This window comes from Streptomyces sp. NPDC041200 (assembly GCF_055591805.1).
In genome coordinates, this window is record NZ_JBVIZF010000036.1 from 1 (window position 1) to 57,671 (window position 57,671).

The following is a 57,671-nucleotide window of genomic DNA, read 5'->3' on the forward strand; positions in this document are numbered from 1 at the left end:
GGAGGGAGGCAGGGGGGGAGGGGGGGGGGATCCTTTTCTTGTTGTGGGGGGTGGCTGGGGGGGGGGGGGGAAAGAGACACTTCACACACCCACCCCCCCCCCCACGCCCCCCTACTGGAGGTCAGTGTTGAGCCACCACCGACGTGTGAACAAGCGGACCCTCGCCGTTTCCGGAGCTGCTGTCGTCGCGCTCGGGGCAGCCGCCCTTCTGCTGCCCAATGCCAATGCGAGCCAGGACAAGACGACGGACGTGAAGACCTTCTCGTCCCCGTCGGCAGTGAAACTCGCGCGGAGTCTCGCCTCTGACCTCGGTGACAACGGCGCTGGCTGGTACTTCAACAACGACACGAGCCAACTGGTCATGAACGTCATGACCGAGGACGCGGCGAAGACCGTGCAAGCGCAGGGCGCGGTCGCCAAGATCGTGCAGAACAGCATGACCGAGCTGAAGGCCGCCACCCAGACCCTGAGCACCGACGCCTCGGTGGCCGGTACCGCCTGGTCCATCGACCCGGTGACCAACAAGGTCCGGGTGACCGCGGACAAGACCGTGACCGGCGCCAAGTGGGCCACGCTGACCAAGGCCACGGACGCGATGGACGGCATGGTGACCGTCCAGCGGACGAAGGGCGAGTTCAAGAGGTTCGACGAGGGCGACACGGCCCAGACGGGCGCCGGTGACGCGGCGGGCGGCGCCGCCGCCGGGGACGACGCGGCCGCTGGCGGCGCGGGAGACGCTGCCGCCGGTGGTGCCGGTGACGCTGCCGCCGGTGGTGCTGGTGACGCGGGTGCCGGTGGTGCTGGTGAGGCCGCGGGCGGTGCCGGGGGTGCCGCTGGCGGTGCCGGTGAGGCTGCCGGTGGCGCGGGCGGTGGCGGCGAAGCGGCTGCCGGTCTCGTGGGTGGCGATGCCATCTTCGGCGGTGGCGCCCGCTGTTCCCTCGGTTTCAACGTCGACGTCGACGGAGCCCCCGGCTTCCTGACCGCGGGCCACTGCGGCAACGAGTCCGAGACCTGGACCGCTGACCAGGAGGGCGCCCAGGCGCTCGGCACGGTCCAGGACACCCAGTTCCCCGAGACCGACTTCGCGCTGGTCATGTACGACGACGCGACCACCCAGCCGGAGAGCGCGGTCAAGCTCGCCGACGGCACCAACCAGGCCATCGGCCGGGCCGTCGAGGCCAGCGTGGGCCTGGAGGTGACGCGCACCGGCAGCACGACGGGCGTCAGCGACGGCGAGGTCACCGGCCTGAACGCCACGGTGAACTACGGCGGTGGCGACATCGTCAACGGCCTCATCCAGACGAACGTGTGCGCGGAGCCGGGCGACAGTGGCGGCGCGATGTTCGCCGGGGACGCGGCGGTCGGCCTCACGTCCGGTGGCAGCGGTGACTGCACCCAGGGCGGCGAGACGTTCTTCCAGCCGGTGACCGGTGCCCTGGAGGCCACGGGCGCTGTGATCGGCGCCGATGACGGCGGCGCGGGCGATGCCGGTGGCGCGGAGGACGCCGGTGGCGCCGCCAACGCGGGCGCGGGCGATGAAGGCGCCGCGAATGCCGGTGCTGGCGACGAGGGCGCCGCGAACGCCGGTGCCGGTGATCAGGGTGCCGCGAACGCCGGTGCCGGTGATGAAGGCGCCGCGAATGCCGGTACGGGCGCCGAGGGTGCCGCGAACGCCGGTGCCAATGCCGGTGCCAATGCCGGTGCGAACGCCGGTGCCAACGCGGGCGCCGGAGCCGGTGACGCCGCCAGTGGGGCCGGGCTCAACTGACCCGGCTCACCCCCTGAACGAGGCCCCGGGCGCCCTCCTGCCCCAGTGCCCGGGGCCTCCCTCTCTTCCCCCGCACAACGCTCAGCCGATCTCGCGGAGCCCGGCCGCCTCCGCCGCCGCGCCGAGCACATCGCGCAGTACGGCCGGGGTGAGCCGACCGGTGAAGGTGTTCCGCTGGCTCACGTGATAGCAGCCGAACACCCGCAGCGGTGCGCCCCCGTCGGTGGCCTCCAGCGTGATCCGCGTGCCGTGTCCGAAGGCGGGCCGCGGCCGGGGCACGGTCCAGCCGGCGGCGTTCAGCGCGGGCAGGGCGGCCTGCCAGCCGAACGCCCCGAGGACCACCACCGAGCGCAGGGTCGGCCGCAGCAGACGCAGTTCCCGCTCCAGCCACGGGCGGCAGGTGTCCCGCTCTTCCGGGGTGGGGCGATTGGCGGGCGGCGCGCAGTGCACCGGTGAGGTGATCCGTACCCCGCGCAGCGCGAGACCGTCGCCGAGGTGGGTAGCGGTGGGCTGGTTGGCCAGGCCCACCGCGTGCAGCGCCGCGAACAGGAAGTCCCCGGAGCGGTCGCCGGTGAACATCCGGCCGGTGCGGTTGCCGCCGTGCGCGGCCGGGGCGAGCCCCACCAGGGCGAGCGCCGCGTCCGGCGGGCCGAATCCGGGCACCGGCCGGGCCCAGTAGTCCCAGTCGGCGAAGGCGGCCCGTTTCGTACGGCCCACCTCCTCGCGCCACGCCACCAGCCGCGGGCAGGCGCGGCACCGGCTCACCCGCTCGTCCAGCTCGGCGAGGGTACGGGCTCCGGGCGCCCGGCGGGCGGGCTCGGCTGGTGCGTCACGTGGGGTCATACGTCGCGCGGGTGCCCCGCCCCCTTGCGCAGGAAACGCCGCAGCCGGGTCAGTGGCCACGTGTTGATGACATCGTCGGTGGTCAGCCAGGCGCGCTGGGCCATGCCCACCCCGTACCGCTGATTGGCCAGGTCCAGCGTGGAGTGCGCGTCGCTGTCGATGGCGAACACCACGCCGTACTCCTTCGCCCGCAGGATGTTCTCGTCCGACAGGTCCAGCCGGTTCGGATGCGCGTTGATCTCCAGGGCGGTACCGGTACGGGCACACGCGGCGAACACCGCGTCCAGGTCGGCGTCGACGCCGGGCCGCTTGCCGAGGATACGGGTCGTCGGATGGCCGATGATGTTGACGTGCGGGTTCTCGCAGGCCCGCAGGAACCGCCGGGTCATGGTGTCCCGGTCCTGGCCGAACTGCGTGTGCACCGAGGCCACGCACAGATCGAAGCCTTCGAGGAAGTCGTCGGGCCAGTCCACCTCACCGTCGGCGTCGATGTTCAGCTCCACACCGTGCAGCAGCCGCATGTCCCGGCGGCCGCGCCCGTGGTCCATGGCGCGCAGGCGCTCCCGCTGGGCGAGGATCTTCTCCTTCGTCATCTGCTGCATGTACAGCTTCGGCGCGTGGTCGGTGACGGCGTAGTACGCGTAGCCGCGCCGCTCCGCCGTGGCGATCATGTTCTCCAGCGGTTCGAGGCCATCGGTGAGATCGGTGTGGGTGTGCAGATCGCCGCGCAGATCGGATGCGCCGACCAGCGTGGGCAGTTGGCCCTCCAGCGCGGCCTTCACCTCGCCGCGGTCCTCGCGCAGGGTCGGCGGGATCCAGTCCATGCCGAGCCGCGCGTACACGTCCTCCTCGCTGCGCGAGGCGATCTTCTTGCCGCTCTTGGTCTCGAAGAGGCCGTACTCGGAGAGCTTGAGCCCGTGGCGCACCGCGATCGCGCGGACGCGGATGTTGTGGGCCTTGGAGCCGGTGAAGTACAGCAGCCCCGCGCCCCACGAGTCGAGCGGGAGCACCCGCAGATCCACCTGGAGCCCCTTGGTGGTGCGGATGGAGGTCTTCTTCTCGCCGTGCGCGATGACCTCGGTGGTGTACGGGAGCGCGGTGAACGCGTCCATGAACGGGGCCGATTCGGCGGCCGCCACCAGGATGTCCACGTCGCCCACGGTCTCCCGCATCCGGCGCAGCGACCCGGCGTACGCCACCCGCTCACAGCCCGGCACCCGGGACAGCGCGGCCACGATGTCATCGGCGACGTCCATGGCCCCGTCCAGCGGGACCCGGCCGCCCGCGGCCCGCAGCAGTCCGATGCCGTGCAGGATGTTCTCCTCGGACTTCGGCCCGAAGCCCTTGAGGTCGCGCAGCCGGTGTTCCTCGATCGCGGTGGCCAGCTGCTCGACCGAGGCGATGTCCAGCTCCTCGTACAGCAGCATGGCCTTCTTCGGCCCGAGCGCCGGGATCGCGGTCAGCTCCCGCACCCCGGCGGGGATCGCGGCGCGCGCCTGCTCGACGGCGGGCACGTGTCCGGTGCGCAGATACTCGACGACCTTGTCGGCGATCGACTTGCCGACGTTCGGGATCTCGCGCAGCGCCTTCACATCGAGCCGCGCCACATCGGCGGGATGGCCGCCGATCGACCGCGCGGCCTTCTCGTAGGCGCGCGCCCGGAACGCGTCCCCGCCCGTGATCAGGAGGAGATCGGCGTACTCACGCAGGAGGGCTTCGACCTCCTCGTTGGAGCGAGCCATGCAACAAATTCTAGTCGCCGTACGGCCGGACGGTACTGGCGATCCCGGAGCGCTGGAGGGATGCTTGGTTCGAGAAGCGCGTGTGTTTCCCCGCGGGTGTTTCCCCGGTTTGGGGGAGGTCATGGACGTTGGATTCCTGAAGCCGTTGTTCGATCGTCCCGGTCCGTGGGCGTGCGTCTACCTCGACACCTCGCGTGCGACGGAGGACGCCCCCACGCGGCGCCGGTTGCGGGAGCGGTTCGTGGCCGGTCAGCTGACCGCCCAGGGCGCCGACCCCCGCACCCGTGAGGCGGTGGTGGGCAGGCTGGCCGGTGAGCGGGCGGCCACGGCGTCCGCCGGACGGGCGCTGTTCGCCGCGGACGGTGAGGTGGTGCTCGACCTGCCGCTGGCCGCGTCCCCGGGCGACGTGATGACGTCCTGGTCGCCGCTGCCCCGGGTGGCGCCGCTGGCGTCGCTGCGCGGCGAGTGGCCGTCGTGCCTGGTGGTGTACGTCGACCGGACGGGCGCCGACCTGGAGCTGCGTGACGAGGGCGGGGCCCGCCCGGTGTGCCGCGCCACGGCCGGGGGACCGCGGGGCCGTGGCCACCGGTCGCTGCCCGCCGACCGGTACGAGTGGCACTACCGCAACCGGGTCGAGAACGGCTGGGAGCACACTGCGGACCTCGTCGCCGAGGAGCTGGTACGGCAGTGGCCGGACAGCGGGGCGCCGCTGCTGGTCCTGGCGGGCGATCCGCGCGAGCGCAGGGCGGTACGTGACCGGCTGCCCGAGCCGCTGCGGGACCGGGCCGTGGAGGCGCGGCACGGCAGCCGGGCGCCCGGATCGGCCCGGGAACTCCTGGAGGCGGAGATCGACCACGCCCGCGCGGACCACGCCCGGGCCCATCTGGAAGCCGTACTCGATCTCTTCCGCGCCGGGCGCGGTCGCCCCGGCGGGCACATCGCCAGCGGCCACGACGGCTCCGCGCCGAGCGGGGCGGCGGAGGGGGTCCCCGCGGTGGTGGAGGCGGTGCGCAGCCATCAGGCGGCCACCCTGCTGCTGGGGCAGGCGGGCGGCGACATGCGCCATGAGGTGTGGATCGGGCCCGGCGCCGATCAGCTGGCGGTGCAGCGGGCCCAGGTGCGGGCGCTGGGCGTGCGCACACCCGAGCCGGCGCGCGCGGACGACGCGCTGATGCGGTCCGCGGCGGTGGCCGACACCGAGGTGCTGCTGGTCCCCGAGGGCGTGCCGGGACCGGCCGGTGGGCTGGGCGCGGTGCTGCGCTGGCACGGGCAGGGCTGAGACCCGCTGCCGGTCGCGCCCCGGGGCCGTCAGGAGCCCCTGGCCGCACCGGATCTGAAATCGTGTCGAAAGCTATTTTCCCGGCGAGTCTGTCATATAGGGAAAGTTCACACTTTTGTATGCTTTCTTCAGCGCGTCGTTCCCCCCTGTCGGACAGTCACTGTCCGTACGGTCACGAAAGGGGCTCCACATGCAGACGATGGAGGTTCGCCCACCAGTACCCAGTCGTTCGAGTAGTAGATGGCGTCGATACGGACGGCTCGCCGCCGCGAATTTCGTGCGGGGCGCGTCGTATGCATGCGGCACCGCGGCCATCGGAATGATGGCGTGGTGGGTGCAGACCCACTAGCCCCCAGGTTGTCGCGACAGCCGCTCGGGGCGGCTGTCGCGGCTGTCACGGCTGCGGATGGGGCTGTTGACGGAACCGGAAGCCGTGATGTGCCTTGCGCGCGGCCTCGCCCCCCTGGCCTCCGAGCCGGGCCCGCAGCTGGATCCCGTGAATCACCTCGATGATGCCCAGAACGATCAGCCAGACGCCGGTCACCAGGGTGAGCGCGGCGATGGAGCCGAAGGGCGACACGATCAGCACGACTCCGGCCAGGGCGCTGATGACGCCGAGGAAGATCTGCCAGCCACGGGCGGGGATCCCCTCGTCCTGGACGGCCGTGGCGGTGTGCATGACGCCCCGCAGCAGCCAGGCGAATCCGATCCACAGGGCCAGCAGCAGGACCGACTGTGCCGGACCCCGGAAGCAGATCAGTCCGAGGAACACGCTCACCGCGCCGCTGATGAAGCCGAGGACGCGCATCGACCGGGGGACATGCGCCCCGAAGGCCCCGATGAGCTGGAAGATGCCGCTGATCAGCAGGTATACGCCGAACAGGGCGCCGACCACCGCCAGGGTGGCCGCTGGCCACACCAGTACCAGCAGCCCCAGCACGATCGCGGCCAGGCCCGCGGTCAGTAGGACCTGCCATGCGGCGTCCGACAGGGTGCCCAGGAGACCGGTGAAGGGGCGGTCCGCGTCGCCGGGACGCTCATTCCGCTGGTCGGCCCGCTGATCTGCCTGGTCGGCGTCGCGCGAATTGTCCGAGGGGAACGTCATCGTCGTCCACCTCCTTGAGGGAACAGTGATACCACCATCCTCGCTCTCCGCGCGCCGAATCGCCTGGTGGCGGGCTGGTGGCAGCCGGTGGCAGCCGGTGGCGGCCGGTGCCGCCGCGGTCAGCCGCCCGTCGCGAATCCGGGGAAGAGCGTCATGCCACCGTCCACGTAGAGCGTCGTGCCCACTACGTAGTCACACAGGTCGGACGCGAGGACGACCGCGGCGTTCGCGATGTCCTGCGGGTCGCCGACGCGGCCGTAGGGGATCAGCTCCAGCAGCGCGGTGCGGGCGTCCTCGGTGTCCCACGCGTCGCGGTTGATCGGGGTCTGGATGGCACCCGGCGCGATCGCGTTCACCCTGATCTTCCGCGGCGCCAGCTCCTGGGCCATGGTCTGCATCATCATCGCCACGCCGCCCTTGGACGACGCGTAGTTCACATGACCGGCCCAGGGGATGATCTGGTGCACCGAGCTGACGCAGATGACCTTCCCGGCCGCCCGCGACACCTGCGGAACGACACCGCGCCGCTGGAACTCCTTGACCGCCTCCCTGGCGCACAGGAACTGACCGGTGAGGTTGACGGAGAGCACCTTCTCCCAGTCCGCCAGGGTCATCTCCATCGTCGGGGCATCACGCTGGAGGCCCGCGTTGGCGACCAGGATGTCGATCGTGCCGAGCCGGTCGACCATGTCGGACACCATGCCGACCACTTGGTCCTCCCGCGACACATCCGCCTGGTGGGCGTAAGCGCGCACACCATGGTCCTCGACCTCCTTCACGACGGCCTCGGCGGCCGGACGGTCGGAGACGTAGTTGACGACGACATCCGCGCCGGAGCGCCCGAGGGCGATCGCGGTCGCCTTGCCGATGCCCGAGTTGGCGCCGGTCACCAGCGCCTTCTGGCCCTTGAGGAGCCGCAGGTCGGACACCGAGGGCGGGCCTTGGGGAGTGGTCATGGGTGTTCTCCTTCGCTGGGGCGTCCGTGGTGCGCGCCCCGACCCTCGCAGCCCGTGGCGGACACCGTCCTTCTCCACGGCGCCACGGTCACCCGCTGAGGCGATGCACATCGTTCCAGCGGCGCAACGTTCAGCAACGTTCAGCCGCGCGACGCGGGGGAGTGGCGGGCGGCGCGCCGTTCAGTGGGCGCTCGCCTCCGCCATGGCCTGGGCGCGCAGCGTCGAGCAGGTGCGGTTGATCAGCCGGGAGACATGCATCTGGGAGATGCCGAGCTGCTCGGCGATCCGGCTCTGCGTCATGTCGCAGAAGAACCGCATGTAGAGGATCTGGCGCTCCCGGTCGGGCAGCCGTCCCAGCCCGGGGCGCACCGCCTCGCGGTCCACCACCCGGTCGTACGCGGGCTCCGGGCGGCCGAGCGTGTCCGCCAGCGAGTATCCGTCGTCCGCGCCGGTCAGCTGGGCGTCCAGGGACAGCGGGGTGAAGCTGCCCATGGCCTCCATGCCGATGCGCACCTCCTTCTCGGTGAGGCCGGTGCGCTCGGCGATGGCCTCGGTGGGCACCGAGGCGTCGTCGAGGGAGTGGGACAGCTCCCGGTGTGCGGTCCGCACCCGGTTGCGCAGCTCCTGGACCCGGCGCGGCACGTGCAGCACCCACAGGTGGTCCCGGAAGTGGCGCTTGATCTCGCCGACGACGGTGGGCACCGCGAAACCGGCGAACGCCGTGCCGTGTTCGGGGTCGTACCGCTTGACGGCCTTCACCAGGCCGAGCGCGGCCACCTGCTCCAGATCCTCCAGGGATTCACCCCGGTTGCGGTACTGGCGGGCCAGCCGCCGCGCCATCGGCATCCAGGCCTCCACCACCCGCTGCCGCAGCGCGTCCTTCGCGGGGCCCTCGGGGAGGCGGGCCATCTCGTGGAACTCGGCGCTGGTGTCGGGGGCGTCGTCATGCGGGTGCTTCGAGGAGCCGGACCGGGGACGGGCCGTGTCCTGCGCTGCGGTCGTCATCTCACACACCTCCTGCGATGGGCTGACGGGTCGCCTGGGACCGTGGTCGCTGCCATGCGGGAGCGTGCGGGATGCGGACCGGAGGCCGCGCCCTGGAGCGATCAGACTGCTCCCGCGGTGCGTGCCTCCGGTCCGAAGCACGCATAGCCGCTTGCCCGGGGCCTCCAGGGGTAAACCCAACCGGCCGCCGCACACGGGGATTTCAGCCCAGCAGCGCCGCCACCGTGATGAGCACCGGCGCGGCCAGCACCGTGGACAGCAGGATGGACTCGCGGGCCAGGATGGTGCTCGTGTCGTAGCGCACCGCGTAGGTGAACAGGTTCTGCGCCGAGGGGAGCGCGGAGGTGACGACGGCCGCGAAGAGGGCGGGCCCGCCGAGCCGGAACACACCGGCCGCGATGGCCCAGGCCACCACCGGCTGGCCGAAGGACTTCAGCGCCACCGACAGCAGCACCGGACCGCGCTCCTCGCCCCGCCCGGGCAGCTCACTGCCGGGCAGCGAGATCCCGAAGGCCAGCAGCACGGCGGGGACGGCCATGCTGCCCACCAGGGAGAAGGGTTCCATGATGGGCCCGGGCACCCGCCACCCGGCGGCGGCCACCGCCACCCCGGACAGTGAGCCGATCACGATGGGATTGCGGAACGGGGAGGTCACCCGGCGCAGTACCGAGGGCGGGTGGTCCGAGGGGCGGCTGAGGTCGATCACGGTGAGCGCGATCGGGGTCATCACCAGCTGCTGGAACAGCAGCACCGGGGCGATGAGGGACGCGTCGCCGAGGACGTACATGGCGATCGGGATGCCGAGGTTGCCCGCGTTCACATAGCTCGCGCACAGGGCGCCGATCGTGGTGCGGCCCACGCTCCACTTGCGTACCGCGCCGACCGCGACGAACGCGCCCGCCACCACGAAGGTGCTCAGGGCCGTGACGAGCAGCGGGGTCGAGACGATGACGGCGAGATCGGCGTGGGCGAGCGTGGTGAACAGCAGTGCGGGTGAGGCGACGTTGAAGGAGAGTTTGGTCAGCACCTCCCGGCCCTGCCCGCCCAGCGCTCCGCGGCGGCCGAGCACATAGCCGGTGACGATGATGCTCGCGATGACGCCGAAGCCGGTGATCACACCGCCCACGGGACCTCCGCCCGGCCGGGGTGCCGGTGGGCTACGGGGTCCCGCGGAGCGGGGTGGCGTCTGGGAACGCGGGGCGAGAGGCGGGGCGCGGCGGTCATCGGCGGTGTCTTCCCGGGCTGGAGTTGTCAGCATGCACCCTACAAGTAACCCGGGCGGGCTGTGCAGAAGACGGGACGCCGTCCCACTATGTGATCGGCTGTGCGATCGGCCTAGGTGATCGTCAGGGTGCGTTCACTCCTCGCCAGCGAGCTGTTGCCCGCGTAGATCTGGATCTCGCCCTTCTCCACCGTGAACGTGCCGTCCCGGTCATGGGTCCAGAAGCCCAGGTCCTCGGTGCCCAGCCGGAAGCGGAGGGTGGTGGACTTCCCGGCGCCGAGGGTGGTCCGGCGGAAGCCGCACAGCCGCCGCACCGGCTGCGCGAGGCTGGCCACCGGGTCGCGCAGATACACCTGCACCACCTCGTCGCCCTCGCGCTCCCCGGTGTTGCGCACCGTGACCGCCACCTCCACGGTGTCGCCCTTGCGCAGCGCGTCGGCCGTGATCCGGCTGACGGACAGCTTCGGCTCCCCGATGTCGAAGGTGGTGTAGCTGAGGCCGTGGCCGAAGGCGAACTGCGGGCCGTCGGCGAGGTCGAGGTACTTGGAGGTGTACTTGTTGTCCGGGTCGTAGGGGCGCCCGGTGTTCTCGTGGTTGTAGTAGATGGGGATCTGCCCGGCCGAGCGCGGGAAGGACACCGGCAGCTTGCCGCCGGGGTTCACCGTGCCGAACAGGACGTCCGCGATGGCGTTTCCGCCCTCGATGCCCGGATGCCACGCCTGGAGCACGGCGGGTGCCGAGTCCAGCCAGCCGCCCATCGTCAGCGGACGCCCGCTGACCTGGACCACGACGAAGGGTGTACCGGTGTCCGCGACCGCCGCGATCAGCTTCTCCTGCTGTCCTGGCAGGCTGATGTCGCTGCGTACGGCCGCTTCCCCGCTGAGCGCCGAGGCCTCCCCGACCACGACGACCGCCACCTCGGCCGCCCTGGCGACCGCGGCGGCCTTCGCGATGCCACCGGTGTCTTTGCCTGCCGGGTCCACGCCGCGGGCATGGGTGACCCGGGCCTTCGGCGCGGCGTCCTTGACCGCGTCGAGGACGGTGACCGGGGCAAACGCGTCCGCCCAGGGTCCGGCCCAGGAGCCGCGCAGATCGGTGGAGTCGGCGAAGGGGCCGACGACCGCGATGGAGGAGACCGACGGGCCGAGGGGGAGGAGCGCCGCCTTTCCCTTCGCGGCCGGGGTGTTCTTGAGCAGAACCAGGGTGCGCGCGGCCGTCTCGCGGGCCGCCGCCCGGGACGCCTTCGTGGGCTCGTTGATCGCGGCGTCCTCGTCCACATAGGGGTGTTCGAAGAGCCCGAGCCGGAACTTGAGCCGCAGGATACGGGCTACCGCGTCGTCCAGCCGGGCGGTGGTGATGTCACCGCCGCGCAGCAGCCGCTTGCCGTGGTCGGCGAGGGTGGTGCTGGCCATCTCCATGTCGACCCCGGCGTTCAGCGCCAGCCGGGCCGCGTCGGCGTGGTCGGCGGCGAAGCCGTGAACCGTCATTTCCTGAACGCCGTTGTAGTCGCTGACGACGACGCCGCCGAACTCCCACTCGTCCTTGAGGATGTCGGTGAGGGTGTGCGGATTGCCATGGGCGGGGACCCCGCTGATGGTGTTGAAGCTCGCCATGACGGTGGCCACCCCGGCGTCCACGGCCGCCAGGAACGGCCCGAGGTAGAGGTTGCGCAGCCGCGCCTCGGAGACGTCCACCGTGTTGTAGTCGCGCCCGCCCTCGGCGCCGCCGTACGCGACGAAGTGCTTGGCGCACGCCGCGAGCCGGTCCTTCGACGCCAGGTTCTCGCCCTGGTAGCCGCGGGTCTTGGCGGCGGCGACGGCGGCCGTCAGATACGGGTCCTCGCCGCTGCCCTCGGAGATCCGCCCCCAGCGAGGTTCGTGGGTGACGTCCATCATGGGCGAGAAGGTCCAGTGCACCCCGTTGGAGCGGGCCTCCTTCGCCGACACCTCGGCGTCCCGTTCGGCCACCGCCGGGTCGAAGCTCGCGGCCTGGGCCAGCGGGATGGGGAAGGTGGTCCACATGCCATGGATGACATCGAGCCCGAACACCAGCGGGATCCCCAGGCGTGACTCCTCGACGGCCATCCGCTGGAGGGTGTTGGTGTTCTTCGCCCCGTAGATGTTGAGGACGGAGCCGAGCCGTCCCTGGCGGGCCGCCTTCTCCGCCTCGGCGGTCTGTCCGCCGCCGGGCCCGGTGTCGCCGGTCCAGGCGAGCTGCTGGAGCTGGCCGAGCTTCTCCTCGACCGTCATCCGCCCCAGCAGGGCCTGGACCCTGGCCTCGTACGGGGCGGGTTCCGCCGCGGGCCGCTCGCCCGGGCCCGGCCGCTCCCGGGCGTGGGCGGTGCCGGTGGCGGCCTTGCCCGCGATGGCCGTGCCGCCCGCCGCGGCGAGCACCGTTCGTCTGCGCACACCATTCATGTTTCTTCGTCCCTTGAAGAGTTGTGAAGAGTTCAGAGGGTGTTCGACGGTTCGATCTTTCAAGAGGTGAACCGAAGGTACGGAGCCGTTTCCGGGGCGTCAAGGGTTCCCGTAATGGGTTCCTATTGACGGGCGTGGGGCGGGATTCCATACTCATCGCCACGGTTAACCGTGAACGGTTAACCAATTGCCCGGGCAATGAGGCCCAGAGCAGGAGAAACACATGACCTCACGCCACGCGTCCGCCCAGCTCCGCCGCACCGTGTTGTCGAGCTTCATCGGCAACACCATCGAGTTCTATGACTTCCTGCTCTATGGCCTCGCCAGCGCGCTGGTATTCGGCGATCTCTTCTTCCCGAGTCTGAGCCCGTTCGCGGGCACCCTCGCGTCGTTCGCCACCTTCGGCATCGGCTTCATCGCCCGCCCGCTCGGCGGCTTCGTCTTCGGCCACCTCGGCGACACCATCGGCCGGAAGACCACGCTGGTCACGACGTTGTGCGGGATGGGCGCCGCCACCTTCGCCGTCGGTCTTCTGCCAACGTACGACACCATTGGCATCTGGGCACCGGTGCTCCTCGTGGTGCTGCGCTTCATCCAGGGCTTCATGGTCGGCGGTGAGTGGGGCGGCGCCATGCTGATGGTCGTCGAGAACGCCCCGGCCCACCGCCGCGGCTTCTTCAGCGCCTGGCCCAACACCGGTGGCTTCTCCGGACAGCTGCTGGCCACCGGCATGTTCGCGCTGATGGGCATGCTGCCCGACGGGCAGTTCCAGGCCTGGGGCTGGCGCGTGCCGTTCCTGTGCAGTGCGGCGCTGGTGGGCGTGGGCCTGTGGATGCGCGGGCGGCTCGGTGAATCCGAGGTGTTCGAGCAGGTCAAGCACGAGGAGGGCAAGGCCAAGGCGCCGCTGCTGGACGTGCTGCGCCACGACTGGCGGAGCGTGCTGCTGATCATGTCGCTGCGGTTCAGCGAGAGCGTGCCGTTCTTCCTGCTGACCGTCTTCGCGGTGTCCTACGGACCCGAACACCTCGGCATCCCGAAGGCCACGCTGACCACCGCCATCATGATCGCCTCGGTGCTCGCCTTCCCCGCCCACGGCTTCTTCGGCGCGCTGTCCGACAAGGTGGGCCGCCGCCCGGTGTACGTCTACGGCGGCCTGGCCGCCGCGGCGCTGGCCTTCCCGGCGTTCTGGCTGCTGAAGTCCGGCTCGGCGGTGCTGATCGTCCTGGCGTACTGCCTGGTCATCAACCTCGCCCACAACGCCTGCAACGCCGTCCAACCCGCCCTGTTCACCGAGCTGTTCGGCTCCAAGGTCCGCTACAGCGGCGCCTCGGTCGGCGCCCAGCTCGGCGCCATCGTGGCCGGTGGCCTCACCCCGTTCATCGCCACCGCGCTCACCGGCGGCGGCGACAACTGGGTCCCGGTGGCCGCCTACGCGAGCGCCGTCGCCCTGGTCTCGGCGGCCGCCGCGTACTTCTTCACCCCCGAGACCTCCCGCCGCGACCTGGTCGACACCAGCTCCGCGATGACGGCCGGGCCCGGGCCCGCACCGGACACCGAGGCCGCCAAGGTGCCGGAGACCGACGCGGTCGCGCCCTGACAGGAGCCACCCATGACCGTCCACCGCGAGTTCGTCCTGCGCGACGACCCCCGCTTCGGACACTGCCACGCCTCCACCCTGCTCCCGCTGCCGGACGGCGAGGTGCTCGCCGCCTGGTTCGCCGGGAGCCGGGAGGGCGCGGACGACGTGGCGATCTGGCTGGCGCGGCGGGCGGGTGACGGCGCGTGGCACGAGCCGGTGAAGGTGGCGGACGAGACGGGGCTGCCACACTGGAACCCCGTCCTGTTCGCCACTGGCCACGGCGAGGTGCTGCTCTTCTACAAGACCGGCCACCGTATCCCCGGCTGGCGCACCCGGGTGCTGCGCTCCCGGGACGGCGGTCTGAGCTGGTCCGCCCCCGCCGAGCTGGTGCCGGGCGCGGACGGGGCCGGTGGGCGCGGACCGGTGAAGAACAAGCCGGTCCGCCTGGCCGACGGTGGCTGGCTCGCGCCCGCGTCCACCGAGGAGCCGCGGAGCGCGGGCGGCCGCTGGGACGCGTTCACCGATCGCTCGGACGACGGCGGCGCGAGCTGGCGGCGCTCCGCGCCCGTACCGCTGGACCGCTCCGCGTTCCCCGGCGCCGGGGTCATCCAGCCCACCCTGTGGGAGAGCGCCCCCAGTGAGGTGCGGATGCTGCTGCGCAGCTCCTGCGGCCGGGTCTGCCGCAGCGCCTCCCACGACGGCGGCATGACGTGGTCGGCCGCGCGGCCGCTGGACGTCCCGAACAACAACAGCGGGCTGGACGCCGTACGGATCGCCGACGGCCGGGTGGTGCTGGCCCACAACCCGGTGGCCGCCGAGTGGGGCGCGCGCACCCCGCTGGTGCTGTCCGTCTCCGAGGACGACGGGCTCACCTTTCGCCGGGCGGTGGTGCTGGAGGACCGGCCGGTCTCCCGCCCCGGTGCCATCGTCCCGGACGAGACGGGCGTGCGGACCGACGGCCACCGCGAGTTCTCCTACCCGGCCGTTGTGCCCTGGGCGGACGGGGTCGCCGTCAGCTACACCTGGCAGCGGCGCGGCATCGTCTTCGCCACCGTTTCCGAAGCGGCCCTGGGGGAGGAATAATGAGTCAACGGTTAACCGTTGACTGAAGAGGACGTTCCGCCCCCCAGAAGGAGTCCGTCGGTGCCCATCACCTCGCTACAGCAGCAGTCCCTCGGCGATCTGGTCGCCCACGAGCTGCGCGTCCTCATCATCTCAGGACGGCAGCGCCCCGGCACCCATCTCGTCGAAGGTGCCCTCGCCGAGCAGTACGACGTCAGCCGCGGCCCGGTCCGCGACGCGCTGCGGCAGCTGGAGGCCGAGGGGCTGGTCGAATCGCGCCGCCGCGGGGTCTTCGTCACCGGGCTCACCGAGGACGACGTGGACGAGCTGTACACGCTGCGGGAATCCCTGGAGACCCTGGCCCTCACCCTCGCCATCGGCCGGGCCGAACCCGGCGACTGGGACCGCGCCCAGGGGTTCGTCGACCGGATGCTGGACGCCGCCGACCGCGCGGCGCCCAGCGACTTCGCCCTCGCCGACCTGGAGTTCCACTCCCAGTTCTACGTCCTGTCCGGGCACCGGCGGCTGGTCGCAGTCTGGGAGCAGTACCGCCCCACCTTCGGCGTGGTCCTCGATGTCACCAACGCCCAGGACGTCGATCTGCACCCCTCCGCCGAGGCCCACGCCGATCTGCTGAAGACCGTGCGCGGCGGCGAGACCGAGACGGCCGTCACCACGCTGCGCGAGCATCTCCTCGGCGCCAAGAACCGGCTGCGCGCCGCGCTGCGCGCCGCACGGGCCGCCGAGGGCTGAGCGTTCAGTGCCCGCGCTCGTCCATGCCCTTCATCAGGGCCTGGTGGCTGGCGCGCACATGCTCGCGCATCACCCGCTCGGCGCCGTCGCCGTCCTTGGCCTGGATCAGGCTGAGGACGCGGTGGTGCTCGGAGTCCGACTCGATGAGGCGCCCGGGGCGGGACAGCGAGGTGCGCACCAGCCGGGCGTAGGCGAGCTGATTCATCAGGGTGCGGTAGTGCCCCTCCAGCTTGCTGTTGTCCGCGCCCCTGACGATCAGATCGTGGAACTCGTGGACCAGCGCCGCGTACCGCTCGGCGTCGCCGTCCTCGACAGCCTGGTCGGCCGCCCGCATGCTGGCCTCCAGCTGATCCACCTCGGGTACGTTCCCACGGAAGGCGAGCAGCCGGGCGGCGGCGCCCTCGAACAGCTCCTTCATCTGGAACAGCTCGGTCAGCTCACGGCGTGACGGCACGGCGACGAACGTGCCGACCCGCGGCCGGACCTCGACCAGCCCCTCTATCTGGAGCTGCTTGAGAGCCTCGCGGATGGGCGTCCGGCTGACCCCGAAGGTCTCGGACAGCGCCATCTCGGACAGGCTGGAGCGGGGCGGCAGTTCGCCACTGATGATCATCTGCCGCAGCTCCTCGGCGACCCTCGCCTGCATGCTGGTCTGCTGAAGCCGCTTCCCTGTGGGTTGTTGCATGGCACGGGACAGTATGCGGGGCGCTCTCTCCCCGTCAACCGAGGACAGGTTGGTGTGTTCTGCCATACAAGAGCGCTCCCGCCTGGACATGTCGTCATGACCTCACGCGCCATGACCTCATACCGTCATGACCTGAGGATGAACGGATCCCCAGCTGGTTCCTCGCTGGTGTTGATCCACACACTCTTCAGCCGGGTGTACTCCCGGATGACCTCCGTGCCGTGCTCGGTGCCCATGCCGCTGTTCTTGAAGCCCGCCCGGGGCGACATCGGCGACATCGAACGGTAGGTGTTGGCCCACACCGTGCCCGCCTCCAGCCGGTCGGCCATCCGGTGCACCCGGTTCACATCCCGGGTCCACACGCCCGCCGCGAGGCCGTACTGCGAGTTGTTGGCGATGGCGAGGGCCTCCTCCTCGGAGTCGAAGGCCATGACCGTGGCCACCGGCCCGAAGATCTCCTCCTGGCAGATCCGCAGCGTGTTGTCGACGTTGGTGAACACGGTGGGGGAGTAGAAGTAGCCGCCGAGGCCGGTGTCCGGCCGGGCCCCGCCGCAGACCACCTTCCCGCCCTCGGAGCGGCCCAGTTCGACGTAACCCTCGACCTTCTCCAACTGGTCGGCGAGGGCCAGCGGGCCCAGCTCGGTGGCGTCGTCGAGGGGGTCGCCGATCGCGATGGTGGCGGCCCGCGCGGTCACCCGCTCCAGGATCTCGTCGTACGCCTCGCGGTGCACCAGCACCCGGCTGCCCGCCACACAGGTCTGCCCGGCGGCGGCGAACACCCCGGCGATGACGCCCATGGCGGCCGAGCCCAGATCGGCGTCCGGGAAGATGATGTTGGGGGACTTGCCGCCCAGCTCCAGGGTGCAGCGGATCAGCCGGTCGGCGCAGGTACGGGCGATCCGGCGGCCGGTCTCGGTGGAGCCGGTGAAGCTCACCTTGGCCACGTCCCGGTGCTCGGTCAGCGGGCCGCCCGCGGTCGCGCCGAAGCCGGTGACCACGTTGACCACGCCCGGCGGGAAGCCCGCCTCCTCGAAGAGCGGGGCGAGCGCCAGCAGCGAGGCCGAGGTGTGCTCCGACGGTTTGATGACCATCGTGTTCCCGGCGGCCAGTGCCGGGGCCAGCTTGGTGGCGGTGAGCAGCAGCGGCGAGTTCCAGGGGGTGATGGCGCCCACCACGCCGACCGGTTCGCGCAGGGTGTAGTTGAGCAGTGCGCGGCTCGCGCCCGGGATGACGTCGCCCTGGATCTTGTCGGCGAGGCCCGCGTAGTAATAGAAGTACTCGGGCATGCCCGCGAGTTGGGCGCGCATCTCGCGCAGCAGCTTGCCGTTGTCCAGGGATTCGGTGCGGGCCAGCTCCTCGGCGTGTTCGCCGATCAGATCGCCGAGGTCGCGCAGCAGCCGGCCGCGCCGGGTCTGGCTCAGATCGCGCCAGCGCGGATCCTCGAAGGCGGCGCGGGCGGCGTTCACCGCGCGCTCCACATCGGCGGCGGTGCCGTCCGCCGCCTCGTACCAGGACTCGGCGGTGGCCGGGTTGACGCTGGCGAAGTAGCCGCCGTCGGCGGGGGCGGTCCACTCGCCCGCGATGTAGTGGTCATGGCGCGGCAGGCGGTTCATGAGCTGTGGCACTCCTGATGTCCGGTGTGGGTGAGGATTGCGTCGGCGAGCCGCTCCGGGCACTCCAGTGGCAGCAGATGGCGGGCCCCGGGCACGATCACCGCCCGGCCCCCGGGGATCCGCTGCGCGAGCCGGTGCGTCATGGCCGGGGTCGACCCGGGGTCGTCCTCCCCGGTCACCGCGAGGGTGGGGGCGGTGATCCGGGGCAGTTGCGGCCACAGCCCGGCGTCGGCGGTCGCGAAGACGTCGTAACAGGCGAGGTACGAGACGGGATCGTTGGCCAGCAGCGTGTCCAGCACCCGCTGCGCCAGACCGGGCTCCTGCGCCCGCCAGCCGGGGGAGAACCAGCGGTCGACCGCCGCCCACGCGGACGCCCCGAAGTCCCGGGCCGCCACCTCCCGCCGCCGCGCCACCGCCGCGCGCTCGTCCTCCGACCGGCCCGCCACCGAGCTGACGAGCGTCAGCGAGGCGGTGAGGTCCGGCCGGTCCAGGCCGAGCTGCTGGGCGACCAGGGCGCCGAGCGAGAAGCCGACGATGTGCGCGGGTCCGCTCAGCACGGCCGCGACATCCGCGGCCAGCTCGGCCGTCGACACCCCGGGGGCCGCGGCCGGGGAGGTGCCGTGGCCGCGCAGATCGACCAGTGTGACCCGGTGCCGGGCGGTGAGCGCGGGCAGACACCGCTCCCACATCCTCCGGTCGAGCCCGACCCCGTGCAGCAGGACGAGGTCGGTCCCGGCGCCGTGCGTCTCGTGCCCCAGCGCGACCGGCGTGGTGGAGCACGTCCCGGACGGACGGGTCGGGCCGCCCGTCCGGGGCGTGTGCGTATCGCTGCCCGTGCCCATGGCGCTCACTGCTCCGTGGCGAGCGGGGCCAGCCGGGCCTGGGGGCGGCCCTGGGCGGCGGCCGCGAGCCCGACCACGATCTCGTCGGCGCGCGGTCCGTCCGCCACCCGCACCTCGATGCTCTGGTGGTGCGAGCGGATCGTGGCATCGGTGATGTGCTTGAGCGGGATGTCGAAGACCGTGCCCGCGGCCGCGCGCTTCTCCACGGCGGGCAGCAGGGTGGTGGCCTGCGCGGCCTTGCGGAAGTGGTCGCCGAACTTGAGCGTGTGGATCAGCCCGGAGCCGTGCTCGATCTCCCCGTCCAGGCCCACGATGGCGGCCTTGCCGTACGCCTCGACCGGCGCGCCCAGCGCCTCGACCACCCGCGGCGCCAGCAGCTCGCCGAGCTTCGGCGCCACCTCGTCGATACCCGGCAGCAGATCCGTCACATAGCCCTGTCCGGCCCACGGGTTCTCGATGACGGCGAGCACCACCGCGGTCCGGGCGGGCGGGTCCACCGGGCGGCCGCCCTCGCTGTGGATGTCCTCGGTGAAGGTGATGATCTTGCGGACGTTCACTGCACGGTCTCCATGTTCTTGCGGTCTTCCAGGTCGGCGAGGCGGACGGCGGGATCGGTGGCCCGGTCCCCGATCCGCGCGTTGGGGCGGGGGCCGGAGGCACCGGCCGCGATGACGACGATCTCGTCGGGCCGGGGCGCGTCGGGGATGCGGATCTGGCACGTCTGGTAGTGCGAGCGGGTCGCGGCCGCCGTCTTGTGCCACAGCGGTACGGTCAGCGGCTCACCCGCCGGAAGCCGGTCGTCGCTGAACACGATGATCGAGGTGCCCTCGGTCAGCTCCCGCAGGACGTTGCCGAAGAACGGGGTGTGGATCAGCGCCCCGCCGTGTTCGATCTCCCCGTTCAGGCCGACGATGGCGGCCTTGCCGAACGCCTCGACCCGCTCCACGCCGCCCAGCGCCTCGCTCACCCGGTCGGTGAGCAGCCGCGCGAGCCCCGGGGCGATCCGCTCGACCTCGGGCTGCAGATCGGCGACCAGGCCCAGGCCCGCCCACGGGTTACGGATCACCGCGGCCGCCGCGGCCCGGCGCACCGGCACGGTCACCGGCCGCCCCAGCTCCAGCAGCAGCTCGTCGGTGACACTGACGACCTTGCGCAGGCCCAGGTCAGTCATGGCTGCCGCCACCGGTGAACCGCGGCATGACCTTCTCCGCGAACAGCTCCAGGCTGCGCATCGCCTTGCGGTGCTCAAGACCCGGGTGGGTGGTCCACAGCAGCAGATGCTCCAGGCCCACCTCCTCCCGCAGCTCGGCGATCTTCTCCGAGACGTACTCGGGGGTGCCGACCAGCAGATTGCGCTCCGCCAGGAAGTCGAACGACAGCTCGTGGGCGCCGGTCAGCTCCTCGCCCGCCTCCATCAGGTTGCCCAGGCCACGGAAGTGCATGATCCACCGGTAGGTGGTCATCAGCGCCTCCTCGAAGTCGGCGCGCGCCTGCTCCATGGTGTCGGCGACGTAGACGTCCCGGACCAGGCCGATGCCCTCGCCGAGCGCGTACGCGCGGCCCGACGCCCGGCTCGCCGTGTCGCGGTACAGCTCGAAGCGCTCCTTGAGCGCCGAGACCGGCGGCAGCCAGAACATCCCCTGGACCCCGTCGGCCGCGGCCGCCTGGATCGACCGGGGACTGTCGATGACCTGCCACAGCGGCGGATGCGGGCGCTGCATCGGGAACGGGGTGACCTGCATCTTGGTGATGACCCCGTCCTCCATGTAGGCCGGGGTGGCGGGGGAGAGCGGGTGGTTCCACTTCACCCCGGGGGCGGGGAACTCGTAGAAGCGGCCCTGGTGCGAGAAGAACTCGCCGCTCCACGCCTTGCGCAGGATTTCCACGGTCTCGTCGTACAGCGCGCGGTTCTGTTCCTGGTCGCGAGGATCGGCGAGCGCGTTCAGATTGAGCGCCTCGCGTCCGTACAGCCCCCGGCCGAGGCCCACCTCGACCCGGCCGCCGGAGAGCTGGTCGAGCATCGCGATGTCCTCGGCGAGCCGCAGCGGGTGCCAGAAGGTGGCGATGTTCGCCGCCTGGCCGATCCTGATGTTCTCGGTGCGGGCGGCGATGTCCGCGCCCATCAGGACCGGGTTCGGGGTGATCTCGATGGCCTCGTGGCCGAAGTGGTGCTCGGTGTACCAGGTGGACCAGAAGCCAGCGCGGTCCGCGGCGACCGCGAACTCCCGTGCCTCGTCCATGACTTCGGCGTAGGAGCCGAGCCGGCCCGGTGCTCCGAGGTTGTGGAATATCGAGAATCGCATGCAGCGTCCGTCCTGTTCTTCCGGGTCGCGCTGTGCCATGGCAGGGAGGCTAGGAGTCCGGTTGGGGCCCGTCAAGGGTTAACGTCCAGGCAACAACTTTGACCTGTGCATTTGCTGCGAGAACGGTTCTTTCCCGGTTCATTTGTCCCAAGGTGTTGACAGCGGCCGACGCCGTTCTTAGCGTCCTCTGCCATACAAGAGCCGAATGAGGGATCCGTCATGACGCACACTCTTGACCGCACCACCCGCATCCGCTCCGCCTGGCAGGCCGCCTGGGATCAGGGCCGGATGGAGGCGCTCGACGAGCTGCTCAGCCCCGGCTACGTCCGACGGCGCGGCCCCGCCGCGGCGCCCCAGGACCGCGAGCAGTTCAAGGACTCCGTACGCGCCATCCGCGAGGCGTTCCCCGACCTCCACACCGAGATCGAGGAGATCGTGGAGGACGGTGAGGAGCTGGCGATCCGCTGGCGCAGCACCGGCAGCCACACCGGCGACTTCCTCGGCGTGCCACCCACCGGCCGCCCGGTCGAAGTCTCCGGCGCCACCTTCACCCACTTCGACAACGGTGTGATCGCCGAGGAGTGGGTGACCTGGGACCCCCGCCAGCTGCTGGAGGCGCTGGGGATCATCACCACCACCCAGGAGGCCGCCGTCGACGCCGACCTGGTGCGCGGGGTGCACCGCAAGTTCATCACCGGCGTGACCGTGGTGACCACCGACGACGCCGGTACGCCCAGGGGCCTGGCCGTCAACGCCTTCTCCAGCATCTCACTGGACCCGCCGATGGTGCTGGTCTGCGTCCAGCGCAGCTCCACCACCCACCCCGCGCTGCACCGGGCCACCCACCTGGGCATCAACATCCTCGCCGCCGGTCAGCTCGACGTCGCCAAGGTCTTCGCGTCCAAGGGCGACGACAAGTTCGCCGGACTGTCCTGGACCCCGGGCGACTCCGGCGTCCCCCTGCTCGACGGGTCCTGCGCCCAGCTGGAGGTGGAGATCGGCGAGCGGCTGGAAGCGGGCAGCCACACCGTCTTCACCGGCCGGGTGGTCGCGGCCCGTCACGAGGACCTGGCACCTCTGGTCTACAGTGGTGGCGGGTTTTTCGATATCTCGAACACAGCGCCTTTGCCGTGGTGAGACGCCTCCGGCCGCGCCTGGACCCACCCTTCCCTCCGCACACTGCCACCCCTTGACGCCCAGATCTCCCCTGTCCCCAGGAGCACGCCCATGACCCACGACGATGCGGCGCCGGTCTACGGCAGCGCGGTCACCAAAGTAGAACCCTTCGGGGTCGACCACATCCCCGACAACGAGCGGCACGGCAAGCCCAGCTCGCAGTTCTTCGTCTGGTTCGCCGCCGGCCTCAACTTCCCCATCATCCTGCTCGGGTTCAGCGCGATCAGCCTGGGTCTCAGCTTCACCGGCGCGGTCGCCGCGATCGTCGTCGGGGCCGGGGCCGGCTCGGTGCTGATGGCTGTGATGTCCAAGATGGGCGTACGGCTCGGGGTGCCGCAGCAGATTCAGGCGCGCGGGCCGCTGGGCTTCTTCGGAAACTTCCTGCCGGTGGCGTACATCAATGTGTTCGCCGGGGTCGGCTGGGCCTCGGTCACCGTGATCCTCGGTGCCAAGGCGATCTCGGAGCTGACGCATCTGCCGTACTGGCTCTGCGGATTGCTGCTCACCGGGATCGAGCTGGTGGTATCCATCTTCGGCTACAACATGATCAACTTCCTTCAGCGCGTGCTCACTTATGTGCTCACCCCGCTGTTCGCGATGATCACGGTCGTGGCCCTGGTGCGCGGCGCGGGCACCTTCGACGCCAACCCGAAGGCGTCCGGCTACATCGGTGACACCGGCGGCTGGATCACCTTCTGCGGCTGGTTCCTCTCCTTCCTCGTCGCCTGGGCGCCGTTCGCCTCCGACTACTCGCGCTATCTGCCGGACACCCCGGACGTGGTGAAGCGCACCGCCTGGTACACCGGGTTCGGCAACTTCGTCACCATCTGCTGGCTCGGCATCCTGGGCGTCCTGGTCGGCTCGAACGCCAACAGCACCGATTCCATCACCGCCCTCCACGAACTGGCCGGGCCGTTCGCCATACCCGCGCTCATCGCGGTCGGCCTCTCGGCGCTCGCGCAGAACTTCCTCAACGTCTACGGCGGCGCGATCTCCGTCCAGACCCTGAAGGTGCCGGTCACCCGGACCCAGGCGGTCACCGTCATCTGTCTGCTGGCGTACGTCATCAGCCTGTGGGGCGAGTCCGGGATCGAGGAGAAGTTCTCCGTGTTCCTCAACCTCACCGCGTACTTCATCGCGCCCTTCGCCGTCGTACTGCTCCTGGACTACTGGCTGGGCGGCCGCTCCGACCCGGCCCGGATCGCCGAACTGTACGACCGCAAGCGGGTGCTCTCCTGGGGCTTCGTCGCGTGGGCGGGCGGCGTGCTGGCGTCCGTACCCTTCTGGGAGTCCAAGCTGTACACCGGCGCGTTCGCCTCGGCGTACCCGAGCGCGGGTGACCTGAGCATGTACGTCGCCGCGGGCGCCTCCCTGGTGCTGTACCTGCTGACCTACCGGCTGAAGCCGCTGTGGGTGCGCGCCGGTGACGAGGCCCCGGCCGGGCAGCCCGCGGAACCCGCGACGGTGGCGGGTCCCTGACGGTACGTCAAGAACGGGCGGCATCGCGGTGGCGGTGCCGCCCGTTTCGTCTCTGTCGCGTCTGGCGGGCGCGACGCTCACCCGGGGCGGCCCAGCTCCTTGCGGAACAGGTCCAGCACATTGCCGCCGAGGATCTGATGGACGGCGGCCTCCGAGAAGCCCCGGTCGATCAGCGCCTCGGTGACCAGGGGGAGACCGCGGGGCCCTTCGAGGCCCGGGACGACCAGCTCGGCGTATTCCAGGTCCTCACAGCACGGCGGGCTGACATCGGCGCTGACCTCCTTGATGAAGTCCGGCCCGAGACCCACCCGGTCCGGCCCCGCGACCTCCGCGACATGGGCGATGTGGTCGGCCAGCCGGTCCACGGTCCGCTCGTCCGGATCGGTGGCCAGGAACTCGCCGAGGAAGTTCACGCACACCATGCCACCGGTGGCCACGATGCCGCGGATCTGGTCGTCGGTGAGATTGCGGTGATGGTCGAGCAGCGCACGCGCCGACGAGTGGGTGGCCAGCACCGGGCGGGTGGCCAGCTCCAGCACATGGGCGACGCCGGAGGCGCTGAGGTGGGAGACGTCGAAGAGGATGCCCAGGCGCTCCATCTCCCGCAGCGCCTCGACCCCGGCCGCCGTCAGCCTGCTGCCGGTGGCGTCCTCGCCGCTGCCGTCGGCCAGCGCGGTACGGCCCCAGTGGGCGATGGACGCGACCCGCACGCCCAGGCGGTGGACGGTCGGGATCAGTTCCACGTCGGCGTCGAGGCCGGGGGCGCTCTCCAGCGCCAGCACCAGCGCGATCCTGCCCTCCGCCAGCGTGGCGTCGATGTCGGACCCGTCCAGGCACAGCCGTACCGCGTCCCGGTTGCCCTCGGCCAGCGTATGGGCGCACTCGATCATGCGCAGCGTCTCCCGCAGCGCGCCTTCGGGGCGGAACCGGTCGTCGATGAAGACCGGCAGCACCTGGAGGTCCACACCGCCTTCGCGCAGCTGGGGCAGCCACTGGTCCCGGAAGAAGGACGCCCAGCGCCGCGGCGGGCGGGCGGCGACGGCGATCAGCAGATCATTGTGGGCGTCGGCGACGACCGCGCGGTGATGGAGTTCGCGGGACACGTGCGGTATTCCTCCACGGTTCAGGGGCTGTTACGGGGCGGGGCACCCCGAACCTAACGATGCCGTGGCGGTACGGGAAGCGGAATCCCGGCCCGGATCGTTCGGATCCACGGAGCGGATCGCCCAAATCCCCGGCCCGGAATCTCGCCCCGCTGTTTCCCGCGCCCGCGGCGGGGCACCCGGGACGCCCGGAGGTGGCCGATGGCGGACGGCGACAGGACCACCGGCGACGGCGGTCTGGTGGCGACCGCCGTCGCGCTCACCGTGGCCACCGGTGCGATGGACGCGATCAGCTTCCTCGCCCTCGGTGGCGTCTTCACCAGCGTGATGACGGCCAACCTCTCGCTCCTCGGCATCTCGGCGGGCGTCCAGGACCCGGGACGGGCCCTGGACGCCTCCGTCGCCGTGGCCAGTTTCGTCGTCGGCGCCCTGCTCAGCGCCCGGATCGTGCGCGGCGAGCGGCCCGCCCGGCGGGCCCGCTGGGCCCTCGGCGTGGAAGTGCTCGCGCTCGGCGGGCTGTGGGCGGGGTGGGCCACGACGGGCGGCCACCCGGGCGGGGGCGCGCGGTCGGCGCTGCTCGCGGTGGCCGCGCTCGCCATGGGCGGCCAGAGCGGCCTGGTGCGCGCCGTCGGGCCGCCCGGGATGTCCACGACGTACCTCACCGGCACCCTGACCGGTCTGCTGGTCGACATGGCCCGCGACGGCCGGGTGCGCTGGGTCAGCGCGGCACTGCTCGCCGCGCTCGTCGTGGGCGCGACGCTCGGCGCCCTGCTGGTCACCCACGCCGCTTTGGCCGCGCCCGCCCTCCCGGCCGGGCTGGTCGCGCTGGTCCTCCTGGCGTCGTTCGCCGCACCGGGGGTACGGGACTTCAAGTGGGCGTCGATCGAGGGACGTTGAGCGGGGAGGGTGGAGAGGCGGAACGCCCTTCCGGCGGGCGGGCCCGGGTGACAGACTCCAGCCGTGACCGACTTCGACATGCTTGTCATCGGATCCGGCCCGGGCGGCCAGAAGGCCGCCATCGCGGCGGCGAAACTCGGCCGCGGGGTCGCCGTCGTCGACCGGCCGGACATGGTGGGCGGGGTGTCCCTGCACACCGGCACCGTGCCGTCCAAGACCCTGCGCGAGGCGGTGCTCTACCTCACCGGGCTGACCCAGCGGGATCTGTACGGCCAGAGCTACCGGCTCAAGGAAGAGATCACGGTCGCGGACCTGACGGCGCGCACCCGGCATGTGGTGCGCCGCGAGGTGGACGTCGTCCGCAATCAGCTCTCCCGCAACCGGGTCGCGATGTTCTCCGGCACCGGACGGTTCGTGGACGACCACACGGTGGCCGTGACGGACGCGTCCGGCCAGGAACAGCGGCTCACCGCGCGCCGCATCGTGATCGCCACCGGCACCCGCCCGGCCCGCCCGGCGAGCGTGGAGTTCGACGAGCGCACGGTCATGGACTCCGACAGCGTCCTCAGCATGGAGCGGGTGCCGCGGTCCATGGTCATCGTGGGGGCCGGGGTGATCGGCATCGAGTACGCCTCGATGTTCGCCGCGCTGGGCAGCAAGGTCACCGTGGTCGAGCAGCGCGACGGCATGCTGGACTTCTGCGACGTCGAGATCGTCGAGGCGCTCCGGTACCGCCTGCGGGACCTCGCCGTCACCTTCCGCTTCGGCGAGACGGTCGCGGCGGTCGAGCGGCATGAGCGCGGCACCCTGACCGTGCTGGAGAGCGGCAAGAAGATCCCGGCCGAGGCGGTGATGTACTCCGCGGGGCGGCAGGGGCTGACCGAGGAGCTGGACCTCGCGCGGGCCGGGCTCACCGCCGACCGGCGCGGCCGGATCACCGTGGACGAGCATTACCGTACGGCCGTGCCGCACATCTACGCGGTGGGGGACGTCATCGGGTTCCCGGCGCTGGCCGCGACCTCCATGGAGCAGGGCCGCAGCGCGGCGTACCACGCGTGCGACGAGCCGGTGAACCCGATCCACGGCCTCCAGCCCATCGGCATCTACTCCATCCCGGAGATCAGCTTCATCGGCCGGACCGAGGACCAGCTGACGGAGGCGAGGGTGCCCTTCGAGGTCGGGATGTCGCGCTACCGCGAGCTGGCCCGCGGCCAGATCGTCGGCGACGGGCACGGCATGCTGAAGCTGCTGGTGTCCCCGGAGGACCGGCGGCTGCTCGGCGTGCACTGTTTCGGCACCGGCGCGACCGAGCTGATCCACATCGGTCAGGCGGTGATGGGCTGCGGCGGGACCGTCGACTATCTGGTGGACGCGGTGTTCAACTATCCGACCTTCGCCGAGTCCTACAAGGTCGCCGCGCTCGACGCGACGAACCGGATGCGCGAGGTCGACCACCTGGGCGACTGAACCGACTGCCCGGGGGGCTGCCCGGGCCACCGCCCCTAAAGGCATCCTTTTGGGATACTTGGAGACGTATCGGGAGGTGGTTCGACATGACCCGCGCAGTCGGTATCGACCTGGGGACGACGAACTCCGTGGTCTCGGTCCTCGAAGGCGGTGAGCCCACCGTCATCACCAACACCGAAGGCGCCCGGACCACCCCCTCGGTGGTCGCCTTCGCGAAGAACGGCGAGGTGCTGGTCGGCGAGGTGGCCAAGCGCCAGGCGGTGACCAACATCGACCGCACCGCCCGCTCGGTCAAGCGCCACATGGGGGAGGAGCGCTGGCGCTTCCCCGCCACGGGTGACGTGGACGGCAAGCGCTACACCGCCCAGGAGATCTCCGCGCGGGTGCTCCAGAAGCTCAAGCGCGACGCGGAGGCCTACCTCGGCGAGGACGTCACGGACGCCGTGGTCACCGTCCCGGCGTATTTCAACGACAGCCAGCGCACCGCCACCAAGGAGGCGGGCGAGATCGCCGGGCTGAAGGTGCTGCGGATCATCAACGAGCCCACGGCGGCCGCCCTCGCGTACGGGCTGGACCGGGAGAACGATCAGCGGATCCTGGTCTTCGACCTCGGCGGCGGCACCTTCGACGTCTCGCTGCTGGAGATCGGCGAGGGGGTCGTCGAGGTCAAGGCCACCAACGGCGACACCCATCTGGGCGGCGACGACTGGGACCAGCGCGTCGTCGACTACCTGGTCAAGCAGTTCAAGAACGGTTACGGGGTCGATCTGGCCAAGGACAAGATGGCGGTGCAGCGGCTGCGCGAAGCCGCCGAGAAGGCCAAGATCGAACTGTCCGCGGCGACCGAGACCACGATCAACCTGCCCTACATCACCGCGTCCGCCGAGGGCCCGCTGCACCTGGACGAGAAGCTCACCCGCTCGCAGTTCCAGCAGCTCACCGAAGATCTGCTGGAGCGCTGCAAGGCCCCCTTCCACCAGGCGATCAAGGACGCCGGGGTCAAGACCTCCGACATCGACCACGTGATCATGGTCGGCGGCTCGACCCGGATGCCCGCGGTGACCGACCTGGTCAAGGAGCTGACCGGCAAGGAGCCGCACAAGGGGGTCAACCCGGACGAGGTCGTCGCCATCGGCGCGTCCCTCCAGGCGGGCGTCCTCAAGGGTGAGGTCAAGGACGTCCTCCTGCTGGACGTCACTCCGCTGTCCCTCGGTATCGAGACCAAGGGCGGCATCATGACCAAGCTGATCGAGCGCAACACGACCATTCCGACCAAGCGCTCGGAGGTCTTCACGACGGCCGAGGACAACCAGCCGTCCGTGCAGATCCAGGTGTTCCAGGGGGAGCGCGAGATCGCCGCGTACAACAAGAAGCTCGGGATGTTCGAGCTGACCGGGCTGCCGCCCGCGCCGCGCGGGGTGCCGCAGATCGAGGTGGCCTTCGACATCGACGCCAACGGCATCATGCACGTCTCCGCCAAGGATCTGGGCACCGGCAAGGAGCAGCGGATGACCGTCACCGGTGGCTCGGCGCTGCCGAAGGACGACATCGACCGCATGATGCGCGAGGCCGAGAGTTACGCGGAGGAGGACCACAAGCGCCGCGAGGCCGCCGAGACCCGCAACCAGGCCGAATCCCTCGTGTACCAGACCGAGAAGCTGCTGCGCGACCAGGCCGGGAAGGTGCCGCAGGACGTCCGGGAGGAGGCCGGGACGGCGGTCGCGGAGCTGAAGGAGACGCTGAAGGGCGAGGACACCACGGCGATCCGGGACGCCACGGACAAGGCCGCCGCCGTCGGGCAGAAGATCGGCACCGCCCTCTACGCCCAGGCGCGGCCCGGGGACCGGTCCTCCGGGACCCCGGACGGCGACGGAAGCCAGGAAGGCTCGCACCCGGACGCCGACGAGGTCGTGGACGCGGAGATCGTGGACGACGAGAAGCCGAAGGGGAGCACCGGCTGAGCGCCCCGGAATGTTGCTGCGGAAGGTGTGCTCCGGCCATGGCGCGGACCCGGAATGCGAGGAGAATGGGGGGTGACGTGGAGAACCCCGGGGATGTGTCCGTGAGCAACGGAACCGGCGACACCGGATACGGGAACATACGGCTCGACCGCACCGGTCAGGCCGAGGCGTTCGACGCCATCGGCGACCGCTACGACGAGGCGTTCCCGCACAAGGACGGCCAGCTCGCCGCGGGCGAGTGGCTCATCGGCACGCTCCCGCGCGGATCCCGGGTGCTCGACCTGGGCTGCGGCACCGGGCTCCCCACCGCGCGCCAGCTGACCGGCGCGGGGCTCCGGGTCACCGGGGTCGACCTGTCCGCCGGAATGGTGCGGCTCGCCCGCTCGTACGTCCCCTGCGCCGACTTCCAGCAGCTGGACATCGCCGATCTGCGCCACGGGGGCCCGGCCGATCTCGGCCGGTTCGACGCGGTCACGGCGTTCTTCTCGCTGCTGATGCTGCCCCGCGCCGAGATCCCGCTCGCGCTCGGCACCATCCACCGCCTGCTGCTCCCCGGCGGGCTGTTCGCCCTGTCGATGGTGGAGGCCGACGTGGACGACTACGCGATCCCGTTCCTCCGCTCCACCATCCGCGTCACCGGCTATCTGCGGGACGATCTGCGCCAGGTCATCGAAGCGGCCCGCTTCGAGATCGTCGGCGAGTCGTCCTACACCTACGCACCGGCCTCCTCGGACGTCCCGCCCGAGGAACAGATCTTCCTCCGGTGCCGACGAGGCGGCTGAGAATCCGCGTCCGCGGCGAACGGCACAGCTGATGGCGTACCCGTACCCCACCCCCCAGCAAGGCCCGGACCGGCCGGGCGACCGGTCGGCGGGACCCGCCACGCCGTCCCGCCGCTCCCCGCCGCCACAGTCCGGCCCCGACCGGTCCGGCGCGGAGCCCCCGCGCGAGGAGGCGGCGTACGCCACCGGCCCGCAGACCGACCGCCTGCGCTACCTCGACACCGCCACCCGGCAGATCGCCCGCGGCATGGACCTCGACGAGACCCTGCACGAGCTGTGCCGCGCCGCCGTGCCCGCCTTCGCCGACGCGGCCGTGGTGCACCTGCGCGACCCGCTCCCCGCGGGCGAAGAGGAGCCGCCGGGCCCGCTCGTCCTGCGCCCCCACAGCGCGGGCCCGGGGGGCGGGGTGCGGGCGGTCCGGGCCCGGCTGGGGGACACGGCGGACGGGGGTGCGCGGCTCACCGTCACCGGAGGGCTCGCGGAGCTGCTGGCGGCCGGGCGGCCCGCGTTCGGGGATGTGCCCCGGATCGCCGCCGAGGTCGCCGAGCTGCTGAGTCCCGCGGTGGGCGGCCCGGGCCCGGTGCCCCCCGGACAGCGGCTGATCATCGCCCCGCTGCGCGGCCGGGAGCACATCGTCATGGGCGCCGCCGTCCTCGTACGCCACCGTGACCGGCCGCCGTTCACCGGTGACGATCTGCTGGTCGCCTCCCAGCTCGCCACCCACACCGCCCTCGGCCTGAACAAGGCGGTGCTCTACGGGCGCGAGGTCTCCGTCGCCGACGCCCTGCAGCGCACCATGCTGCCCTCCTCGCTGCCCGAACCGATCGGCGTCCGGCTGGCCACCCGCTATCTCCCCTCCTCGAAGACCTCCCGGATCGGCGGTGACTGGTACGACGCGATCCCGCTGCCCGGCAACCGCGTCGCCCTCGTCATCGGCGACGTCATGGGCCACTCCATGACCTCCGCCGCGATCATGGGTCAGCTGCGCACCACCGTGCAGACCCTCGCCGGGCTCGACCTGTCGCCGGACGAGGTGCTGCACCATCTCGACGAGCAGGCCCAGCGGCTGGGCAGCCAGCACATGGCCACCTGTCTGTACGGCATCTACGACCCCATCGCGCACCGGTTGCTGATGGCCAACGCCGGGCACCCGCCCCCGGTGCTGTTGCGGCCGGGGGGCCATGGCCAGGTGCTGCCGATACCGCCCGGCCCGCCGGTCGGCGTCGGCGGTGTCAGCTTCGAGGCGGTGGAGATGTTCGCGCCCACCGGGGCCACCCTGCTGCTGTACACGGACGGTCTCGTGGAGTCCCGCGACACCGATGTGTCCACGGGGGTCGAGCGGCTGCGCGACCGGCTGCACACCACCGCCCAGGTGCTCGACCCGCCGCCGCTGGAGCTGCTGTGCGACGCGGCGGTGGGCGGCGTCGGGCCCCGGGACCGGGACGACGACATCGCGCTGCTCGCCGCCCGCTTCGACGGCATCCCCTCGTACAACGTCGCCTACTGGTTCCTGGACCCGAAGCCGCAGACCGCGGGCCGGGCCCGCCGCCTCACCCGCCGCACCCTGCGCCGCTGGCATCTGGACTCGCTGCTGGAGACGACCGAACTGATGGTCAGCGAGGTGGTCACCAACGCCGTCCGCTACGCGACCCGGCCGGTGACGCTGCGCCTCCTGCGCACCGATGTGCTGCGCTGCGAGGTGGGCGACGATTCGCCGTTCGTGCCCAGGATGCTGCACGCCCGCCCGGGCGACGAGGGCGGCCGCGGACTGTTCCTGGTCAACCAACTCGCCCGGCGCTGGGGCGCGACCCGGCTGAGCACCGGCAAGCTGGTGTGGTTCGAACAGCGGCTGCCCCGGGACCTCCGGATGGAGACCCCGGAGGACTGACCGGCCCCTGCCGGGTCACCGGCGGAAGATCTCCAGCCGGGTGGGCGCCGGGCGGTCCGGCGGCGGCAGGACGAGCGGCCGCCGCCCCGGGGTGATCGACCCCAGGATCCCGGGGTGCCGGGCTCCGGTGCAGCTCGGCACCGTACCCGCCAGCCCATGGGCGGTCAGGAAGCCCAGGACGGCGAAGGCGTACGCCTCCTTGGCCGCCGCCGGAAGCCCCAGCTCGTCGGAGGCCCGCACGGCGATCGTGCCGAGCGTGCGGCGGAGTGCGGCCATCAGGGCGGGGTTGCGGATGCCACCGCCGGAGGCGATCACCTCGGTGGCGTGGACCGAGCGCGCCGCGTCGGCCACGGTGCGGGCGGTCAGCTCGGTGACGGTGGCGATGACGTCGTGGCCGTCCACCGGGCCGGTGGACGCCAGCGCGGCCCGCAGATAGGGCAGATGGAACAGCTCCTTGCCGGTCGTCCTGGGCGGCGGCAGCGCGTAGTACGGCTCGGCCAGCAGCCGTTCCAGCAGCCCGGGGTGGACGGTGCCGCGCGCGGCGAGGGCGCCGTCCGCGTCGTAATCCCGCCGACCGCCCGTCAGGTCCCGTACGGCCGCGTCGATGAGGGCGTTCCCGGGGCCGGTGTCGAAGGCCAGCGGCTCACCGGACCGGGGGACCACGGTGAGGTTGGCGATGCCGCCCAGGTTCAGCGCGGCGCACACCCCGGGCCGCCCGCGCAGCCACAGCGTGTCGACCAGGCTGACCAGCGGAGCGCCCTGACCGCCCGCGGCCACGTCCCGGCCGCGCAGATCGGAGACGACCGGGACGCCGGTGGCCTCGGCGATCCAGGCGGGCTGGCCGAGCTGCAGCGTGCCGCGCACCCGGCCGTGCTCGGCCCAGTGGTACGTGGTCTGGCCGTGCGAGCTGATCAGATCGGCCCGTCCGCCGCACAGCTCCCGGTCGGCGCGGACGGCGAGCCGGGCGAACGCCTGGCCGATCCGGGTGTCCAGCGCGCACACATCCGCCATGGTGGTCGCCGCCGGTGGCAGCGCGGCGGCCAGCGCCGCGCGCAGCTCGTCCGGATAGGCGGCGCTGAGCAGGCCCAGCGGGGCGAGCACCAGGGTGTCGCCGTCGAGGGCCAGGTCGGCGGCCGCCGCGTCCACCGCGTCATGGGATGTGCCCGACATCAGTCCGATCACGCGCATGGGGTCTCCTCCTCGGTCTCGTCCCGGGGCGGGTGCCGGTCCTCCTCCCGCAGCGTGCCCCGGTGGGTGTCGCCGCGCAGGGTGGCCAGCGCGACCAGGCTGAGCGCGCCGGTCGCCGCCACGTAGTACGCGGGGATGTCCGCCTCCCCGGTCCGTTTGATCGCCTCGGTGATGATCAGCCCGGCGCAGCCCGAGAACACGGCGTTCGACAGCGCGTACGCCAGGCCAAGTCCCGTGTACCGCACCCGGGTCGGGAACATCTCGGCGAGCATCGCCGGTCCCGGCCCCGCCATCAGCCCGACCACCGCGCCCGCCACGAAGACGGCCGCGCCCTGGACGAGGGCCGAACTGCCCGGATCCTGTAGGAGGCCCAGCAGCGGGAAGGCGAGTGCGGTCACCAGGGCCGCGCCGGTCACCATGACCGGGCGCCGCCCGATCCGGTCGCTGAGCAGCCCCGCCGGGAGGATGGCGGCCGCGAACCCGGCGTTGGCCACCACGGTGGCGATCAGCGCCTGCTGGAAACTCGCGTCCAGGGTGGCCTGCAGATACGAGGGCATGACGACCAGGAAGGTGTATCCGGCCGCCGACCAGCCCATGACACGCCCGGCGCCCAGCACGATGGCCCCGGCCGTCTCGCGGCGCCCGGCCGCCGCCCCACCCGGCCCGGGCCGCGCGCTCGCCGTGCGGAACGACGGAGTCTCCTCGAGCCGCAGCCGTAGCCACAGCGCGGTCAGCCCGATCGGCAGGGCCAGCAGGAACGGCACCCGCCAGCCCCAGTCACGCAACGCCTCCTCGCCCAGCGCGGTCGCCAGGACGGCGGCCGTCCCGGCCCCGACGAGCAGCCCCAGCGCGACGGTGAACGACTGCCACGCCCCGTACAGCCCGCGGCGCCCCGGCGGAGCGAACTCCGTCATGAGCGACACCGCGCCGCCGAACTCCCCGCCCGCGGAGAGCCCTTGCAGGATCCGCGCCAGGGTGAGCAGCCACGGGGCGGCGGCGCCCACCGTGCCGTACGTGGGCAGCAGACCGATGAGCGTGGTGGCGCCGGTCATCAGCAGCAGCACCAGGATCAGGGTCGGGCGCCGTCCGATCCGGTCGCCGGCGCGGCCGAAGACGGCGGCGCCGATGGGCCGGAAGAAGAACGCGAGCCCGAACGAGGCGTACGTCTTGACCAGGCCCTCCAGCTCGCTGCCGCCCTCGGGGGTGAAGAAGTTCGCGGCGATGACGGTCGCGAAGAAGCCGTAGACGCCGAACTCGTACCACTCGATGAAGTTGCCGACCGAACCCGCCAGCAGGGCGCGGCGCCTGGCCGGACCGGGGAGTAAAGCGCTCACATCCGGAACCCGTACCCGCCCGGGGCGGGTCCGTACCGGAGGGACCGGAGGGAGAGGGAGGGGCTACCGGGGCGGACCGTTCAGCGGCTGTTCGGCCCAGATGGTCTTGCGGTCGCCGGAGTACCGGGTGCCCCAGCGCTGGCTGAGCTGGGCGATGAGGAACAGGCCCCGGCCGCCCTCGTCCATCCGGCCCGCCCGGCGCAGATGCGGCGCGGCCGCGCTGCTGTCGGACACCTCGCAGATCAGCGACTCGTTTCTGACCAGCCGCAGCTGGATCGGGCCGCGGGCGTGCACGATCGCGTTGGTGAGCAGCTCGGTGGCCACGACCTGGGTGGTGGCCACCAGATGGCCCAGCTGCCACCGGACCAGCTGGCGCGCCACATGCTCCCGGGCCCGGGCGACGACCTCGGGCTCGGCGGGCAGGTCCCAGGCGGCGCAGCGGTCGTCGCTCAGCGCGCGGGTACGGGCCACCAGCAGCGCCACGTCGTCGGACGGATGGCCCGGGATCAGCCGGGAGACGACGGTGTCGCACACCGCGTCCAGCGACAGGTCGCGGCAGCCGTCGTCCAGGGCGCGGCGCAGGTGGTCGAGCCCGGCGTCGATGTCGTGGTCGCGCGACTCCACCAGGCCGTCGGTGTAGAGCACGAGCAGGCTGTTGTCCGGCAGTTCGGCCTCGGTGGCCTCGAACGGCAGCCCGCCCACGCCCAGCGGCGGCCCGTTCGCGGAGTCCAGGAACTCGGCCCGGCCGCCGGGGGTGATGACGGCGGGCGGGGGATGCCCGGCCCGGGCGAAGGTGAGGTGGCGGGTGATGGGGTCGTAGACCGCGTACACACACGTGGCGCCGAAGGCATAGGCGTCGATGGCCGGTTCGGGGGCGACGCCCGTCGTGGCGCCGGTGGCCTCGCCGGACTCTGGGCCCTCGGCGGCCTGTTCGTCGACCAGCCGCCGCACCTGGTCGTCGACGTGGGCCAGCAGCTCGTCGGGGGGAAGGTCGAGGTCGGCCAGGGTGCGCACGGCGGTGCGCAGCCGCCCCATGGTGACGGCGGCCTTCATCCCGTGGCCGACCACGTCCCCCACGACGAGCGCCACCCGGGCCCCGGACAGCGGGATCACATCGAACCAGTCGCCGCCCACCCCCAGCCGGCTTCCGGCGGGCAGATAGCGCGACCGGGTCTCCACCGCCGCCTGGGCGGGCAGCCGCTGGGGCAGCAGGCTGCGCTGGAGGGCGAGGGCGGTGCCGCGTTCGCGGGTGTAGCGGCGGGCGTTGTCGACGCAGACCGCGGCGCGCGCCACGATCTCGTCGGCCAGCAGCAGATCGTCCTGCTCGAAGGGGTCGGTGCGATCCCGCCGCAGGAACACCGCCACTCCGAGGGTGCTGCCGCGCGCCCGTACCGGCACCACCATCCAGGAGTGGATGCCCCACCGCTTGATGCCCTCGGCGCGCTTGGGATCGTCGGCGAGCCAGCCGGGCACCGGGCCCGGGCCGTCCACCGATTCCATGACGGAGGTGCCGGTGGCCAGGGCGCGGGCGAAGGGGGAGTCCGGGGCGGACGCGTGCACGTCCACGTCCTCCACGTCGGCCACCGCCTCCGGGGTGCCGGGCACGATGGACTGGTGCGCGGCGCGCCGGAACACGGTCTCGCGCGCCACCGCCCCGGTGGGCGGCTCCTCGCCCTCGAAGACCGAATCGATGAGGTCGACGCAGGCGAAGTCCGCGAGCCGGGGCACCGCCACGTCGGCCAGCTCCTGGGCGGTGTGCAGCAGGTCGAGGGTGGAGCCGATACGGGCGCTGGCGTCGTTCAGCACCACGAGCCGCTCCCGGGCGCGGTGCCGCTCGGTGATGTCGAGCACCGCGTGGCAGACGGCGAACACCTCGCCGGAGCGGTCCTTGAGCGGAAAGACCGAGTTGGACCAGACGTGCTCCCGGCCCGGGTCGGAGGGCACCCGGCCCTGGACCTCGATGTCGGCGACCGCGACGCCTTGGCGGAGCACCTGGTGCTGGGTCGCCTCCATTCCGGAGGTGTCCACCTGCGAGACCGTCTCGCTCAGGGTGAGCCCCAGGCGCTCCTCGTCCGGGACTCCGCTCAGTCGGCGCAGCGCGGCGTTCTGCATCAGACAGCGGTACTGGTCGTCGTAGACGCTCATGGCCACGGGCGACGCCAGGCCCAGGCCGTCCAGGAGCGCGCGGCCGATGTCCTGGCGCCGCACCGATGTCTCGCGGGTGGCCTGCAGCAGCCAGTGGGGGCGCCCGTCACCAGGGGACCACGGCTGGGCCCACAGGACGGTGTGTATCTCCTCGCCGTCGCGGTGGCGCAGCACCGCCGGACCGCCTCCGGCGGCGGTGTACGCGTCGGCGCGGGGCGGCCCCGGGCCGCCGGGGGCGAACAGCTCGGCCAACGGATGTCCCACCACGTCCTCGGCCCGGTACCCGAGGAGCTGGTGCGCGCCGAGACTCCAGCCGGTCAGCACGCCCCGTTCGTCCACCACGAGGGCGGCCTCGGAGACCGGATCGGGGAGGTGGTGGGGCCATCCGCGGAAGGTGGTGTCGCCCATTGCATGCGCTCTCGCCTCGTATCGGCACGTGCGCCTCACACGGACACATGCGCCTCGTATCGGCACGTGCAGCGAATTTTACTCCGCCGGGCTCGGACGACCCCTTGGCGTCAGTCATTAATTCATATTTAATATCGGCCGTGACGTCTTCTTCTCCCGCTCAGGGGTCCGGTTGCGTGATCATCACCGGCGCCGCAGGCGGCATCGGCGCGGCCACCGCCCGCCGACTGGCCGCGGACGGCGCGGGGGTGCTGATCGCCGATGTGCTGCGCGAGGAGGGCGAGGACGTCGCCCGGGAGATCCGCGCCGACGGCGGACGGGCCGCCTTCCAGCACTGCGACGTGGCCGACGAGGCTTCCTGGGACGCGGCGGTGCGTACCGCCACCGAGGCCTTCGGGCCGGTGTCCGGGCTGGTCAGCAACGCCAGCGCGGTACGGATCGGGCCCGCCGACGAGATCGGCCTCGACGACTGGAACCGGCAGCTGTCGGTCGGCCTCACCGCCGCCTTCCTGGGCTTTCGCGCCTGTCTCCCCGGCCTGCGGGCCACCCGGGGGAGCGCGGTCCTGGTGTCGTCCGTACACGCCCGTATCGGGCTTCCCGGCCGCCCCGCCTACGCGGCCGGGAAGGCGGGCCTCACCGGGCTGACCCGCCAGCTGGCGGTCGAGTACGGCCCCGCGGTGCGGGTCAACGCCGTCCTGCCGGGCCCCGTCCTCACCCGCGCCTGGGCCCAGATCAGCGAGGAGGACCGGCGCGATAGCGCCGAGCAGACCGCCGCCCGCCGCCTCGGCCGCCCGGAGGAGGTGGCCGGGGCCATCGCCTTCCTGCTCGGCGGCGACGCCTCGTTCGTCACCGGCGCCTCGCTGGTGGTCGACGGCGGGTGGAGCGTGCTGAAAACCAGTTCATGAGGAGCAACCTGTGATCATCACCCGAGTGGAGACCTTCGCGGTCCCGCCGCGCTGGCTGCTGTGCCGCGTGGAGACCGACGAGGGCGTCGTCGGCTGGGGCGAGCCCGTGGTCGAGGGCCGCGCCGCCACCGTCCGCACCGCGGTCCACGAGCTGTCCGAACTCCTCGTCGGCAAGGACCCCGCGCGGATCGAGGACCACTGGCAGCTCATGACCAAGGGCTCCTTCTACCGCGGCGGCCCGGTGCTCTCCAGCGCCGTCGCCGGACTCGACCAGGCGCTGTGGGACATCGCGGGCAAGACCCTCGGGGTGCCCGTCCACGTCCTGCTCGGCGGCCCGGTACGGGACCGGGTCCGCGCCTACAGCTGGGTCGGCGGCGACGAGCCGAGCGCGATCGGCGAGGCGGTCGCCGCCCAGGTCGAGGCGGGCTTCACCGCGGTCAAGATGAACGCCTCCGGGCGGATGAACCGGCTGTCCACCGTCTCCGACATCGACGCCGTCGTGGCGCGCGCCGCCGCCGCGCGCGAGGCCCTGGGCCCTGACCGGGACTTCGCGGTCGACTTCCACGGCCGCTTCACCGCCGCGGGCGCCCGCAAGATGCTGCCCCATCTGGCCCCGTACAACCCGCTGTTCGCCGAGGAGCCGGTCCTTCCCGAGTACACCCATCTGCTCGGCGACCTCGTCGCCTCCTCGCCCGTCCCCATCGCCACCGGCGAACGGCTCTACTCGCGCACCGACGCGCTGCCCGCGCTCCAGGCCGGGGTCGCCGTGCTGCAGCCCGACCTCTCGCACGCCGGGGGCATCTCCGAGGTGCGGCGCATCGCCTCGCTCGCCGAGGTCTTCGACATCCCCCTCGCCCCGCACTGCCCGCTCGGCCCGGTCTCGCTCGCCGCGAGCCTCCAGATCGCCTTCGCGACCCCCAACTTCCTGATCCAGGAACAGAGCATCGGCATCCACTACAACGACGGAGCCGAAGTCCTCGACTACGTGGTCGACCCCGAGGTGTTCCGCTTCCACGACGGCCACATCAACCGGCCGACCGCCCCCGGCCTCGGCATCGAGGTCGACGAGCGGGCGGTACGCGCCGCCGACGGAACCGCCCCCGACTGGCGCGGCCCGATCTGGCGCCACCCGGACGGCTCGTTCGCCGAGTGGTGACAGACCGCTTCCGGGGGCGCCGCTTCCGGGGGCGCGCTCAGCCGCGCAGGACGGCGTTGCACTCCCGCTGCAGCGCTATGTCCTGCCACATCGGGTGCTGCGGCGCGGCGTTGGAGCACACCACCGCGCCCCACGCCCCGACCCGCGCCGCCTCCGCCACCGCGCGGCGGCAGAACGCGGCCCCCACCGGGCCCTCCTCGAACGTGCCGTGCAGCGGGGTGTAGCCGATCCAGCCCTCGCCGAAGACCAGCGGCACACCCGTCTCCGCCGCCCAGTCGGCGGCGGCGTCGATCCAGGTGACCAGCTTCTGCTCCATCGCCAGCCGGTGCGTCGCGTAGCGCTCGTACAGCCACGCGTCCCACTTGGCCGGATCGCACCAGTCGTGGACGTAGATCTCGCGCGGCCCGACCGTGGTGGCCGCCAGCCGCCACCGGTCGCGCTCCGGAGGCACCCAGTCCGCCAGATCCGGCGCGCCCGGGCGCAGCAGCTCCCGGCGGGCCCGCGGCTGAGGGAAGGGCCGGGCGCGGTCGCGGATCGCGAAGGTGTCGATCAGCTCGCCGAGCACCCCGTAGACATACGGATGGAACACGGCGACGTCGATGTCGCGGGGTACTCCGCGCAGCGAACCGACCGGCACCATGGCGTAGTTGACGGTGACCGGACGGTTCGGGTGGCGCTCCCGGAACCGGGCGAGACCGCGCTCCAGCCGGGGGCGCAGGGCGACGACCCGGTCCTCGCCCTGCCGCAGACCGTCGGTGAGCCGGGTGCCCTGCACCTCGTTGTGCAGCTCGGTGAAGGCGATCCGGTCGTCGAGACCGTGCACCACGAGGAAGTCGATCAGGTCGGCCAGCGCGTCCGCGAGCACCTCGGCGCGCCGCTCGGGATCGACCGCCATCAGGGCGTCGAACCAGGCGCGGTCCTCGGCGAACGACGGGCTCTGCTGGTACTCCCAGCTGGAGAGGATGACGTAGCAGTCGTGCCGCAGGGCCGCCTCGAACAGCGCCCGCAGCTGGGCGCGTCCGTCGATCTCGGCGACCGCGCCCACGTCGTACCAGCGCATCCGCTGCCCGTAGTCACCGCCCAGCGGGCGCAGCCGCAGCTCGCTGGTGTCGAGTCCGGAACCGAAGAGCAGAAACGGCATCGCGCAGATCCGCACCGTGTTGTAGCCGCGGGCGACGGCGTCCTCGAAGGCGCGGTCCAGATCGGCGAAGGGCTCGCCCGGGCCGGTACGGGTGTACCAGCTGAAGTCCCACAGCGAGATGGTCAGGGTGGCCGGGAGATGGGCGTGCGGCGACTGCGTCACAGGGGGCTCCCCGCGGTCGACGTGCTCGTCGGTGAGGTCGGTTCATCGTCCGGGCGGGCCTGGGGAGTGTCAAGATGTATTCATAAATAATACCCAGCGTCGATGACCATTCCCGAGGAGAACCCCATGGCGTCCTATTCCGGCCGCGGAGTGCACGGCCAGGTGGTCCAGCGGCTGGGCGCCCGCATCGTCGGCGGCCACTGGGCCGAGGGTGACGTCCTCGATGTCCGGGCCCTCGGCGAGGAGTTGGACGTCAGCCTCACCGTGATGCGCGAATCCCTGAAGGTGCTGGCGGGCAAGGGGCTCATCGACGCCCGGCAGAAGCGCGGCACCTACGTCCGCCCTCGCTCCGCCTGGAACCTCCTGGACGCCGACGTGATCCGCTGGCGCATGGCGGGCGGCGACGGCGAGCGGCTGATGCGCGACCTCACCGATGTGCGCTCCGTCGTCGAACCCGCCGCCGCCCACCGCGCCGCGCTGCGCCGCACCGACGCCGACCTGACCGCGCTGGACGCCGCGCTGGCCGCGATGGAACACGCCCGGGGCGACCTGGCCGCCGAGGCGGACGCCGACGCCGCCTTCCACCGGGCGCTGCTCGCCGCCACCGGCAACGAACTCCTCGCCCGGTTCGATCTGATCCTGGAGCCCGGGCTGCGCGAGCGCGACCGGCTGGTCCACGCCCACGGCGACGCCGACGACCCGGTGCCCAGCCACCGCCGGGTGCTGGACGCGGTACGCGACCGGGACGCCCCGCGCGCGGAGCTGGCCATGCTCGATCTGCTCGTCAAGGCGGCCGAGGACGTCGGCGCGGCCGCGTCCCGGCCCGCCGACGGCTGACCGGACCCGCGGCCGGGCGCGAAGGAGATCAGCGCCGGTTCCTGCCGGACCACATGGGTTCCACGGCCTTCCACTCCGCCTCCCACTGCGCGTACCGGCGGCGGTCCAGCACCTGCCGGACCCGGGCCCGCCCCGCGAACGCCGCGGCGAGCACCACAGCGGCGGTCAGCGTGCCGGTGAACCAGCCCATCGTCCGCGCGGTCGAGGCCGAAGTGGGCGGCTGGGCCAGCTTTCCGTCCCGGTCCACCCACACCCGTACGTCCGTCCCCGCGTCCGCGCCGCCGGGCACCGTCGCCACACCGGTGTGCCGGGCGCCGTCCCCGCCGGTCCAGTTGACCTTCGCCATCCGCAGCTCGGTGGCCTCCGACTGGCCGGGACCGCCCGGAGGCGACTCGGCGAGCCGCGCGGTGACCTGGTGCCGCTCCGCGGCCTGGAGGTGCACGACGTTCATCTGCGACGCGTACGCGGCGTTCCCCGAGCTGATCGCGGCCATCGGCAGGCCGAGCCCGAGGACCAGCAGGAAGAGCGCGGTGAACCAGGACTGGACCCGGTCGGTCCGCCTGCGCAGCGGGTTGCGTCCCCTGGCCGGACGGCCCAGCAGGGGCGGTTGGGGTCCGAAAGCGCCCCGCGGTCCGTGGGTGTTCATGGGTCTGAGGCCTCCAGCGAGTGCTGACGTCGTCGCGTGGCGCGCCATGCGCCGGGGGTGCCCCATGGCGCGCCACGCGACGGGAGTGGGTCAGGTGCGAGGAGCGGGCTGATACGCGCCGGGCACCATCCGGGCGCTGATCGCTGTGCGGTTGTACGCGTTGATGACGACGGCGGCCCAGATCAGCGCGGCCACCTGCGGCTCGTCGAAGACCTCGCACGCGGCTCGGTAGACCTCGTCCGGAACGTGGCCGTCCTGAACCTCGGTCACCGCCTCGGCCAGGGCGAGCGCGGCCCGCTCGCGCTCGGTGAAGAACGGGGTCTCCCGCCAGGCGCTCAGGGCGTAGATGCGCTGCTCGGTCTCGCCCTTCGCCCGGGCGTCCTTGGTGTGCATGTCCAGGCAGAACGCACAGCCGTTGAGCTGGGAGGCGCGGATTCTGACCAGTTCGAGCAGCTCGGGCTCGACCTTCGCCTCCCGCGCCGCCGCGACGGCCGCCGCGTGCAGGGCACCCATCGCGGCGGACACCTCCGGGGCCAGCTTCTTCAGCTCCAGCCGGGCGGTGGTGGCCTGGGGCCCGGGCGCGGTAGCGGTCATCGGTGAACTCCGTTCGTCGGCATGAGGACATCGGCACAGCTGTCGAGCCAGCTCTGCCAGGAAGCGGCGCGCAGGGCCGGACCCGCGCGCAGCGGACGGCCGAGCCACGCGGTCACGGGACGGATCCCGTGCAACGCGTTGACCAGCCACACCTCGCGCCCGTCCAACGCGTGGACGGGACACCGGCGGTGTTCGGTACGGACGCCCAGCTCCGCCGCGCGCTCCTGGATCAGGGCCGTGGTGACGCCCGCCAGCAGCGGCAGGTCCGGCGGCGGCAGGCACAGCACATCGTCCTCCCACCACAGGACGTTCGCCGTCGTCCCCTCCAGCACCATGCCCGAGGGGGTGGTGAGCATCAGCTCCTGCGCACCGCGCTGTGCGGCCCGGTGGCGCAGATGCGCCAGCAGGGACAGATCCGGCCCCTTGCGGCGCGGATGGACGCGCGGGTCGAACTCCTCGGTCAGACAGACCGCCACATTGGCCGTCCGGGCCGGTGCGGGCCGTATCCGCACGTAGAGCCGGGCCGGTTCGGGACCGGCCAGCTCCACCCGCGGGAACCAGCGGCCGGTGCGCGGCAGTGCCGCCACCGCGTCCCGCCAGAAGCTCTCGATCCGGGCCGGGGAGTCGCCCGTCGCCTCGGCGCACGCGGCGGCGAACCGCCGGTGGTGGTGGTCCAGCGCCCGCGCCCGGCCCTCGTCGACCAGCCAGGAGTCGGCGGCCAGCAGCGCGCTGTCGGGCACCGGGCGGGAGGGCATCAGCCCGCCGTCCTCGCGCCACATCAGCGTCCACTGCTGCTGTTCGGAGGGCTTCTCCCGGCCGGTGTGCTGCCGGGCCGCCGCGATCGTGTTCGTGTCCGTGTTCACGTCTCTGTTCCCCTCCACCGTCAGTACTTCCGCGCCGCGTCGGCCATCGGGCCGCCGCGGGGGCCGTACGGGGCGTGCTCCAGCCACGCACCGCACCGGGGGACCACCGGGGCCAGCGTGGCCGCCGCGCGCTGGGTCACCCGACCCCAGCGGCGGGGCCGCATATGGTCTAGGGCCGCCCCCGCGGCCACGCTGTTGAACAGCGCGGCACGGCGGCGGGTGGAAGCGAACTCGTCGATGGCCACGGGTGCCCGCGAGGGGTCGGAGCATGCCACCGATATGGCGTCGGCCGCCGCGACCGCGTCCGCGATCCCGCTGTTCATCCCGCGGGCCCCGAACGGCGGGAACAGATGCGCCGCCTCGCCGGTCAGCAGCACCCGGCCCGCCGGATCGGTGAACGAGGCGGCGACCTTGCGCAGGAAGTGGTACCGGGACACCCACAGCACATGGTGCGCGCAGTCCGCGCCCACCAGCCGGGGCAGCCAGCGGCGCACCGCCTGCTCGGTGTCGTACGTGCCCGGCGGGTCGTCCGCCCGGCACTGCAGGTCGATCTGGAAGCCGCCGGTGAACGGCACCCGCAGCACGGTGCGGCCGCCGGCGGCGGGGTGCTCGTAGTGGAAGACCCGCTCGGCCGACAACTCCCCGCCCGCCGGATCCGCCACGTCCACCACCACGTGGTAGCCGTCGGAACGGGTGCCCTCCAGCGGGATGTCCAGCGCCCGGCGCACGCCGGAGCGGGCCCCGTCGGCGGCGATCGCGTGGGCCGCCGTCCAGCTGTCGCCGTCCGCCGCCGTCACCGTCACCTCGGTGCCGGTGGCCCGGACCCCGGTCACCTCGGCGTCGAAGCGGAAGTCCACGCCCGCCTCCAGGCAGGCCTCGTACAGGAACCGCTCGGTGTCCACCTGGCGCAGGCTCGCGAAGGCGGGCAGCTTGCCCTCGCCGCCGCTGTCCGCGGCCTCCGGATAGGTCTGCGCGAACACCTGGCGCCCGCGGTAGAGGGTGCGCCGGGTCCGCCAGGTCGTGCCGTACGCCGCGATGCGCCGCCCGAGCCCGGGGTGGGCGCCCTCCAGCAGTTTCAGCGACTGCCGGTGCACGAACAGCGCCCGGCTCCCGGGCCGGACCCGGTCCTTCGCCCCCGACTCCAGCACGGTGACCGGCAGTCCGCGGGCCCGCAGCGCGAGCGCCGCCGTCATCCCGACCGGCCCGGCGCCCACCACCAGGACCGGCCGCCCGTCCGCCGCCGGGTCAGCCATGGGCCTGGACGGTGGACAGCGTGGGCAGTCCGCCCTCGGCCAGCAGCCGGCTGATCTCCAGCCGCTTGATCTTCCAGGTGCCGGTGCGGGGCAGGTCCTCGAAGCGGCACTGCACCGGATCGGCCAGCGGCGGCAGGTCCGAGGTGGCCGTCCGCCAGCGGTCCGCGTCCAGTGGCTGGTCGCCGCGGGTGCACACCACCGGTACCGGCTCCAGGCTGGGACCGTGGACGATGATCACCTCCCGGAGTTCGGCGACCCGGGACAGCAGCTCGTCCTCGACCTCCAGATTGGACTCGACCGTGGCGTGCTGGTCGACCTCGCGGTCGAGCAGGTACAGCGCGCCCCAGCGGTCGCGGTAGCCCATGTCGCCCATCCGCCACCAGCCGCGGTCGACCTGCTGGGCGTACTGGTCGGGGGCGCCGAGATAGGTGAGGATGCGGCCGCGGGTACGGGCCTCGATGGCCCCGGGCTTGCCCGGTGGACACGTCCGTCCCTTCTCGTCCACCACCCGGACCCGGGTGAACCCGGGGATGCCGGTGCCCACCCGCCGCCCCTGCACCCGGTCCGCGCCGCGCCGGGTGTACCAGCCGAAGGCGATCGGCCCGGTCTCGCTCTGTCCGTACAGCTGCACCAGCCGCGGGTCGCGGCGGCGGGACGCGCCGAGCAGCCGCTGCACGGTGCGGGGATGGATGGCGTCGAAGGTGGAGCCGTACGCCCGTACGTTGGCCAGCGGCATGCCCGGCGCGGTGACCAGGTCCTCCCACAGCACGAAGGTGTTGGGGTGGGTCTCCACGATGCCCGGCCGGTACTTGGCCAGCAGCGGGCCCGCATGGGCCGGGTCGGGGTCCAGGAGCAGCAGCAGCGGGCTGCCGAAGTGCAGCAGCACGCCCAGCAGATGGTAGAAGCGGGAGTGCACGAACGACATGTGCAGCGCGGCCGACTCGCCGCGGGTGGCCCGCCCCAGCGCCTGCTGCGGCACGAGCCGGTTCCACATGGTGTGCGCGCAGTGCACCGCCAGCTTGGGGATGCCGGTGGTGCCCGAGCTGTGCGTGATCAGCGAGGGCTCGCGGGGGTGCAGCCGGATGGGCGCGCGGCGCGGCACCCCGGCGAACTTGGAGAGCGGGATCGTGTTCACCGTGCCGGGCGCCTCGTCCACCGTGAGCACGCCGCGGGCGAGCCCGGTGTCCAGCCCGCTCAGGGTGGATTCCAGCGCGGCCCGGTCGGTGAGCAGCCAGGGCGCGTGCAGCCGGTCGAGCAGCACCGCGACCACCCCGCCGTCCAGCGAGGGCGACAGCAGGGCGGGCACCGCGCCGATGCGGGAGACGGCGCAGGCCAGCAGCACGATGTCGACGTTGTCGCTCTTGTGGATCGCCACATGCTCGCTCGGCCGCACCCCCGCCGACCACAGCCGGGCGGCCAGATCGTCGACCAGATCCGCCAGATCGGTGTACCCGAGGTCCGTACCGGCGTCCGGTGCGACGTCCAGCGGCCGGTCGAGCGTCACCCGGACCCTGCCGTGGCGGGCCGCGGCCTCCTGGAACATCAGCCCGAGGTAGAACCCGCGTTCGGGGAGTAGCCGCTCCAACATATCCAGTACCTACCGTTCGGAATCGTTCACGAGGGGGCGCGCGGGGGCGGGGTGGCGGGGACGGGCGGGATGGTGCCCGGCGGGGGTCACCAGGCGCCGGTCCGTACGACGTGGCGCCGCAGCTTGCCGGTCTGCGTCCTGGGCAGGGACGCCACCACCCGCACCGTGCGCGGCGCCTTGAACGCGGCGAGGCGTTTACGGGCCAGCTCGATCAGATCGGCCGACAGGGCCTGTTCGTCGACCGTCCGGCCGCCGGCCACCGGCGCGGTCGGCACCACGAAGGCGTGCAGCCGGGTCGCGCCCCGGCTGTCGGGGACGGCGGCCACCGCCACCTCCCGCACGGCCGGGTGGTGCCGCAGCACCTCCTCGACCTCCAGCGGGGACACGGTGATCCCGCCGACCATCTCCAGGTCGTCGACCCGGCCCAGGTGCTGGTACGTGCCGTCCGGGTTGCGCCGGGCCCGGTCCCGGGTGGCGAGCCAGCCGTCGTCCGCCGGGCGGACGGAGGCCACCGTCGGCCCGCGCACCCACAGCTCGCCCTCGGCGGCCTCCCCGTCGGTGGCCGCCACCACGGCGCCCTCGCCGTCCCGCAGTTCCAGTTCGAAGCGCGGTACCGGGCGGCCGAGGGTGCCGGGGGCGTTCTCCCAGACGGTGTTCGCGCAGAAGGCGTGGCCCGCCTCGGTGGAGCCGATCTGCTCCAGCACCGGGGCGCCCAGCATCTCGGCGACCCGTTCGCCCAAGCCCCGGGGCATGCTCTCACCCGCGCTGACGGCCGCGCGCACCGAGGCGAAGCACGGCGTGTGGCCGGTGCCGCGCTCGTCCACCAGGGCGGCGTACGCGGAGGGCACCGAGTACAGCAGGGTCACCCGGTGACGGGCCACCAGGTCGTCGGTGAGGCCGGGGCCGGGGCGCTGCGCGCTCAGCACCGCGGACGAGCCCGAGAACAGCGGGAAGACGAAGGCGTTGCCGAACCCGTAGGCGTAGAACAGTTTGGACACCGAGAACGTCACGTCGTCCGGGCCGATGTCCAGCACCTCCCGTCCCACCAGGTCGTAGTACGCGGCCACATGGCCATGGGTGTGGGTCACCGCCTTCGGGCGGCCGGTCGTCCCCGAGGTGTACTGGATGTACAGCGGGGCGTCGGCCGTCACCGGCTCGGCCTCCCGCGCCGCGGCGGCGGCGTCGATGGCGTCCGGGCCGGTGAGCGCCGACAGCTGGTCCGCGCCGAGCCAGCGCGCGGTGTCGAAGTGGTCCTGGAGATCGGGTCCCGAGACACACAGCGCGGCCCGCGAGTCCTCGGCCATGAAGCGGTGGTCGTCGGCGGTGAGCCCGGGGTTGACCAGGACCGCCGTGGCCCCCAGCCGGGCGACGGCCAGGAACGTGGCCACCCACATGACGCCGTCGGGCAGCGCGATCAGCACCCGGTCCCCGGCGCCCACTCCGCGCCCGGCCAGCACGGTGGCGGCGCGGGCGGCACGGTCGTGGACCTCGCCGTGGGTCCAGATCCGGTGCGCCTCCAGGAAGGCGGGCCGGGCCGACCAGCCGCACCGGTCGGCGAGCGCGGCCAGATGCGCGGCCACGTTGGCGGACACCGACGGGACGAAGACCGACGGGCCGGACAGCACGAGCCCGGAGCGGCCGAGGACCGGGCCGAGCAGGGCGGACTCCGAGAGACCGGAGAGTTCCGAGAGATCGGAGAGAGCGGTCACCGTTCCAGCTCCTTCGCGGGTGCGTCCGGCAGCGACGGGGCCGCCGCTACCAGCAGGTCGTCCAGCTCACCGGCGGGCCGCTGTTCCGAGGCGTCATAGGCGCGCATCGTGGCGGCGGTCTTCAGCAGCATCTCCTCGTACTCCTCGGCCGGATCGGAGTCGAGGATGATGGCGCCGCCCGCGCCGATGTGCATCCGGCCGCCGGTGAACACCGCGGTGCGGATGACGATGCTGAGGTCGGCGGCGCCGTTGCAGCTGAGGAAGCCGAGGGCGCCCGAGTACACGCCGCGGGCCTCGGACTCCAGCGCGTCGATGATCTCCATGGTGCGCAGCTTGGGGGCGCCGGTCATGGAGCCGCCGGGGAAGCAGGCGCGTACGCAGTCGACGGTGCTGGTGTCCTGGCGCAGCCGGCCGCGCACGGTGGACACCAGCTGGTGCACGGTGGCGTACGACTCGGTGTTCATCAGCCGCGGGACGTACACACTGCCCGGCTTGCACACCCGCCCCAGGTCGTTGCGGAGCAGGTCGACGATCATCAGGTTCTCGGCCCGGGGCTTGGCGCTGGTGGCGAGGGCGGCCAGCGCGCGGGCGTCCTGCTCGGCGTCCCCGGAGCGCGGCGCCGTGCCCTTGATCGGCTTGGCCTCGGCGATGCCGTCCGGGGTGACGCGCAGGAAGCGCTCGGGGGAGGCGCACGCCACGTCGGTGTCGCCGAACCGCAGATAGGCGGCGTACGGGGCCGGGTTGCAGCGCCGCAGCGTCCGGTAGAAGGTGTACGAGTCGCTCGGGGCGGGCAGCCACGCGGAGTTGGTGAGGCAGACCTCGTAGCTCACCCCGGACCGCAGCTCGCGCAGGCTCGCCTCGATCGAGGCCAGGTACTTCTCCCGGTCCCGGACCAGCCAGGGTTCGACGGCGGCGGTGGTGGTGAGCGGCGGCGGTGCGGGCAGCGGCTCGTTCTGCGCGGGCACCCCGGTGAGCACGGTCACGGTCGCGTCCAGCCACTCCTTGGCGTCGCGGTGGCCGTCAGGGGTGTCCTCGCTGAGGCAGCAGATGTAGGTGACGCCCTCCTGATGGTCGACCGCGACGAAGCGGTCGGCGAAGAGCCAGCAGGCGTCCGGGGTGGCGGCCTTGTGGCGGCCGGGGGCGCCGCAGTCGGCCTTCATCTCGTAGCCGAGGTAGCCCACGTAGCCGCCGGTGAAGTCGAAGGGCAGGTCCGGGGCGTGGACCTTCCTGGCGGCCAGCTCCCGCTTGAGGTAGTCGAAGACGCTGCCCTCGTAGGTGGTGGCGGGCTTCCCGGGCCGCTCGATCTCGCACACCCGGGTGGCGGTGTCGTACGCCACGAACTCGGCCAGCGGCCCCTGTCCGTCGCCGAGGAAGGAGAAGCGCGCCTCGCCGGACTGGGTCCGCGAACTGTCCAGCCAGAAGGCGCGCGGCGCGTCCGCGTACAGCCGGGTGAAGGCCGCCTCGGTGTCGGTCGCGTCGGCCAGCCAGCGGGCGTGCAGCCGGTAGGAGCGGGCCGGTGCTCCGGCCGCCGCCGGGGCGCTGGCCACCAGCGGCTTCGCGGGGCGCGGGGCGCGGGGCTTGCGGGGCGCGCCCGGGATGGCGGTGGACGTCACGGACTCGCCGTTGGCGTGCTCGATCGTCAGATCGCGGAAGTTGCTGAACATCCGGTGGCCGTATCCGGTGAGCACCGACTCCGGGTGGAACTGCACCCCCCACAGCGGGCGGGCCCGGTGGCGCAGCGCCATCAGGACGCCGTCCTCGGACCAGGCGATGCCCTGGAGGCCCAGCGGCATCGGCTCGGCCACGCACAGCGAGTGGTAGCGGACGGCCGTGAAGTCCTGGGGAAGACCACGGAAGATGCCGCGCCCGCCGTGCTTGATCCGGGAGAGATGGCCGTGGCGCGGCTCGGGGGCGGGTACCACCCGCGCCTGGGCGCCGAGCGCGATGCCCTGGTGGCCGAGGCACACGCCCAGCACCGGGATCGTGGCGCGCTCGATCAGCCGGGCGGCGCCGGAGAAGTCACGGGCGTCGGCCGGATGTCCGGGGCCGGGGGAGACCACGATGTTGTCGAACTCGGAGAGGTCGATGTCCGCGCATTCGGGCGCGTCGTTGAGAAGCACCTCCGGTTCCTCACCGTTGACCTCGGTGAGCAGATGGAAGAGGTTGTACGTGTACGAGTCGTAATTATCGACGAGGAGCGTCCTCAGCGATTCCATCCGGATTTGCCTCCTTGCTTCGGGCCGTCCACCGCCATGCGCCTGTGACGTCCTCGGATCGACTGAAGCGGCGGGTAGAGCCACTTCTTGAGGAGCCGCTGCAGGCGCGGCATGACGAGCCAGGTCACCATCGCGGTCACGCCAAGACACAGAGCCAGGGTCCGCAGCAGGAAATTGGTGTCCTCGAGGAACGGGATCACCAGCACGTTGAAGATGAGGACCGGAGGGAACACGGCGCTCAGGTTCACCAGCCAGAGTTTCCATTTGGGGGGCGGCGGCAGCGGCCGCACCGGACCCTTCAACCAGTTCTGCAGTCCTGAGGTGCGCTGAGTTCCCTTTTCTTGTACGAAGGGACCGGCCCGAGTCGCCAACCGGGCGCGCTCGAGCGAGGTTTCCCAAGCCTGTGCGGATACTTCCCTGTCGAATCGGTAGATGACGTGCCACTCCGAGGACGCCTGACCGGAGCCCATGACGCCACCTCCCAGGTATCCCGGAAGACTTGCCGCGGCATTGAGCATCTCAATCGCCCAGTTATAGAACTCGGTTTCGCGGCCGGGGTCCACCCGGTATGCGGCCGTCACCGTGACCGGTTCCGTGTCCACTCCAGCCGCAACTCCTTCCCGCACCCTGCACGCTCGCCTTCTCAACCCATGCTGACCTGCAAGGACTTCACACTCTTCGCCAGGTCTTCCCGGCGAGTTGACAGGAAGTGTTCCACATCGGGAGATCCGCAACAGTCGAATGCTCAACAACGTACATAAAAGGGCCGTGACCTGCGCGTTATCTACGCTTCGGAGGCTCTGGCCGGGGTGCGAAAAAGAATCTCGGAGGCGGATTGAACATGACGAAGCGCCGGGCCGTATGGAACGTAATGCGGCCCGGCGCTCATAGTCGCCGTCGGGTCTGTTTCGGGCTGTGTAAGCCCGCCGGGGTCAGCCGAGAACCTTCTCCAGCGACGCCAGTGCCGCCTCCAGTTCCTCCCGGGTGATGGTCAGCGGCGGGGCCAGCCGGATCGTCGAACCGTGGGTGTCCTTGACCAGGACACCCTCGCGCAACAGCTGTTCGCCGATCTCGCGCCCGGTGCCCAGCGCCGGGTCCACGTCGACCCCGGCCCACAGACCGCGGCAGCGGTGGCCCGCCACGCCCTTGCCGTGCAGCGCGCTCAGCCCGGCGTCCAGCACCTCGCCCAACTCGGCGGCTCGGCGCTGGAATTCCCCGGTGCCCAGCAGGTCGACCACGGCCGAGCCGACGGCGGCGGCCAGCGGATTGCCGCCGAAGGTGGAGCCGTGCTCGCCGGGGCGCAGCACACCCATCACCGCGCGGTCGGCGACCACGGCGGAGACCGGCACGATGCCGCCGCCCAGCGCCTTGCCGAGCAGCAGGACGTCCGGCCGCACCGCCTCGTGGTCGACGGCGAGGGTGGTGCCGGTGCGGCCGAGGCCGGACTGGATCTCGTCGGCGATGAACAGCGCCCCGGCCCGCCGGGTGACCTCGCGCACCCCGCGCAGGTAGCCGTCGTCCGGGATCAGCACGCCCGCCTCGCCCTGGATGGGCTCGATCAGCACGGCGGCCGTGGTCTCGTCGACCGCCGCCTCCAGCGCGGCGAGGTCGTTGTACGGGACGACGCGGAAGCCCGGCGCGAACGGGCCGAACCCGGTGCGGGCCACCGGGTCGCTGGAGAACCCCACGATCGTCGTGGTGCGGCCGTGGAAGTTGCCGTCGGCCACCACGATCGTCGCCCGGTCCGGGGCGACGCCCTTGACCTCGTACGCCCATTTGCGGGCCAGCTTGATGCCGCTCTCCACCGCCTCCGCGCCGGTGTTCATCGGCAGCACCGCCTCCAGGCCGGTGAGCTGGGCCAGCCCCTCGGCGAACCCGGCGAGCCGGTCGTTGTGGAAGGCGCGCGAGGTGAGGGTGAGCTGGTCGAGCTGGTGGCGGGCGGCCTCGATGAGCGCCGGGTGGCGGTGGCCGAAGTTGAGGGCCGAGTACCCGGCCAGCATGTCGAGGTAGCGGCGCCCCTCGACGTCCCACACCCAGACGCCCTCGGCGCGGGAGGCGACCACGGGCAGCGGGTGGTAGTTGTGGGCGAGCGAGGACTCCTCGGCGTGGATCAGCTCGGCCGAGGAGCGCGCGGGGCGGGCACCGGTGGCCGGGGCGCCGGTGGCCGGGGCGGTGGCCGCCGGGCTGGTGGACGCGGATGCGGTGCGGGCGGGTGCGGTCATCAGCGGATCTCCTGAGTGCAGCACTTGATGCCCCCGCCGGCCTTGTGCAGCTCCGACAAGTCGACGGGGACGGGGACGTAACCGCGGTCGGTGAGCTGGGCCATGAGGCCGGTCGCGCGCGGGGCGACGAACACATGACGGCCGTCGGAGACGGAGTTGAGCCCGAAGGCCATGGCGTCGTCCCGGGTAGCGATCAGCGCCTCCGGGAAGAGGCGCTCCAGGACCTCACGGCTCCCGGGGGAGAACGCCCCCGGGTAGTAGGCGATGTTCTCGTCGTCGAGCGTGAACAGGGCGGTGTCCAGGTGGTAGAAGTACGGGTCCACCAGGAGCAGGCTGATCACCGGCACCCCGAAGAACTCCTGGACCTCCTGGTGGGCGGCGCGCGTCGTACGGAACCCGGTGCCCGCCAGGATGAACCGGCCGGCGGGCACGAGGTCGCCCTCGCCCTCGCACACCGCCTCCGGCGGGTGCACCTCGAAACCGGCCGCCTTGAACCAGGAGGTGTAGGCGAGCTGCTCCGGCCGCCGCTGGGGCGCGTGGAACCGGGAGCCGAAGACCCGGCCCTCCAGGACCAGGGCCGAGTTCGCCGCGAACACCATGTCCGGCAGGCCCGGCACCGGCTCGGCGGCCTCCACCCGGTGGCCGTGGTCGCGGTAGGCGCGGATCAGCGTCTCCCACTGGGCCTGGGCGAGCGCGGTGTCGACCACGGTGTCCTCGCGCATCCAGGGATTGATGGCATACCGGACATCGAAATATCCGGGGGGACAGGTCAGATAGCGCCGGGGGCGCGGCACACGGGGCTGGGGCACGGGGCAGTCCTCTCGCTTCCGCGGGCTACCGGGGAATGATTCAACGGTAGAAAGCGGACGAGAGGGGACACAAGAAAGGAAAATTGCGCGATGGCGCAGTGACGTTGCGTCTCCGGCCGGTTCAGCGATCGTTCATTGCGTCCATGGCTCCGGGTGGCGCTGCGGGGCTGGCGCCCGCCTCGGCGCTGCCCGCGATCAGGTGCGACAGGACCATGTAGCTGATGGTCTTCCGGATGAAGGGCTCGGTCCGGATACGCTCCAGCACCTCCTCGAAGTGCTCCACGTCCCTGGCCATGACATGCAGCAGGGCGTCGGCGCCGCCGGTCACCGTCATGGCCGCGGTGATCTCCGGGTAGCTGGCAACCACCTCCGCCAGCCGCCGCGGCGGTGCCGCGCTGTCGCAGTACACCTCCACGTACGCCTCGGTCCGCCAGCCCAGCGCCGCCGGCCGCACGGTCGTGGTGAAGCCGGTGATCACGTCGTTCTCCCGCATCCGGTCGACCCGCCGCTTGACCGCGGAGGCCGACAGCCCGATCGCGTCGCCGATCTCCGTGAAGCTCGCCCGGGCGTGCGCGACCAGAGCCGCGACGATCTTGCGGTCCAGGTCGTCGAAGGGTGCGGACTGGTTCGCCATGAGGGGTCCTTTCGGCGACCGGTGATGATTAGTCGGAATGTCGTACCGATGAGATGCCCGCAAATCGCGGTGTTTTCCCTTGGTTTCCCGGGCTTTCAGGACGTTTCTGCAAGAGGGGGCGTGTACGGGAGTACGGGGCCCGATGGCGGAGCGGTGGTGTGTTCTGGGCGCCGGGCGTACGAATCCGGGCACCGTACCCGTCGTATCCGCCGCGGTGATTCGGCACAACCTTCCGGCGATCCTTGCCGCGGCGTAACGTCTTCTAATCCCTCACTCGTTTCCAACTGGTGATCAGGTGGCCGTCATGACAACTATTGTCAGCTTCAGGAGAGTGCCGTGAAAAGACCGCGGGACGCCGTGGTCACCGGTCTGGGTTTCTGCCTGCCGGGCGACGCCGAGCCCGTATTCACGGCGGGTCAGGTGTGGGATATCGCCTCCCACGGCCGCTCCGCCCTCGTCCAGCGGGACATCGCCTACGGAGCGGTGAACCTCACCCCAGAACATTTCGGCGAACGGCTCCCCGAAATCCCCGAGTTCTTCTCCCGCCACTACACCGACACCCACCGCTTCGGCCTGGTGTCCCTGGTGGAGGCGTGTGCCGACGCCGAACTGGACCTCCGGGCCGGGGATCTGAGCGAGGCGGCCCTGCTCGTCGGCCGCGGCGGAGTGGACTCCAACGTCGGCGTGTACCTCTCGCTGCTGAACACCCAGTCCGACGAGGCCACCGCGCTGGACGGCGTGGAGATGTTCGTCGCCGCCGCCCTCGGCGCGACCCCCTCCGATGTCGCGGTCGTCCAGGCCGCGGCCGCCCGCTCCACCGGCCCCTGCTTCACGGTGACCTGCGGCTGCTCGTCCGCTGCCGTGCAGATCGGCAACGCCCGCCGGATGATCGCCACCGGCGAGGTCGAGATGGCCGCCGTGACCGGAGTCGACGTCTTCGACATCGCCCTGATCCAGCACGGCCAGCAGGTGCAAGTGGGCGCCCAGCGCGCCCACGAGGCGGTGGACGCCGCCGCCATGCCGGACCTCCTCGCCTCGTTCGACTCCCTCATGCGCCCCTACGACCGGCGCGCCGACTGCATCAACCACGGCGAGGGATCCGCCACCGTGATCCTGGAGAGCCGGGAACACGCCCTGCGCCGCGGCGCACACCTCTACGGCCAGGTGCTCGCCACCGCCATGACCCGCGACGGCCTCGACAACCCCCTCGCCACCGACGCCGGCGGCGCCCAGCTCGTGCGGGCCGTCCGCGCCTGCCTCGGCGACCGGTGGCGGATCGAGCAGATCCCGTACGTCAACGGCGCCTGCGACGGCGGCGCCGCTGTCACCGCCCTGGAGGTCAACACCATCCGGGAGCTGTACGGACCGGACAGCTCTGTCCTGGTGACCACCCAGGAGGCGTGCTTCGGCCACCACGGGTCACCCATCGGCTGCGTCGGCGCCGCGCTGACCCTGATGATGATGGAACAGGGCGAGGTGTGCCCCACCGCCAACTGCGAGGAACCCGCCGACGGCCTGCCCTTCGACCCGGTTCCCGGCACCCGCGCCCGTCCCCTCGACTTCGACTACGCGCTGAGCTTCAACTACCAGATCGGAGGCGTGAAGCACGCCATGCTGCTGGGCAGCCCGGACGCCATCTGAGTCCGCCCCCGCCCTGGCCTCCACCCCACAGGCCGAACACTTCCAAGGAGACCCTGATGCGTCACAACACCCCTGCCTCCGGTCGCCCGCCCACCCGCATAGCCGTAGTCGGCATGGGCTGCCGCCTCCCCGGAGACATCGACTCGCCCGCCGCGCTGTGGCACCTGCTCGCCGAGGGACGGGACGCGGTCGCCGTGCCGCCCGCCGAGCGCACTGCCCTGTGGGGGCCACCGCCCCCCACCGGCCCGGCGGACGGCTCCGGACTGCCCGCTGTCGGCGGCTATCTGCGCGAAGTGTCCGGCTTCGACGCCGACTTCTTCGGCGTCTCCGGCCGCGAGGCCGACGTCCTCGACCCCCAGCACCGGCTGCTGCTCGAAGTGGCCTGGGAGGCCCTGGAACACGCCGGAATGCCGCCCGACCGGCTCGCGGGCACCGCCACCGGCGTCTTCACCGGCCTCAGCTACAACGACTACGCGGACCGACTCGACCGGCACACCCAGGAACAGTGGGGCTCGGCCCTGTCCAACGCGCACTGCGTCGCCGCGGGCCGGATCTCCTACCTCCTCGGCCTCCAGGGGCCCTGCCTGGCCCTGGACACCGCCTGCTCCTCCTCCCTGGTCGCCGTGCACCTCGCGGCCCAGGTGCTGCGCGCGGGCGAATGCGATCTGGCCCTCGCGGGCGGCGTCACCCTGATGTTCGAACCCAGAGTCACCCGCTCCTTCGACCGGATGGGCATGCTCTCCCACACCGGCCACTGCCGCGCCTTCGACGCCGCCGCCGACGGCTTCGTGCGCGGCGAGGGCTGCGGCATCGTCGTCCTCAAACGCCTCCCCGACGCCATCCGCGACCGGGACCGCGTCCTCGCCGTCCTGCGCGGCTCCGCCATCAACCAGGACGGCCACTCCGACGGACTCGCCGCACCCTCGCCCACCGCCCAGCGCGCCCTGTACGAGGAGGCGCTCGCCCGCGCCGGGATCGACGCCCGCGACGTCGGCATGGTCGAAACCCATGGCACCGGCACCCCGGTCGGCGACCCCGTCGAATTCGGCAGCCTCGCCAAGGTGTACGGCAGCGGCCGCGACCGCTGCGCCCTGGCGTCCGTCAAAACCAACCTCGGCCACCTCGAACCCGCCGCCGGGGTCACCGGCCTCATCAAGGCCATCCTCTGCCTGAACCAGGGCCTCATCCCGCCCAATCTGCACTTCACCCGCTGGAACCCGGCCATCGACGCCGAGGCCACCCGCTTCTTCGTCCCCCGGGAACTCACCCCCTGGCCCGTGCGCGCCGGCCCCCGCCTCGCGGCCGTGTCCTCCTTCGGGTTCTCCGGGACCAACGCCCATGTGGTGCTGGAACAGCCGCCCGCCACCCCGGCCCGCCCCCGCGCCTGGCGGCCGCGCCACACCACCGGCGCCGATCCGCACATCGTCCTCCTCCCGGCCGGGTCCCCCGCCGCGCTGCCGGCCGCGGCGCGGCGCATGGCCGACTGGCTGGAGGGCGACGGCGCGGACGTACCGCTGCGCGACATCGCCCACACCCTCGCCCTGCGCCGGGCCGCGGGCCGCGGACGCCTCGGCGTCACCGCCACCAGCCACGACGAACTCGCCCAGGTCCTCCGGGCGTTCGCCACCGGCCAGGCCCACCCCGCGGTGGTGACGGGCGCCGTGGGCGCCGAGGTGTCCCGGCGGCCGGTGTGGGTGTTCTCCGGACAGGGCTCGCAGTGGCCCGGCATGGGACGCGGCCTGCTGGAGCGCGAACCCGCCTTCGCCGCCGCCCTCGCCGAGGCCGATGAACTCATCGCCGCCGAGACCGGCTTCTCGGTGCTCGACATCATCCGCGCGAGCGAGCCGGTGACCGGCTGCGCCCGCGTCCAGCCCGTGCTGTTCGCCCTGCAGACCGCCCTCGCCGCCACCTGGCGTGCCCATGGCGTCGAACCCGCCGGGGTCGTCGGCCACTCCATGGGCGAGGTGGCGGCCGCCGTGGTGGCCGGGGCGCTCTCCCTGGCCGATGGCGTCAAGGTCATCTGCCGCCGCTCCGCGCTGCTCACCCGGATCGCCGGAAACGGCGCCATGGCCACCGTGGGCCTGCCCGCCGACGAGGTCCAGGCCGAACTCGACAGAGCCGTATCCGGTGCCGTCACCGTCGCCGTGATGGCCGCGCCCGGCTCCACCGTCGTGGCCGGGGACACCGCGCGTGTGGAACGCCTGGTCGCCGACTGGGAGGCCCGCGGCGTGCCCGCCGCCCTGGTCGCCGTCGACGTGGCCTCGCACTCCCCGCAGGTCGACCCGCTGCTCCC

General features: G+C 72.2%; 46 protein-coding genes (1 of these 46 running past the window's edge). 17 read left to right on the forward strand and 29 right to left on the reverse strand.

Annotated features, from left to right (window positions below):
- Positions 1 to 145: 145 nt before the first annotated feature.
- Positions 146 to 1,768 carry a S1 family peptidase gene (locus tag ACZ6CL_RS37040; protein WP_468944443.1) on the forward strand — a complete coding sequence of 541 codons (1,623 nt, stop codon included), beginning with the start codon at positions 146 to 148 and terminating at the stop codon, positions 1,766 to 1,768.
- A gap of 81 nt (positions 1,769 to 1,849) precedes the next feature.
- Here the strand turns inward: ACZ6CL_RS37040 and ACZ6CL_RS37045 are convergent, their stop codons facing one another.
- A complete protein-coding gene (locus tag ACZ6CL_RS37045) occupies positions 1,850 to 2,611 on the reverse strand; it encodes a uracil-DNA glycosylase (RefSeq protein ID WP_468944445.1) in 762 nt (253 codons plus the stop codon).
- On the reverse strand, positions 2,608 to 4,353 hold the full coding sequence (gene polX, locus ACZ6CL_RS37050; RefSeq protein WP_468944447.1) for a DNA polymerase/3'-5' exonuclease PolX: 1,746 nt from the start codon (positions 4,351 to 4,353) through the stop codon (positions 2,608 to 2,610). The genes ACZ6CL_RS37045 and polX overlap by 4 nt, the downstream gene beginning before the upstream one ends.
- A gap of 121 nt (positions 4,354 to 4,474) precedes the next feature.
- On the opposite strand from polX, the gene ACZ6CL_RS37055 reads away from it, so the two are divergent.
- Positions 4,475 to 5,632, forward strand: a complete 1,158-nt coding sequence (locus ACZ6CL_RS37055; RefSeq protein ID WP_468944449.1) for a baeRF2 domain-containing protein — start codon at positions 4,475 to 4,477, stop codon at positions 5,630 to 5,632.
- Between the two features lie 394 nt (positions 5,633 to 6,026).
- Here ACZ6CL_RS37055 and ACZ6CL_RS37060 read toward each other — a convergent pair whose 3' ends face one another.
- The 5 genes from ACZ6CL_RS37060 to ACZ6CL_RS37080 all read right to left on the reverse strand — a co-directional run bounded on the left by ACZ6CL_RS37060 (position 6,027) and on the right by ACZ6CL_RS37080 (position 12,337).
- Positions 6,027 to 6,737 (reverse strand): HdeD family acid-resistance protein, encoded by a 711-nt coding sequence (locus ACZ6CL_RS37060; protein WP_468944451.1) that lies wholly within the window; start codon positions 6,735 to 6,737, stop codon positions 6,027 to 6,029.
- A 119-nt stretch (positions 6,738 to 6,856) separates the two neighbouring features.
- Complete coding sequence (locus tag ACZ6CL_RS37065) at positions 6,857 to 7,693, reverse strand: SDR family oxidoreductase (protein WP_468944454.1); 837 nt, start codon at positions 7,691 to 7,693, stop codon at positions 6,857 to 6,859.
- 180 nt (positions 7,694 to 7,873) lie between these two features.
- On the reverse strand, positions 7,874 to 8,698 hold the full coding sequence (locus ACZ6CL_RS37070) for a SigB/SigF/SigG family RNA polymerase sigma factor (protein ID WP_468944457.1): 825 nt from the start codon (positions 8,696 to 8,698) through the stop codon (positions 7,874 to 7,876).
- 202 nt (positions 8,699 to 8,900) lie between these two features.
- The gene (locus ACZ6CL_RS37075) at positions 8,901 to 9,824 is read right to left on the reverse strand and encodes an AEC family transporter (protein ID WP_468944459.1); all 924 of its coding nucleotides are present in this window, start codon (positions 9,822 to 9,824) and stop codon (positions 8,901 to 8,903) included.
- 209 nt (positions 9,825 to 10,033) lie between these two features.
- Positions 10,034 to 12,337: a glycoside hydrolase family 3 N-terminal domain-containing protein gene (locus ACZ6CL_RS37080; protein WP_468944460.1), complete on the reverse strand. Its 2,304-nt coding sequence runs from the start codon at positions 12,335 to 12,337 to the stop codon at positions 10,034 to 10,036.
- Positions 12,338 to 12,560: 223 nt separating this feature from the next.
- Here ACZ6CL_RS37080 and ACZ6CL_RS37085 point away from each other — a divergent pair, with 223 nt between their 5' ends.
- From ACZ6CL_RS37085 to ACZ6CL_RS37095, 3 genes are read left to right on the forward strand one after another with little or no spacing between them, the layout of a single operon-like run.
- A complete protein-coding gene (locus ACZ6CL_RS37085) occupies positions 12,561 to 13,934 on the forward strand; it encodes an MFS transporter (protein WP_468944463.1) in 1,374 nt (457 codons plus the stop codon).
- A 12-nt stretch (positions 13,935 to 13,946) separates the two neighbouring features.
- Positions 13,947 to 14,999, forward strand: a complete 1,053-nt coding sequence (locus ACZ6CL_RS37090) for a sialidase family protein (protein ID WP_468944466.1) — start codon at positions 13,947 to 13,949, stop codon at positions 14,997 to 14,999.
- 60 nt (positions 15,000 to 15,059) lie between these two features.
- Positions 15,060 to 15,731 (forward strand): GntR family transcriptional regulator, encoded by a 672-nt coding sequence (locus ACZ6CL_RS37095; RefSeq protein WP_468944468.1) that lies wholly within the window; start codon positions 15,060 to 15,062, stop codon positions 15,729 to 15,731.
- A 4-nt stretch (positions 15,732 to 15,735) separates the two neighbouring features.
- On the opposite strand, the gene ACZ6CL_RS37100 is transcribed toward ACZ6CL_RS37095, so the two are convergent.
- From ACZ6CL_RS37100 to ACZ6CL_RS37125, 6 genes are all read right to left on the reverse strand, one after another.
- The gene (locus ACZ6CL_RS37100; RefSeq protein WP_468043943.1) at positions 15,736 to 16,416 is read right to left on the reverse strand and encodes a GntR family transcriptional regulator; all 681 of its coding nucleotides are present in this window, start codon (positions 16,414 to 16,416) and stop codon (positions 15,736 to 15,738) included.
- Between the two features lie 125 nt (positions 16,417 to 16,541).
- Complete coding sequence (locus tag ACZ6CL_RS37105) at positions 16,542 to 18,029, reverse strand: aldehyde dehydrogenase (protein ID WP_468944472.1); 1,488 nt, start codon at positions 18,027 to 18,029, stop codon at positions 16,542 to 16,544.
- Positions 18,026 to 18,871, reverse strand: coding sequence for an alpha/beta fold hydrolase (locus ACZ6CL_RS37110; RefSeq protein ID WP_468944474.1), 846 nt, complete (start codon positions 18,869 to 18,871; stop codon positions 18,026 to 18,028). Before ACZ6CL_RS37110 ends, ACZ6CL_RS37105 begins: the two co-directional genes overlap by 4 nt.
- 5 nt (positions 18,872 to 18,876) lie before the next feature.
- On the reverse strand, positions 18,877 to 19,428 hold the full coding sequence (locus ACZ6CL_RS37115) for an amino acid synthesis family protein (protein ID WP_468944477.1): 552 nt from the start codon (positions 19,426 to 19,428) through the stop codon (positions 18,877 to 18,879).
- Positions 19,425 to 20,042 carry an amino acid synthesis family protein gene (locus ACZ6CL_RS37120; RefSeq protein WP_468944479.1) on the reverse strand — a complete coding sequence of 206 codons (618 nt, stop codon included), beginning with the start codon at positions 20,040 to 20,042 and terminating at the stop codon, positions 19,425 to 19,427. The genes ACZ6CL_RS37115 and ACZ6CL_RS37120 overlap by 4 nt, the downstream gene beginning before the upstream one ends.
- Positions 20,035 to 21,174 carry an LLM class flavin-dependent oxidoreductase gene (locus ACZ6CL_RS37125; RefSeq protein WP_468944481.1) on the reverse strand — a complete coding sequence of 380 codons (1,140 nt, stop codon included), beginning with the start codon at positions 21,172 to 21,174 and terminating at the stop codon, positions 20,035 to 20,037. The genes ACZ6CL_RS37120 and ACZ6CL_RS37125 overlap by 8 nt, the downstream gene beginning before the upstream one ends.
- Positions 21,175 to 21,393: 219 nt before the next feature.
- Between ACZ6CL_RS37125 and ACZ6CL_RS37130 the strand changes: the two genes are divergently transcribed.
- Positions 21,394 to 22,311, forward strand: coding sequence for a flavin reductase (locus ACZ6CL_RS37130; RefSeq protein WP_468944483.1), 918 nt, complete (start codon positions 21,394 to 21,396; stop codon positions 22,309 to 22,311).
- 90 nt (positions 22,312 to 22,401) lie between these two features.
- Positions 22,402 to 23,829 carry a purine-cytosine permease family protein gene (locus ACZ6CL_RS37135; RefSeq protein ID WP_468944485.1) on the forward strand — a complete coding sequence of 476 codons (1,428 nt, stop codon included), beginning with the start codon at positions 22,402 to 22,404 and terminating at the stop codon, positions 23,827 to 23,829.
- A gap of 77 nt (positions 23,830 to 23,906) precedes the next feature.
- Here ACZ6CL_RS37135 and ACZ6CL_RS37140 read toward each other — a convergent pair whose 3' ends face one another.
- Positions 23,907 to 24,932, reverse strand: coding sequence for a dipeptidase (locus tag ACZ6CL_RS37140; protein WP_468944488.1), 1,026 nt, complete (start codon positions 24,930 to 24,932; stop codon positions 23,907 to 23,909).
- Positions 24,933 to 25,133: 201 nt separating this feature from the next.
- Between ACZ6CL_RS37140 and ACZ6CL_RS37145 the strand changes: the two genes are divergently transcribed.
- The 5 genes from ACZ6CL_RS37145 to ACZ6CL_RS37165 all read left to right on the forward strand — a co-directional run bounded on the left by ACZ6CL_RS37145 (position 25,134) and on the right by ACZ6CL_RS37165 (position 31,927).
- Positions 25,134 to 25,829 carry a YoaK family protein gene (locus tag ACZ6CL_RS37145; protein ID WP_468944490.1) on the forward strand — a complete coding sequence of 232 codons (696 nt, stop codon included), beginning with the start codon at positions 25,134 to 25,136 and terminating at the stop codon, positions 25,827 to 25,829.
- A 63-nt stretch (positions 25,830 to 25,892) separates the two neighbouring features.
- Positions 25,893 to 27,296 (forward strand): Si-specific NAD(P)(+) transhydrogenase, encoded by a 1,404-nt coding sequence (gene sthA / locus ACZ6CL_RS37150; protein WP_468944493.1) that lies wholly within the window; start codon positions 25,893 to 25,895, stop codon positions 27,294 to 27,296.
- A gap of 86 nt (positions 27,297 to 27,382) precedes the next feature.
- Entirely contained in the window at positions 27,383 to 29,257 is a 1,875-nt protein-coding gene (dnaK, locus tag ACZ6CL_RS37155; RefSeq protein WP_468944496.1) for a molecular chaperone DnaK, read from the forward strand.
- A gap of 95 nt (positions 29,258 to 29,352) precedes the next feature.
- Complete coding sequence (locus ACZ6CL_RS37160; RefSeq protein WP_468944544.1) at positions 29,353 to 30,039, forward strand: class I SAM-dependent DNA methyltransferase; 687 nt, start codon at positions 29,353 to 29,355, stop codon at positions 30,037 to 30,039.
- Positions 30,040 to 30,070: 31 nt separating this feature from the next.
- Complete coding sequence (locus ACZ6CL_RS37165) at positions 30,071 to 31,927, forward strand: SpoIIE family protein phosphatase (RefSeq protein WP_468944499.1); 1,857 nt, start codon at positions 30,071 to 30,073, stop codon at positions 31,925 to 31,927.
- A gap of 15 nt (positions 31,928 to 31,942) precedes the next feature.
- On the opposite strand, the gene ACZ6CL_RS37170 is transcribed toward ACZ6CL_RS37165, so the two are convergent.
- The 3 genes from ACZ6CL_RS37170 to ACZ6CL_RS37180 form a co-directional block, all read right to left on the reverse strand.
- Positions 31,943 to 33,115: an anhydro-N-acetylmuramic acid kinase gene (locus ACZ6CL_RS37170; RefSeq protein WP_468944501.1), complete on the reverse strand. Its 1,173-nt coding sequence runs from the start codon at positions 33,113 to 33,115 to the stop codon at positions 31,943 to 31,945.
- Positions 33,106 to 34,449, reverse strand: a complete 1,344-nt coding sequence (locus tag ACZ6CL_RS37175) for an MFS transporter (protein WP_468944504.1) — start codon at positions 34,447 to 34,449, stop codon at positions 33,106 to 33,108. Before ACZ6CL_RS37175 ends, ACZ6CL_RS37170 begins: the two co-directional genes overlap by 10 nt.
- Positions 34,450 to 34,512: 63 nt before the next feature.
- Positions 34,513 to 37,002 (reverse strand): SpoIIE family protein phosphatase, encoded by a 2,490-nt coding sequence (locus ACZ6CL_RS37180; RefSeq protein ID WP_468944506.1) that lies wholly within the window; start codon positions 37,000 to 37,002, stop codon positions 34,513 to 34,515.
- A gap of 131 nt (positions 37,003 to 37,133) precedes the next feature.
- On the opposite strand from ACZ6CL_RS37180, the gene ACZ6CL_RS37185 reads away from it, so the two are divergent.
- Together ACZ6CL_RS37185 and dgoD are read left to right on the forward strand one after the other, a co-directional pair.
- Positions 37,134 to 37,907, forward strand: a complete 774-nt coding sequence (locus tag ACZ6CL_RS37185; protein WP_468944546.1) for an SDR family NAD(P)-dependent oxidoreductase — start codon at positions 37,134 to 37,136, stop codon at positions 37,905 to 37,907.
- Positions 37,908 to 37,917: 10 nt separating this feature from the next.
- Entirely contained in the window at positions 37,918 to 39,063 is a 1,146-nt protein-coding gene (gene dgoD / locus ACZ6CL_RS37190; RefSeq protein WP_468944509.1) for a galactonate dehydratase, read from the forward strand.
- 37 nt (positions 39,064 to 39,100) lie between these two features.
- Here the strand turns inward: dgoD and ACZ6CL_RS37195 are convergent, their stop codons facing one another.
- Positions 39,101 to 40,366 (reverse strand): cellulase-like family protein, encoded by a 1,266-nt coding sequence (locus tag ACZ6CL_RS37195; protein ID WP_468944512.1) that lies wholly within the window; start codon positions 40,364 to 40,366, stop codon positions 39,101 to 39,103.
- Between the two features lie 126 nt (positions 40,367 to 40,492).
- On the opposite strand from ACZ6CL_RS37195, the gene ACZ6CL_RS37200 reads away from it, so the two are divergent.
- Positions 40,493 to 41,203, forward strand: a complete 711-nt coding sequence (locus ACZ6CL_RS37200) for a FadR/GntR family transcriptional regulator (RefSeq protein ID WP_468944549.1) — start codon at positions 40,493 to 40,495, stop codon at positions 41,201 to 41,203.
- Between the two features lie 28 nt (positions 41,204 to 41,231).
- Here the strand turns inward: ACZ6CL_RS37200 and ACZ6CL_RS37205 are convergent, their stop codons facing one another.
- From ACZ6CL_RS37205 to ACZ6CL_RS37255, 11 genes are all read right to left on the reverse strand, one after another.
- The gene (locus ACZ6CL_RS37205) at positions 41,232 to 41,849 is read right to left on the reverse strand and encodes an Rv1733c family protein (protein WP_468944514.1); all 618 of its coding nucleotides are present in this window, start codon (positions 41,847 to 41,849) and stop codon (positions 41,232 to 41,234) included.
- 90 nt (positions 41,850 to 41,939) lie between these two features.
- Entirely contained in the window at positions 41,940 to 42,443 is a 504-nt protein-coding gene (locus ACZ6CL_RS37210) for a carboxymuconolactone decarboxylase family protein (protein WP_468944517.1), read from the reverse strand.
- A complete protein-coding gene (locus ACZ6CL_RS37215) occupies positions 42,440 to 43,222 on the reverse strand; it encodes an aminotransferase class IV (RefSeq protein WP_468944551.1) in 783 nt (260 codons plus the stop codon). Before ACZ6CL_RS37215 ends, ACZ6CL_RS37210 begins: the two co-directional genes overlap by 4 nt.
- Positions 43,223 to 43,326: 104 nt before the next feature.
- A complete protein-coding gene (locus ACZ6CL_RS37220; protein ID WP_468944520.1) occupies positions 43,327 to 44,559 on the reverse strand; it encodes an FAD-dependent monooxygenase in 1,233 nt (410 codons plus the stop codon).
- Positions 44,552 to 46,147 (reverse strand): class I adenylate-forming enzyme family protein, encoded by a 1,596-nt coding sequence (locus tag ACZ6CL_RS37225; RefSeq protein WP_468944522.1) that lies wholly within the window; start codon positions 46,145 to 46,147, stop codon positions 44,552 to 44,554. The genes ACZ6CL_RS37220 and ACZ6CL_RS37225 overlap by 8 nt, the downstream gene beginning before the upstream one ends.
- Positions 46,148 to 46,233: 86 nt before the next feature.
- On the reverse strand, positions 46,234 to 47,772 hold the full coding sequence (locus ACZ6CL_RS37230; protein WP_468944554.1) for an AMP-binding protein: 1,539 nt from the start codon (positions 47,770 to 47,772) through the stop codon (positions 46,234 to 46,236).
- An 80-nt stretch (positions 47,773 to 47,852) separates the two neighbouring features.
- Complete coding sequence (gene pabB, locus ACZ6CL_RS37235; RefSeq protein ID WP_468944525.1) at positions 47,853 to 50,072, reverse strand: aminodeoxychorismate synthase component I; 2,220 nt, start codon at positions 50,070 to 50,072, stop codon at positions 47,853 to 47,855.
- A complete protein-coding gene (locus tag ACZ6CL_RS37240) occupies positions 50,060 to 50,674 on the reverse strand; it encodes a hypothetical protein (RefSeq protein WP_468944528.1) in 615 nt (204 codons plus the stop codon). The genes pabB and ACZ6CL_RS37240 overlap by 13 nt, the downstream gene beginning before the upstream one ends.
- Positions 50,675 to 51,004: 330 nt before the next feature.
- The gene (gene rocD, locus ACZ6CL_RS37245; RefSeq protein ID WP_468944530.1) at positions 51,005 to 52,294 is read right to left on the reverse strand and encodes an ornithine--oxo-acid transaminase; all 1,290 of its coding nucleotides are present in this window, start codon (positions 52,292 to 52,294) and stop codon (positions 51,005 to 51,007) included.
- Entirely contained in the window at positions 52,294 to 53,103 is an 810-nt protein-coding gene (gene ddaH, locus ACZ6CL_RS37250; protein WP_468944532.1) for a dimethylargininase, read from the reverse strand. The genes rocD and ddaH overlap by 1 nt, the downstream gene beginning before the upstream one ends.
- Before the next feature lie 121 nt (positions 53,104 to 53,224).
- Complete coding sequence (locus ACZ6CL_RS37255; protein WP_468944534.1) at positions 53,225 to 53,737, reverse strand: Lrp/AsnC family transcriptional regulator; 513 nt, start codon at positions 53,735 to 53,737, stop codon at positions 53,225 to 53,227.
- A 336-nt stretch (positions 53,738 to 54,073) separates the two neighbouring features.
- Here ACZ6CL_RS37255 and ACZ6CL_RS37260 point away from each other — a divergent pair, with 336 nt between their 5' ends.
- Both ACZ6CL_RS37260 and ACZ6CL_RS37265 read left to right on the forward strand, forming a co-directional pair.
- A complete protein-coding gene (locus tag ACZ6CL_RS37260; RefSeq protein WP_468944537.1) occupies positions 54,074 to 55,378 on the forward strand; it encodes a beta-ketoacyl synthase N-terminal-like domain-containing protein in 1,305 nt (434 codons plus the stop codon).
- Between the two features lie 56 nt (positions 55,379 to 55,434).
- Positions 55,435 to 57,671 carry the beginning of an SDR family NAD(P)-dependent oxidoreductase gene (locus tag ACZ6CL_RS37265; protein WP_468944539.1) on the forward strand. The gene runs 4,153 nt beyond the window's last position, so the window shows 2,237 of its 6,390 coding nt (coding positions 1–2,237); its start codon is at positions 55,435 to 55,437; its stop codon lies off the right edge, out of view.

Coding starts and splice junctions, on each gene's coding strand:
- ACZ6CL_RS37145 (WP_468944490.1), top strand. CDS start 25,134: ATGGCGGACGGCGACAGGACCACCGGCGACGGCGGTCTGGTGGCGACC.
- ACZ6CL_RS37110 (WP_468944474.1), bottom strand. CDS start 18,871: ATGGGCACGGGCAGCGATACGCACACGCCCCGGACGGGCGGCCCGACC.
- ACZ6CL_RS37045 (WP_468944445.1), bottom strand. CDS start 2,611: ATGACCCCACGTGACGCACCAGCCGAGCCCGCCCGCCGGGCGCCCGGA.
- ACZ6CL_RS37105 (WP_468944472.1), bottom strand. CDS start 18,029: ATGAACCGCCTGCCGCGCCATGACCACTACATCGCGGGCGAGTGGACC.
- ACZ6CL_RS37100 (WP_468043943.1), bottom strand. CDS start 16,416: ATGCAACAACCCACAGGGAAGCGGCTTCAGCAGACCAGCATGCAGGCG.
- rocD (WP_468944530.1), bottom strand. CDS start 52,294: ATGACCGCACCCGCCCGCACCGCATCCGCGTCCACCAGCCCGGCGGCC.
- ACZ6CL_RS37090 (WP_468944466.1), top strand. CDS start 13,947: ATGACCGTCCACCGCGAGTTCGTCCTGCGCGACGACCCCCGCTTCGGA.
- ACZ6CL_RS37120 (WP_468944479.1), bottom strand. CDS start 20,042: ATGACTGACCTGGGCCTGCGCAAGGTCGTCAGTGTCACCGACGAGCTG.
- ACZ6CL_RS37205 (WP_468944514.1), bottom strand. CDS start 41,849: ATGAACACCCACGGACCGCGGGGCGCTTTCGGACCCCAACCGCCCCTG.
- ACZ6CL_RS37070 (WP_468944457.1), bottom strand. CDS start 8,698: ATGACGACCGCAGCGCAGGACACGGCCCGTCCCCGGTCCGGCTCCTCG.
- ACZ6CL_RS37080 (WP_468944460.1), bottom strand. CDS start 12,337: ATGAATGGTGTGCGCAGACGAACGGTGCTCGCCGCGGCGGGCGGCACG.
- ACZ6CL_RS37170 (WP_468944501.1), bottom strand. CDS start 33,115: ATGCGCGTGATCGGACTGATGTCGGGCACATCCCATGACGCGGTGGAC.
- ACZ6CL_RS37200 (WP_468944549.1), top strand. CDS start 40,493: ATGGCGTCCTATTCCGGCCGCGGAGTGCACGGCCAGGTGGTCCAGCGG.
- ACZ6CL_RS37215 (WP_468944551.1), bottom strand. CDS start 43,222: ATGTGGCGCGAGGACGGCGGGCTGATGCCCTCCCGCCCGGTGCCCGAC.
- ACZ6CL_RS37125 (WP_468944481.1), bottom strand. CDS start 21,174: ATGCGATTCTCGATATTCCACAACCTCGGAGCACCGGGCCGGCTCGGC.
- ACZ6CL_RS37225 (WP_468944522.1), bottom strand. CDS start 46,147: ATGTTGGAGCGGCTACTCCCCGAACGCGGGTTCTACCTCGGGCTGATG.
- ACZ6CL_RS37055 (WP_468944449.1), top strand. CDS start 4,475: ATGGACGTTGGATTCCTGAAGCCGTTGTTCGATCGTCCCGGTCCGTGG.
- polX (WP_468944447.1), bottom strand. CDS start 4,353: ATGGCTCGCTCCAACGAGGAGGTCGAAGCCCTCCTGCGTGAGTACGCC.
- ACZ6CL_RS37060 (WP_468944451.1), bottom strand. CDS start 6,737: ATGACGTTCCCCTCGGACAATTCGCGCGACGCCGACCAGGCAGATCAG.
- ACZ6CL_RS37130 (WP_468944483.1), top strand. CDS start 21,394: ATGACGCACACTCTTGACCGCACCACCCGCATCCGCTCCGCCTGGCAG.
- ACZ6CL_RS37165 (WP_468944499.1), top strand. CDS start 30,071: ATGGCGTACCCGTACCCCACCCCCCAGCAAGGCCCGGACCGGCCGGGC.
- ACZ6CL_RS37180 (WP_468944506.1), bottom strand. CDS start 37,002: ATGGGCGACACCACCTTCCGCGGATGGCCCCACCACCTCCCCGATCCG.
- ACZ6CL_RS37135 (WP_468944485.1), top strand. CDS start 22,402: ATGACCCACGACGATGCGGCGCCGGTCTACGGCAGCGCGGTCACCAAA.
- ACZ6CL_RS37220 (WP_468944520.1), bottom strand. CDS start 44,559: ATGGCTGACCCGGCGGCGGACGGGCGGCCGGTCCTGGTGGTGGGCGCC.
- ACZ6CL_RS37065 (WP_468944454.1), bottom strand. CDS start 7,693: ATGACCACTCCCCAAGGCCCGCCCTCGGTGTCCGACCTGCGGCTCCTC.
- ACZ6CL_RS37085 (WP_468944463.1), top strand. CDS start 12,561: ATGACCTCACGCCACGCGTCCGCCCAGCTCCGCCGCACCGTGTTGTCG.
- ACZ6CL_RS37210 (WP_468944517.1), bottom strand. CDS start 42,443: ATGACCGCTACCGCGCCCGGGCCCCAGGCCACCACCGCCCGGCTGGAG.
- ACZ6CL_RS37255 (WP_468944534.1), bottom strand. CDS start 53,737: ATGGCGAACCAGTCCGCACCCTTCGACGACCTGGACCGCAAGATCGTC.
- pabB (WP_468944525.1), bottom strand. CDS start 50,072: ATGGAATCGCTGAGGACGCTCCTCGTCGATAATTACGACTCGTACACG.
- dnaK (WP_468944496.1), top strand. CDS start 27,383: ATGACCCGCGCAGTCGGTATCGACCTGGGGACGACGAACTCCGTGGTC.